A 57,671-nucleotide genomic window follows, 5' to 3' on the forward strand; every position below is an offset into this window, starting at 1 on the left:
AGCCCTTTTCAAGCAACTCACGCTTTCTGTGATTTGTCTCATGCACAATTCGATTGTAACCATTCCTCATATTTTAGGTCAAATCTTGACATGTATTCTCTCTCCTTTATTCACAGGTAAAAGCAAAAAGCCGCCTCGATACAAAGTATCGAAGCGGCGTGTGCTTCACGACCGAATTGCTTTTAGTGTAGCGTTAAATAAGAAGCTTGACAATAGGTGAAGCTGATAATTCTGGTAGTTTTGCTGATATAAGATCACCAAGTCGATTGGGCAGTGAAACCAGTCACTGCGGGAGAGCGCTCCGCTGGCAGCGATGAGGTAAGGGGTTCAGCCCGCACGCAGGGAGCGAAGCGAGTGAGCACGGTGCGCAATTAGGGCTGACCCTATCTCTCTTCGATATCCAGTCCGTCCCAGGTGGAGAAGATCGCGCGGCTCATGCCTTGCAGGAGGAGCTTTTGTCGAAAAAGATATGCATCAGGCAAGCATGAATCGACATACGGAATGAAAGATTTGGAATATGATAGATTTGTAGATAGTGGTGTGATTCATTAATCATTGAAGGGGTTGATCATTTTGGGCAAAAGCAAAATAGAAATATCCTCAAAAGGTATCGAAAAAACTCTTCGTAAGTTTGATTATTTGCAAGCAATCTCTGAATATATTTGGAATGGATTCGATGCGCAAGCTACCGTAGTGGATGTTAAGCTGCATAAGAATGTTCTAGGCGGCATCGATCAAATTGTCATTGCTGATAATGGTTATGGCATAGATAGAAGAGATTTGGATCGGAAGTTTACGCCATTTTTTGAATCAGAGAAGCAAGTTGATCCTGAAAAGCGAGTCAGAACGACATCAGCCATGCATGGAAAGAATGGAATCGGTCGATTAACCTTCCATCACTTTGCTTCCGATGCAACATGGAAAACGACATATTTGGATGGCCTTCTAAAAAATACGTATACCATTCGTATTCATTCGAAAAATTTGGATACCTATGAAGTTACGAATAACATCCTAACAGATGAAGATTCAGGGACGATGGTAACTTTTCATAATATCATGAAAGACTTTGTATATGAGGATTTGTTGGCTTTTTTATGTAAGGAATTTGGGTGGTTCCTGGAACTTCATGCTGAGAAGCATTTCGATGTTAGAATAGATGGCGTATCCTTAGACTACTCGTGTGTGATAGCCGAAAGAGAATGTTTTGTAATTGTTCATGAGCCTACACAAACGGAGTTTGGAATCAAATATGTTCGGTGGAATGATCGAATCAATCATGAATATTCCAAGCTTTACTTTATCGATTCAAATTTAGAGGAAAAACATAAGCAACCGACAACTTTTAATAATAAAGGTGATTCCTTCTATCATAGTGTTTATATTCGAAGCAAAGGCTTTGATCATTTTGATTTTGATAGTGAAGACAATGGTGGACAACTGGAATTATCTTTTGGAGCAAGCAGAAGAAGCGAGGCATTTCAATTTTTACTTGAAGAAATCAACACGTTTATTAAGCAAAAAAGAAAGCCCTACTTGGGATTATTAGCAGATCATGTTATTGAAGACTTTGCGGAATCGAAGGCATTTCCTACTTTTAAAGACGAACCTGAGGACAATACCAGAAAAGAAGAACTGGAATCTGTGATCAGGGAAATGTGTCTACTAGAACCAAGAGTGTTTGCAAGATTAAACCCTGAACAGAAAAAATTGGTGGCTCACCTTATTCATTTAGCGATGGGTTCAAATGATCGACAACGTTTGTTGGAGGCTTTATGAGGTACATGGGCTAGTGAACATTATTATGGAGCTTACCGTTCTACGGATCTGATGACCTGTCACAATATTACGGAACAAGTGCATGTGCCCAAGGGTGCAAGGCATGGCGCGGTTTTAAAGCTGAAAAAGGCAAAAAAATGAGATGGCAAGATTCTTGCCTTCTCATTTTTTGTTTGCTGTCCAAATAGCTCATCGACGCTCGTGTCGTTCTACGGCCTCAATCACTTTCAGACGAGTATCTAAATTCACTGGATGACCATACGCAAGTTCCAGCGCCCATAGGACCGCGCCTGTTGCAGGCGGGACTTGTAGAAGGATGTAATTGCAGCTGTGATTGGTCAAGCTTGCAATATGATTTTTGAAGTTTTGGAGCAGCAGAGGACTTTCTGCTTTGACCCAAACTGATCCTGCAAGAATGATATCGACCTCATGGTCAAAATCCAGATTGTGCATGCAGCCAACCGTGGAGTAGGCCAGTTGCCTGGCCGTATTATCTAGAATATTCAGAGCTACGGAATCCCCGTTATCTGCCGCGGAGAACAGGATTTGCACCAGCTTGGTGGTAGGACTTGTTCGCTTTTGTATGCCGTTCAAGGTGTATTCAATGAACAGTTCTTTATTGGGTATTTGCAGCAGCTTCATGACAGATTCAGTCATCATGGTTTCTGGCCCCATACGGTAGAAAAAGTCATAGACAGCCCGAAGTACTTTTCTGGCTAGAAAGAAACCCCCAGCTTCATCACCAGACAGCTCACTGCCAACACCGCCGACTTGAAGGCGCTTTCCACTTGGAGAAATACCGCCCGTAGAGGAGCCCGAGCCATTAATGGAGCAAATGCCGAAGCCCTTTTCACTGCCAGCTTTAATACCAAGGAATGAGTCGTTGTCCATGGCATAGTGAGTAAAGCCGATACGCTCAATGACTTTGCATAAATTTTCTTTCTGGGATGGAATATCCGCGCCAGCTAATCCGAAAGCACCGGCTGCTATATGATCCATCGTTATCTGATTGCGCGTCAGCAAATGCTGAATATTTTCATTCATGATTCGGTATGAGCTCAGGTATGCGTCGGGGAACTGCTCGTGACTGCATGTACCTGTGTGAATATAGTCTACAAAGTTCCCTAGGATATCAAATAGAAAGTAGTCCGTTTTACTATTTCCGCCGTCGACACCGATAATGTAGTTTTTCACTATCATGACTACTTCTCTTTAGAGAAAAACTGCGGGAGATAGGCCTTGTGGGCTTCTTTCAACTCATTGAAGCAGTTATGCGCGGCATCATAGTCACCAACCAATGGATTCATCAATAGCGCGCGCATGGCGGCATCTTCGCTGCCATTCACTGCAGCAGCTACGGTTTCACGTTCGTAGGCTTTGACCATACGCATATAATCAATGATATGTTGATTATTGAAATCCGTAACTTTGATCGGTGTGGCGCCATTTTTACCAATAACGGCACAAACTTCAACCGCATCGGAGTCTTCCATGAAATCTAATGCCCCGTTGTTAAGTAGGTTGACTACATGTACTTCTTGTTTATCGTTATAGATTGCATCGACTAAACTGATGGCCACTTCTGAGTAGTTGGCCCCTCCACGCGTGGAAAGCAGCTCCGGCTTTGAATGCAGTTCGGAATCCAAGTAGATGTTGAGCAGCTCCTCTTCGATCTGCATACATTTCTCGCCTCGAGTTAATTCACTTTCTTTCAATAATGTTAGCTTCTTCTCTTTGAAGTAATAATATTCCAAATAAGAAGAAGGTATGGCTCCCACCATCTGAACGACCTCTTTACGGAATCCGCTTGAAGGAATATTCTTCATCGCTTCACTGTTAAGCCCCATATCAAGTGCCGTTTTCACATAATCCTTACCATCTTGCTCAATCGTTGTAATCCAGCTTAAATGGTTAAGTCCCACATAGGTAAAGCTAGCATGGTCTAAATGCAACGTTTCACGAATGCTCTTGAACATGTTGAAAGGAACATTGCACAGACCTAGCATCTTCACGTTGGAATGGTTGAGCAGAGCTTCTGTAATAATTCCGGCTGGATTGGAGAAATTGATAAGCCAAGCATCCGGACACAGCTCTTTCATACGATTGGCAATATGAAGCATAACAGGAATGGTGCGCATGGCTTTAAAAAATCCACCGATTCCGCAGGTTTCTTGCCCGATTAAATCGTATTTGAGAGGAATGGTCTCATCGAGTACGCGGGCAGGCAGCTTACCCACACGAATTTGTGATAACACAAAATCCGCATCCTGCAGCGCTTCATCCAAGTTTTCGGTTAAGATGACTCGACAAGGAATGTTCGCTGCCTGTATCATGCGCTCACAGAGTTTGCCTACAATGTCTAGCTTTCTTGCATCAATATCCATGAGTACTAGTTCATCTATAGGTAATACGTCTTTTCGCTTAATCATTCCTTCAATCAATTCTGGGGTGTAGGTGCTTCCTGATCCAATAATCGCTATTTTCAATTTTTTATTCATCCATGTATTCACCCTTCCTATTAGCTCAATCTCGCTGCTATTATAGCATCGCTTTCCGAAACGCTGCAATATAAACTGGAATTTAATTTTACTCTGATTGAATTATTTTGAAAATAAATTTCTTAACTTAATATTCAAAATTGTGTACTATTTTAGATATTAATCTTGTTTTTTTGAGCAATTATTCGTATGATGAGATTAAAATTTTAGCTCAGAGAAAATAGGGTGAACAGAGAATATATATGTCAATTAATGATAATATTTTAATAAAGATTCGTGATATGAAAGACAGCCTAACTCCTGTAGAGAAGTTGGTAGCAGATTACATTTTGGAGAATTTAGAGGAAATCCCGCATCTTTCGATTAAGAGTCTGGCCGGGCTGACGAAGACCAGTGACGCATCCGTTCTTCGTTTCTGTAAAACGATGGGGTATAAAGGTTACCGGAACTTTATTGTAAGTATCTCAGCTTCAATTGGATCTATGGACGATGATGAGAAGAACCAGTACACCGATATACAACCAGGGGATGATCTATCCATCATTATCTCTAATATTTCTCGCAATAACAGTAAATCCATTGAAGACACTCTCAGTGTCATCGATAAAAATGAAATTGCCCGTGCTGTAAAAGTTCTGCGTGAAAGCAATCGTATTGCGTTTTTCGGAATTGGTGCTTCCGGTCTGGTAGGTATCGATGCGGAGCAGAAATTTTCACGGATCAACAAGATGTGCCATACCTACACGGACGGGCATAGCCAGCTCACGGCAGCTACACTGCTGGACAAAAGTGATGTAGCCATCTTTATTTCAAATTCCGGTAGTACGGTGGAGATTCTAGATTCACTTGAAATAGCCAAAAAGAATGGCGCATGCATTATTGCCATTACCAAATATAATAAAAGCGAGTTAGCAGATAAGGCCAATATCGTCTTGAGCATCTCTACACCAGAGGTAACCATCAGAAGCGGTGCCATGGGATCGCGAATTGCTATGCTGACGGTAATTGATATCCTTTTTGCTGGTGTAGCCAGTGCGGAATACAAGAAAGTGAAGAAATATTTAGCTAAAACGCATGATATTATAGCCAGCAGCAAACATCGTAAATAAAAGACAAAGACAACGCTTTAATAAGATAAAGTTGTTGTCTTTTTTTTGTTGTGAAATAAAATAAAAAATCAAAACTTTATTGTAATAAGAAATAAAATTTCAAAAACTATTGACCATCATGAAATTTTTCGCTAGTATGAAATTAGAAATTGAAACAAACAGGATAGGAGGATAGCTATGGATGAGTATCTGTCGGGGTTGACTACGGAAGAGATTAACGAGAAAACACTGGTTATGGATGAATGTACAACGGAACAAATGCTGCGTTTAATGAATGAGCAGGATGCTGAGGTTCCCGCTGCAGTGGGAGCAGAAATACCGCAAATTATGAAAGCGGTTGATATTTTACATCATGTTCTAAAAAACGGTGGCAGAATGTTCTACGTAGGGGCTGGATCTTCTGGCAGACTCGGTGTGCTCGACGCTTCTGAATGTCCTCCTACTTTTGGAATTGACCCCATGCTGGTGCAAGGTCATATCGCCGGTGGCGATGGGGCGCTAAGAATTGCAGTTGAAGGTTTTGAGGATAACGCGGAGGAGGGGATCGCACTCATTGAACGGTGCGGTGTGACAGACAAGGATGCTGTTATCGGAATTACGGCCAGTGGAAGCGCACAATTCGTCATTGCCAGTTTGAAAAAAGCAAAGGAAATTGGTGCAGCAACGATCGGCGTAGTAAATAACAAAAATTCGAAATTAGAGCCTGTCTGTGATGTGTGTATTGCGCCAGTAGTTGGGCCGGAAGCAATTATGGGATCTACCCGATTGAAAGCGGGGACAGCACAGAAGCTGGTTCTAAACATGCTGACGACCTGTACGATGGTGAAGCTTGGAAAGACATATAACAACCTCATGGTAGATATGAAGGCAAGCAATATCAAATTGTATGATCGTTCTGTTCGAATCATTAGGGCAGCAACAGGGGTAGATGAAGAGTGCGCTATTACCCATTTAGAAAGCGCTTCCATGAATTGCAAATTAGCGATTATGATGATAAAAACCGGTTTGGATGCAGCGGAGGCAGAACGAGCATTGAATCAATGTGACGGCCGTTTGAAAACAGCCATACGTACTTTTAGCAAAGTTGTATGAAAAATACAATATCAAACAAGGAGAGACTTTGAGCTACACTCAAAGATCCCTATATTAAACTAGGAGGTCAATTTCATGAAAAGAAAAATGCCTGTATTAGCATCCGTCGTAGCTTTAACCATGGCTTTAACAGCTTGTGGTGGTACTTCCGGTACGAAAGCAACAACTACACCAGCAGGTACTCCTGCTCCAGCGGCTACTGCCGGCGCCTCAACAGCTAAAGACACCATCACTGCTTTGCTGCCGCCAGTTTCACCAAACTACCAAAAGACTTTCGAACAAATGTCCAAAGACTTTACAGCATTGTATCCGAATCTGACTTTGAAAATCGAACCGGCAAGCTGGGAAGATATGAAGCAGAAATTGGATACGCAAGTGAATGCGGGCAGCCCGCCGGATATTGCGTTCGGAGGCTCTGACGGCATCCCTAAGTATCTGCAGCAAGGATTGCTCATGGACATTACGGATTCAGCAACTCCTGAAATGATTAACGATTATGATAAAGCTCCGCTTGAATACATGAAGAATGGCAAAGGACTTTACGGCTTCCCGGCGTACATGGAAGTTCACGCACTAGGCGGCAACAAAGCGTACCTGGAAAAGGCCGGCATCGATTGGAAGAAAGTACAAACGAGCGGTTGGACGTACGATGAATTCCGTCAAGCGGTCAAAAAAGGCGTCGTAACTGAAAACGGCAAAACACGCTATGGTTTCGTGTTCGCGGTGAAAGGCGTTGCAGCCGTTGACTACTTGGGTATCATGGCGAAAAATGCGGGCATGCCTCACGCGTTTAATAAAGATTTGAAATATGCTTACACTAGCAAAAACTACTTAGGTCTTCTGAAAGATCTTCGTGCGTTGATCGATGACGGCTCCATGCCAAAAGAACTTAGCTCCATAGATGCAGGTAAACGTTGGAACATGTTCCTGACAGGCCAAACGATGATCACAGGTAAAGGTCTTGCGGTGTTTGAGAATTCCGCTAAAACTAATAACGCAAAACTTAAAGCAGCTGATGCAAGTGCTGTAAAAGATTCCATCCCGGTTGATTATGTGGTATTGCCGGCTCCGACTTTCCAAGGTGCAAAACCATCATTCGCTACTGTCGTTGACGGTTACATGACGTTCCGCGGTAAAAAGGAACCAACTGCTGAGCACAAAGCGAATGTCGTAAAAGCGGCTTACTTCTTAGCTAGCGGTAAAAATGCTGCAGCAACAAACAGTGATCTGTTCTCTGCTCACATTACGCAAAGCGGTAAAAAAGCGGCTGAAAGCATGAAAATTGACAGAAGCCCTGAGAACATCGCTGCTGTGGACTACATGCTGAAAAATGCAACACCGGCTCGTTCGGATATTCCAACAGAACTGGGTGCTAAAGCGATTAAATTGGAAACAGAAGTTATCGTGCCTAAGTTCCAAGGTCTGATCGCTGGTGAAATTACTCCTGAAGCGATGTATGAAGCTGTGAAAACCGCTGCAATTGCTGCATTTGGCGCAGACGGCGTTGTGAAAGATTAATCATAAGTTGTAAACCTCGGATAGTCGTGATGCATGTTACGCGGCTATCCGAACTATTTTAATCCGAGTTTTCTGAAACGGGGTTTGGGGGTTAGACAGTATGGCAACGAATATCGCTAAACCGATGAAAAGAAGAGGAATCAAAGGAGAAGGTGCTTGGGGTTATGCATTTATTGCTGTCGCATTGGTCGTTTTTGCAATGTTCACCGCATATCCGGTCGTAAGCGCGTTTATCATCAGTCTCCAAGAATACAAACCTCTTGGTTCCACCTATGTTGGATTAGACAATTATGTGTCTACCGTGAAAGACGGTTTGTTTTGGCAAGCCATGCGCAATACCATCGTCTATACGGTTTTGACAGTACCTGTTAACTTAATCTTGTCCATGGTGATCGCGATTATGATTCTGCCGCTCAGGAAAAAAACGCAGGGCTTTTTCAAAGGTGTTTATTACTTGCCTGTTGTTGCTTCAGGTGTTGCTTTATCCGTCGTTTGGCTTTGGATCTTTGATCCAATGGAAGGCGGAATTTTGAATCAGTTCATTCATTTCTTTGGCCTTACCAATCAGAACTGGCTCGGCTCAAGCAAAACGGCAATGTTTTCTTTGGTTCTGATGTCCTGGTTGTCCAGTCATGGCACAAGCATTATCATCTACCTGGCCGGTCTACTCGGCATTGATGATACGTATTACGAGGCAGCGGAAATGGACGGAGCGAACTTTTTTCAAAAGCTGTGGCACATCGTTGTTCCTTCTCTGAAACCAGCTACATTATTCCTTTTGGTAACGGGGGTTATCGGTTCATTCCAAGTGTTCCAAAACGCGTACCTCATGACCGGTGGGGGTCCGAACAATGCGACTACCATGGTGGGTCTGCTGATTTTCAATAATGCATTTACTTACTTTGAATTCGGTAAAGCCGCGGCGCAATCGCTGATTCTAGCTGTTATTATCGCGGGAATTTCGGTTATTCAGTTCAAATACGCAGGGAAAGACGTCGAGTATTAATAGCGGAGAGACTTTGAGCTCCGCTCAAGGATCCCTAAGCGGAGAGACTTTGAGCTACGCTCAAAGATCCCTATATTAGGAGGATAAAAAATGGCTTTATACAGCAATCATGCAGGGAAACCTAGAGTAAAAACCGTTCGGAATTCAATGATTTTTATCGTCCTTCTACTATTTGCTTTGGCGACGATATTTCCGATCTATTTCATGGTCATTTCATCCTTTGCTGATCCGGTTGAGGCCGGAGCGGTGAGCTACTCCATTTTACCAAGCAAGTTTACATTCGCTTCCTTTAAATTTTTCTTTGATTACAGTGAGTATTCGTATCGTTGGATTTTGAACTCTCTGATCGTGGCGACTACCGTGATGGTGTCCAATGTTATTTTTGCCAGCATGGCTGGTTATGCATTTTCTAAACTTCGTTTTAAAGGGAGAGGCGTGCTGTTTGCGGTACTGCTTGTCTCCATGATGATTCCTTACCAAGTTACGCAAGTTCCTTTGTATATTCTGGTTGTTAACGTGTTCGAGCTGCAAAATACGTACAGCGCGTTAATTATGCCGGGTATCGTTACGGTATATAATATTTTTCTGGCTAAACAATTTATGAGCAGCATCCCGAACGAGATTATGGAAAGCGCGAAGATCGAAGGCTGCAGCCAATTTACGATTTATTGGAGAATCATTCTGCCCTTGTCCAAAACCGTGCTTGCCGTCATGGCGATTCTAACGTTTATGGATAGCTGGAACACATTCTTCTGGCCGCTTCTGGTCACCAATACGATGGATATGCAGACGATCCAAGTTGGACTCAAAAACTTCCGCTTCGCCAATACGACGTTTATTGCGCCGATGATGGCGGGTGCTACGATTTCTGCACTGCCAATGTTTATTCTTTTCTTCAGCTTGCAGAAGTATTTCTTAGAAGGTGTAACGGTTGGAGCGGTGAAGGGCTAATACAAACCGCACGTGGGGGAGGTAGTACTTCAGCATGATTGTGTCATGGGATCAACAATATCGTCAGGCGGTTATTGACTTATGGAATGAAGAAGCCGTGAAAGAAGGCTACAAGGAGCTTACCGAACAAACCTTTGAGAATATCTTCACGGCCAACCCTTATTTTGATAGTCAAAATGCTTTTATGTTACTGGAACAAAATGAAGTCAAAGGCTTTGCCTGCGGCTGCACAGGGGATGATCTGCCGCTTGGGGAAGTGGCGGGATACATCACCTGCATCGTTTTAGCTGAAGACAGCAAAACCGCTGAGAACTATCAAGGCATGCTAAACGCTTTGGAGCGTCGCTTTCAGCAGCTGGGAAAAAAGCAAGGCGATGTCTTATTTTTTAATCCGATGTTATTGCCGTGGTATATACCGGGGACACCGAAGCATGAGCATAACAATGCGCCGGGCGTGCCGATTGAAAGTAAATTGTATGCATTTTTGCTGCAGGCAGGGTATGTGGAACGCGCCAAAGAGTGCGCCATGTATTTGAAGCTGGACGGTTTCACCATACCAGAGGATATCAGAGCCAAGGAAAGCAATGCCGCAGAGGATGGCTACGCGGTGGAATTATTCGACCCGGAAAAGCATGATGGCGTGGATGAAATGCTGAATGGCTTTAATAATCTTTTATGGCAAAAGGAAATCGGGCAAAGCACGGCAGAAGGTGTGCCGGTCGTTATTGCTGCATATAGAGGCAAGGTTATCGGATTTGCCGGTCCGGTCATTCGTCAGGACAACGGCCGGGGTTATTTCGCTGGGATCGGCGTCATTCCCGAGCATGAGGGACACGGTTTGGGCAGCATCCTTTTCTTTAAGCTGTGCGAAGCTTTTCGTTCGATCGGGACCGATTACATGTCGCTCTATACGGGCAGTACGAATCCAGCTATCCGCATCTACGAGAAGGCAGGCTTTACAACCGTCAAACAATTTTCTGTCATGAGAAGGGAGTTTGTGTGAGTGAGCGAGCAAAAGTTAACGATTTTGGCCATCGGTGGACATGTTGGGGATGCCGAATTAACTGCAGGAGGGGTACTGGCAAGTCACTTTTTGAAAGGTGACCGCATTGCGACCCTAGCGCTGACAGCAGGCGAACGCGGCGTTCCGGCAGGACAAGATATGGCCGAATATCGCGTGCAGAAAGTGAATGAGGCGAAAACCTTTGCCGAGATGTTGGGCGGGGAAGCATTCGTATTCGACGATATTCCTGACGGCGAGCTGCAGGATAACCAAGAGATGCGTTTTCGTGTATGCGATGTCATTCGTCTAGTTCGTCCGAACGTCATTATTACGCATTGGAAGAACAGCATGCACAAGGATCATATGACTACGCATCGTATCGTCAATGATGCCCGCTATTTTGCCGCCTTGCCGACGTTTGAGCGGGAGCTTCCTGCACATTTCGCGCAGAGATTGTATTATGCCGAGAACTGGGAGGACGCCGTCGACTACCGTCCATATGTGTATGTCGACTACGACCAAGAAGCCTTCGATCTATGGGTGAAGGCCGTTTCCACTCACTGGTTCGTAACAGGCAGTAAGTCCTTTCAGTACCTGGAATATTATAAACATTTAATGCGTGTCCGCGGGATTGAAGCCAGAAAGCAATATGCACAAACCTTCATGATTCCAGAAGAAAATATGCGTGTTATCCAAACTGAATTATAAAAAATAAAACCAACCTCTACACGCGGCTGCTCATTCATGAATGGCCTCGTTAGAGGTTTTCTCAATTTGGGTATGGGTAAAGCGTGGAAGTCAGAAGTCAGTAGTCAGTAGTCAGTAAGTAGTAAGTAGTAAGTAGTAAGTAGTAAATAGGAGCTTGGGGTTAGTAGCTAGGAAATAGGTAGGCAAGTTGTACTTCATACAACAATTTCCTCAGTTTCTTCAGGATAAGCTGAAGATGTTGTACGGTGTACAACAATCTAGCCATATTTCATGCTAAAAGGTTACTGTTGGTTAAAATTGTTGTATTTTCTGCAGCATTCGCGTGGATTTCGTGGATTCGCTTGTCTATTGTTGTACAACGTACAACATTTCAGGGAGGAGTAAGATGTCTTGGGCGAAAAGTGGGGTTGACCACCGCCATGCGCGGTGCTACAACGCGTACCCAGGATTCGCGCGCGTCAAAATTTGCTCGGCATCAACTATGCATAACACACTCATCTAGGACGGCATAATCCGTTTTTCTTTTATCAAACAAAAAGTAGGAGGCAGTTATGATCAGAAACGGTATCGATTGCATTGGGCAGTATACTCATTTATTCAAGGGGAAACGATTGGGACTAATTACAACCCCTACCGGCTTAACCAATGACTTCGTTTCCACCATTCAAATTTTGCATGAGAATTTCAATCTCACAGCCCTGTTTTCACCAGAACATGGTGTGCGTGGAGATCAAGCTGCAGGCGCCCTGGTAGAAACGTATCTGGACCCGATCACACAGGTACCGGTGTATAGCTTGTACCGTAAGGATTCCAAGCGCATGAGTCAGGAAATGCTGAATGAGGTAGATATGGTCGTCTATGATATTCAGGATGTGGGCACACGATACTATACGTTTATTTATACGATGCTGTATGCTCTGGAAGATTGTGCGAAAGCAGGCAAGCCATTTGTCATTTTGGACCGGATCAACCCACTCGATGGGGTGACGGTAGAAGGTAACATTTTAAAGCAGGACTATCAATCTTTTGTTGGTAATTATCCGCTTTGTGTGCGTTACGGTCTAACTGCAGGTGAGGTGGCCACTATGGCTAATGATCAAATGAACTGGCATTGTGATCTGCATGTGATACGTGCTGAGGGCTGGGAGCGGAAAATGCAGTTCGCTGATACCGGTCGGCACTGGGTGATGCCCTCTTTGGGCATTCCCCGGTTTGACACGGCATTGTTGTATCCAGGAACCTGTATATTTGAAGGCACCAATATGTCGGAAGGAAGAGGAACCACAGTTCCTTTTGAAATCGTAGGTGCCCCGTTCATCGACGCTCAACAACTAGCGGATGACATGAACAGTAAGAAACTGCCTGGAGTCATTTTCCGTCCGGTCTATTTTAAGCCGACATTTTCCAAATTTCAGGGAGAGTCATGCAGCGGCGTGCAGCTTCATGCGTTGGATACCCGAGCGATTCGGCCATTGGAAACAGCCATCACACTGATGTATACCATTAAGCGTAACTATGAACAGTTTTCTTTCCTGCCGCCTCTTAAAGAGGGGTCCAGGCCTTTTATTGATTTATTGTGCGGGGATAAGTTGTACCGTGAAGATCCGTTAGAGGTTTCGGTGTTGTTGGAACAATTTCGGGACGAAAGTCGGGAATTCGCACAGATGAAACAGCAGTATCATCTGTATTAAACGATTTCGTAGACAAATAGCAAAAAGCGTATAGTGCCATGATGATGGCAGGATACGCTTTTTTTGCTGTTTATTATTTATGACTTGATGGAGTGCGTTTTTCTAAAGGTGTTTGGCGTAATTCCCTCGCTTTTTTTAAATAGTTTAATAAAATAACTCGGACTTTCAAAACCGACCTTCTCGGAAATAAATTTAACCGCCAAATCCGGAAATTGCTGAAGGAACTCTTTGGCTTTTTAGATACGGAAACGATTGATGTACTCGAATGGCCTTGTGCCTAACGTTTGTTGAAATAAAACACATGTATAATGCGGGGTTACCGCTAATTGGTTTGCTAAATCCTGAAGGGTGATGGGCTTGTCAAAATGATTGGCAATATAGTCAATAACCGGTTTTAAGTGTTCATATTGATCATGATTGGAGCGGTTGTCCGATGTGGATGTATATCGAAATAATTCCAATAGTAAGCCATAAAGCAGCTGGGAGCCATCATAGCTCGATAAATATTTCCGAAGGCTGTATAGATGATTAATTTCATTGATTCTTGCTTGTAAAATCTCAGGTTTAGAAATGTAAAGCACGATGGATTCATGGAAATGCAAAGAGCGAAGGAGAGATTCGGCAAAATTGCCGTTAAACTCAACCCATTGAACAGTCCATGGCTCAAGAACAGGATAATAACGGTGAGGGACCCCGGGGTAGAGCAGCATGCCTTGTCCTTCAAAACATTGAATCCATTGATCATTCCCAAGAAAAGCATCGACGCCTTGTATCCTTAAGTCAAAATATGTCCACCCTCAACGTGAAGAACCGTCCCGGTCACGAAACCGTTTTGGATCAAGTAAAGTACGCTTTGTGCGACATCTTCCGCTGTGCCCACTCGTTTCACAGGGAGCTTGCTCGCAACCGTTGCATAAAAATCATTGCGCGCTTCTTCAGTCATTTTACTGCGTGAAGGCGTATCAATAATACCGGGTGAAATGATATTCACTCGAATGGGAGCAAGCTCCAGCGCTAAGGTTTGGCCTAGGTTTGCCACTGCTGCATTGACTGCGCCAAGTGTAGCAGAACCAACCATCGATTTGTAGGCAACGACGCCAGAGAATAAGGTGATTGATCCGTTCGCTGAAATCTTCGGTGCACCGTATTTTGCGGCATAGTATTGGCCCCAGAATTTATTTTCGAACAACTTCCGGGCTTGGACTGTATCCGTTTGGAGGAATGACCCGCCAGATGTTTCCGCTGCACTCACTACAAGATGATCGAACTGGCCGACGGTTTCAAAGAAAGATTGAACTTGTTGTTCTTGTGTCGTATCCAGCGTGTAAGCCGCAGCTCGAGATCCCAGCTCCACTTTGGCCTTCTGCAATTTATCTTCGGAACGGCTGGCAATGATCACATCTGCTCCAAGCGCTATGACTTGTTTAGCTGCTTCTAAACCAATTCCAGAACTTCCACCGATAATCACTACTTTTTGATTTTGCAACATGGTTATTCCTCCTGATTTTGTATGTATTAAAAATTCAATACCTCTTTTAGATGTACATCAAGTTCGGATACAAATTTATCAACGTTCGGATTTTTGACGACATCATAACAAGCGAAGCTCTTTAGAGGCTGCATTCCGAGAAATTCCTGTACGCGATGCAAGTGACTTATTGCTTCTTCTAAGTTATTCCCTTTAAAAAACTGAGTTGGATCGTTAAATGCTTGTTTAGGAGCATTCCAAGTCGTTGAAAGCATATATTTTTTGCCGGTTAATAATCCGCCACTCCCGTATTGATCGGCACCCTTGAAAAATAATCCGTAAGCATAGACTTCGTCCATATATGTTTTAAATAACCCAGGAACACTGAACCAGTAGATGGGTGTTTGGTAAATGATCATATCAGCCCAGAGAAATTTTTGTTGTTCTGCTTCGATTGAATATCCGTTTTGAATAATGGTTGTTTGGATAGTGTTCTTTTCTTCTAGCAATCTCACCATGCTATCCATCAAAGTTTGATTTAGTTTCCCAGATGATGAACCATATCGCTGGTGACCATTAATAATCAGTATGTTTTTCATCTTCACTCTTCTCCTCCAAAGGTTCTCAATTGCTTAACCAAGATATTTCAATTTTTTATAGGAATTAAACAATTGGTTCTTCGCTATTATAGATGCAGTTAATTCATTTAGGGAAGTAGTGATATTAATTTCATATAATTTCCGAAAAGTTACTTTTGTGATATAATGGGGTAAATCAGAAGTATTTTTTTTATGGAGGATATTTATATGAATGCTATTGAACCGATCGTACTGAGCAAAGGAACACCAGGCGTGCCTTGTCCCATTGCCAAAACACTTGACGTGATTGGGACTAAATGGACCTTTTTAATCATTCGGGACCTTCTTATCGAAGGTACACTGCGATTCAGCGACTTGTTGAAATCAATGGATGGCATTAGTCCAAAAACGCTCTCGCTCCGTCTTAAGGTACTAGAGGAACACGGGGTATTGGAAAGGAAAGTGTTTCCCGAAGTTCCCCCTCGTGTTGAATATACGTTAACGGAAAAAGGAAAGAGATTGGAACGTATTTTTGTTGAATTAAAGAGATTTGGATTAAATTTATAAAAGATACTGTCTCAAATGTAAATGAATTCAGTTAGGAGCACAGAAAACAAAAAAATGAGAAGGCAAGGTTATGCCTTCTCATTTTTTTGTTTTCTTCGACTCCAAAGGAAAGTCACCCGAACTTTATTTAGCGGAACGTTAGTGCGTTATTTGATCAAAATGAATGATCCGGAGGCAAAAAACAGCGAAATAACGCATCGACGTTCCTCTTCCTCATGATTTCTGGGGGTTTTCGTCCAAATAGCACATCGACGTTCCCCCTCAGCAAATTCTGGTTTTCATATTGAAACAGCCCATTTTTTAGGATTGCACCAATCTTATTTTTCCCTATTTAATATCCCTATAAAGAGATCAGCTATATGTGAATCGAAATGTAAACCTCTATTTTTGCTTATTTCGTTAATAGCTAATTCTTTATTCAGAGGTTCCCTATAAACACGTGTAGATGTCATGGCATCATAAGAATCTGCAATAGCCATGATGCGAGCGTATAAAGGGATTTCTTCGCCTTTTAAACCTTGTGGGTACCCTGTTCCATCATATTTTTCATGATGATATAGAACAATATCCAATATTCCGTTTTTGTTGAATTCAGTTATATGTTTAATTGTTTCATAGCCGATGACCGGGTGTTTTTGAATAACTTTGAAATCCTCATCCGATAATCGTCCTGTATTTGAAAGTATATATTCGGGTACACCGATTTTACCTATATCATGAAGTAATCCGCCAACATAAATGGCATCACATTGCTCGCTTGAAAGTTTCATCTCTTTAGCGATTTTTAAAGCATAACTAGCTACTTTCTCAGAATGTCTCGCTGTGTATGTATCTCTGGAATCTAAGGATTTCGTTAGAGCTGAGATCAAGTCAAAAGTGACTTTTCTCTTGTTCTGATAATTATTTTCCATCCTTGCCGCAATAAGGGTCATGATCACATACACACACCAGAGAGAAATGAAAGAATCCATCGGAGGGAATTGTTTGAATTCTACATAGGACCTCAACAAAACTACCATAGTACAAAGAATGATTAGAAAGACCAGCGGTTTTTTCGAAAATCCGATGCCCAAGAATATAACAGATAGAAGATAGAAAGCATATATATCAAACTCTGGAAAAATAAATACATGTAAAACCGTCATCATTAGTAGAGTTAGAATGAATCCGTATCGAAATACATAATCACGGCTAAAATATGTGATTACTCTTTCTTTAGATCGTAAATGCATGGGAAATTCCGCCTAACTGTTTCAGTTTTGTGATTTGCTAAGGTTTTTTTCTAATGCGTGGGTCTGAAAAGTGGATTGGAGAGGCATTAGGTGGAGAGCTCTGTGGGCATTCACGTATTCAGTACCTTTTTTACAGCTTCTGCTACCCTCTCTTTATCAAAAGGCTTCACAATAAAATCTCTTGCGCCAAGGGTAATGGCTTCAATAACAAAGGATTGTTGCCCCATTGCCGATACCATTATTATCTTTGAATCGTTGTTGTAACTTTTTATTTCCTTTAATGCAGTAATTCCATCCATCTCGGGCATTGTTATATCCAACGTAATCATGTCAGGTGAATGCTGTAAAAAAAGAGAGATTGCCTCAAGTCCATTCGAGGCTTCGGCTACAATTTCATGCCCTAATTCTAAGAGGATGTTCTTAATCATCAATCGCATAAAGATAGAATCATCTACAACCATTAGTCTCGCCATTTTAATTATCACCTTTCAGGGGGACTTTCTACCTAGCTTTTTACTGTAATAGATGGCTGCCATAATTCGTTACATAAGGAAAACTCCCCTTATTAGAAGAATAAGGGGAGTTGTAGATATGTCCCTTCCTTCGGTAACTGGCAAGCATAGCGAAGTATTTCGCCTTAGCTCCTTTAGCTTTGCGTCACTAATTTTCATTAGCTTTGCTCTTATCGTATAGCAGAAGAATTACTATTCATTTGTTAAATTATAGCACTCTTTTTAGTAGGAATAAAGTACTAGTATTAAAGGTGATCTTTAAGCAGCCCTTGATTGTGTTAACCAAGTTAGATTTATGCTGCCCGAGATTTTTTAACGTGTATTCGTCACTAATATCAAGCAAAATTTGTAAGACATTCGGGAAATTGGATCATTTAGATGTGATGTAGGTAAATTATGCCCGATTTCAGTGAGAAAGACGAACGATTCTCTTGATTAATTCTGAAATCCTATGTATTATTAAGTTAGATTTACATGCATAAGGATTGATAATTGATCTTGAAGGTGATTCCATGCCACAACTAGATTCTAATGAATACAAGAAGAAGCTGTGTCACCTCTATAACGAAATCTCCAAAGAGTTGTTCGGGTTTGGCACAACACTGCTGAAGGTTTCCATTGATCAGAACATTATTACTTTTCATGCCAAGCATCGCCGTTCTCCGCGTTCAACCGCATTGGAAGGCGAGGCGCCAACGCTCAAACACGAAGTCGATTTTTATATGTCCTCTATATACAAGAAGAGAATCCGGGACAGGCTGGAGCAAGAACTTGGCTTATCCATGGATGCGGTATTAAGGGACTATGATCCGCCGACGCAATGGGCAATAACGAACATTATTCTTAAACAAACCGAATAGTTTTGTCGGGCGGTGTTCTCTTTTGATTTATCTTAAGAGGAAACCACATGTATACCAATGGATGTCACTTTACATTGTTTACAATGAAAAGTGCTCTTGATTAGAAGCTTCTTTCTATCAAGGGTACTTTTCTTTTTTTTTGTATAGCTGGATTTAAGGCAAAACGCGCATATTTCTGGGGTCACGAAGAATACTAGTGAAAATTTAACAGGGGATTCACGCATTAAAATCATACATGATAAAACTTGGGAGGACGATGAATGATGAGACAAAAAATGGTACGCAGTTTAATTTCTTTATCTGTAGTAGGACTAGCCTTAACAGGTTGCGGCACAGCGAAGGACCAGGGCAATACAAGTGGAGCTACAACAGCACCCACAGCAGCTGCCACAGCGGCATCTAAAGGGGAACCTACAACTTTAATCATTTCCACCTGGGGTTTTGCGGATGATTTCTTTAAGAAAGAAGTGTACGCGCCATTTGAGAAAGAGCATAATGCTAAGATCGTTCTGGAAATAGGCAATAACGCAGAACGTTTGAACAAAGTGAAACAAGGCAGCTCGAGTGTGGATCTCATTTATTTATCCGACTATTACGCACAACAAGGCATTGAAGCAGGACTTTTCGATAAGATCGACCGCAGTCGTATTCCGAATTTGAAAGACATCTATGATTTGGCCAAGGCGCCTCTGGGCGAAGATTACGGTCCAGCCTACACAGTAGGTCGACTGGGTATTGCCTACAATCCGAAAGCAACCACCAAAGAGATCAAGTCATGGAGCGACCTCTGGAGTCCTGAGCTTTCCAAGAAGCTGACACTTCCTAACATCACATCAACAACAGGCCCAATGGTCTTGGATGCAGCATCTGTTGTCGCTGGTAACACGACGTTTAATGAGGATCAAGCTTTCGCAAAGGTTAAGGAAGTGAATAAAGGAGTCGTTAAATACTACGGCCAAACCTCCGAATTCGTTAACATGTTCTCGCAAGGGGAAATTGCAGCGGGGCCTATCATGGAAATGTATGTGAAGGATTTGAAAGCGGCTGTGCCAGAAACGAAGTTCGTCTCCCCGCAAGAAGGGGCTTACGCCGTTATGAACACGGTCAACGTGATTAAAGGAAGTAAAAATAAGCAGCTGGCTGAGGATTTCATCAACTGGCATTTGAGCAAGGAAGTACAGGAGAAATCAGCGAAAGCGAAAGTGGATTCACCTGTAAACACGACACTTCAGCTTTCGCCAGAAGAAGCTACGGGGATTACCTATGGCGCTGACGTTGTAAGTAAACTTCGTAAATTGGATATGAAATTCGTCAATCAGAATCTTAAAGCATGGATTGCCCGCTTTAACAAGGAAGTTGCTCAATAATTAAAATCAATCAAGGGTATATGCGGATATACCCTTGATTTCTTCAATAGGACTTAAAGGGGGCTTAGTCATGAAAAAGAAGGTCATCCTAGATGTAGACACGGGTGTGGATGATGCGCTAGGTATTCTGTTGGCCGTCCGCAGCGGAGAGATGGATGTGCTCGGAATTACAACCGTGAATGGCAACGTTTCTCTGGACCAAGCGACCAAGAATACATGTAAGATCCTCCAACTGCTTGGGATGGAAGATAAGATTCCTGTCGTTAAAGGGGCAGACAAGCCTTTGATGCGAGCTTCTCACTTTGAGCATCATGTCCACGGCAATGACGGGCTTGGCGGCGCTTTAAGCGATATGCCGGTTCTTATGCAGATGACTGCTGGACATGCCTCCGATTTTATCGTGGATCAAGTGCGGAGTCACGTTGGAGAAATCACTTTAGTCATGACAGCTCCGCTAACGAATCTGGCTTTGGCGGTTATGAAGCATCCTGATTTGATTCATCAGGTCAAGGAAGTGATTGTGATGGGGGGCGTCGTTCAAGGCTTCGGCAATGTAACACCCACGGCGGAGTACAATATGTATGTCGATCCGGAAGCCGCGAAGATCGTTTTCCAGGCGGGTTTTCCATCCTTAACCCTTGTAGGGTTGGATGTGACGCGTAAAGCGCTGCTGACCGATGAACATATCCGTGAGCTCGGAGATTCCCCCATAGCTCGCTATGTTCAGGAAAGCACCGCGAATTATATGAAGCGTTATTATGAACGTAACGGAGTTCGGGCCTGTGCGCTTCATGATCCGCTTGCAGTCGGAGTGGCTCTGAATAAACAGTTGGTCAAGACACGTCATTATTACGTTGATGTCGAAACCCGCAGCGAGCTGTGTGACGGACAAACCGTATGCGATTTCCAGAACCGCTTAACTAAAGAGGCTAATGTTCATGTGTGTACGGAGGTATCGGCTGACGAATTCCTCCAGCTTTTTATAAACGCGCTGCGTGCCTAGCGAACCCAGGAACAGGAGTAAAGCTACATGAAAAAAAAGTTCTTATTCTTATTATTGCTACCGGGACTACTGTTCCTGATGATTTTCATGGTGGTACCGATCCTTCTCACGATAGGTTCAACCTTTTTCGATAAAGGGACATTTACGCTTGGAGGGTATTTAAATTTCTTTAAAGACCCTTATTTTCTCAAAATCGTATGGACGACGCTGCGTGTCAGCTTGGTAACCACTCTATTTTGCATATTGCTTGGATTTCCTGTGGCTTACTTTATCTCCAAACAGAGTCCGAGACAAAAAGCGGTCTTACTGGCATTAGCTATTTTCCCGCTGCTTACGAGCTCGGTTGTCAGGTCGTTCAGCTGGATGATTATTTTAGGTAAAAAAGGGCTGCTCAACAATGCCTTGATGGCGATTGGTATCATCCAAGAGCCACTCGATATTTTGTATACGCCAGCTGCGATGATGATTGGTTTGCTCCATTTATTTCTTCCGCTCATCATTATTACGTTGGTCGGTGTTCTTGAGAATATAGATCCGGATCTGATCAAAGCGGCGGAGAGCTTGGGAGCTAACCGATTTACGGCTTTCGTCAAGATCATCGTGCCGCTTAGTGTACCCGGATTAATTATAGGCAGTATCCTTGTTTTTGTCGGAAGCTTGACAGCTTATACGACACCGGCTTTGCTCGGAGGCAAGCAGCGGGTCATTTCCACATTCCTCTATCAGAATGCGATTACTCTGAACGATTGGTATCTCGCCTCCGTCATTGCCGTGATTATGATCGTGATCACTTTCGTGGTTATCGCGCTTATGAACAAACTGGCTACTAAATTAAATCCGAAGGGGTAGAAGTATGCGGGAGAAGAATCGAGGACTGGCCTTATTTACACTACTTGTCTATATATTCTTGCTCGGGCCGCTCGTCATTATTGCATTTGCTTCATTTGAGCCGGGGAGTGTATTGAAATTCCCACCGACAGGATTCTCGTTGAAATGGTACCGCAACATTTTGGAAGTCAAGATGTTCATGACGACCGCGGGTACCTCTGTTATCGTATCGATGATTGGTAATTTGTTTGCATTGCTGCTTGGTATCCCAGCGGCTTATGCGTTAAGCCGATTTGAGTTTAAGGGCAAAGGGGCGCTTAATGCGATTTTTATTTCCCCCGTGCTTATTCCAGGTATCGTACTTGGGTTTACGATGCTTAAGTACCTTATCGTCACCTATCACCTGCCAATCTATGCAGCTTTGCTGATTGGACATACCGTGATTATGCTTCCTTTTATTATCCGCGTCATTGCATCAAGTTTATCGAATTTTGATTTCGCTATTGAGGAAGCTGCGTTAAGTCTTGGCGCCGGTCAGCTTAAAACCTTTTTCAAAGTAGTCCTACCGAACATCAAATCCGGTATTATCGCAGCCATTCTTATTGCATTTTTAGAATCATTTAATAATGTCGACATTTCGGTCTTTATGACGGGTCCTGGAGTCAGTACACTGCCAATACAAATGCTGACGTATGTGGAGAATCATTTTGACCCTACAATTGCCGCTATTTCTGTCTTACTCATGCTCTTCACTGCCGTACTTATGTTCATCATTGAACGGTTGATGGGTTTATCCTATTTCACCAAACGATAACGGAGGCTTTCATCCATGGCATTGCTATCACTGGAAAATATTTCGGTTGCCTATGACCAGCAATATATTCTGCAGGACTTCAACCTAAGTGTTGAAAAAGGAAGTCTGATTTCGCTGCTCGGTCCAAGTGGATGCGGGAAAACGACGACTTTGCGGCTAATCGCGGGATTTATAGAGGCAAGGGCGGGCAAATTTTCACTAAACGGAAAAGATTATACGCACGTTCCCGTCAACAAACGGAACTTCGGATTCGTGTTTCAGAGCTATGCTTTGTTTCCACACTTATCCATTTATGATAATGTAGCATTCGGTCTGCGCCTTCGGAAAGTGAGCGGGGCAGAGATCGATCGGCGGGTCCGGAACATCCTTGATATCGTAAGCCTGTCCGGCTTCGAAAAGCGCTTTCCGAAGGAGCTCTCAGGCGGCCAAAGACAGCGGGTCGCTATTGCTCGGGCGCTTGTGATCGAGCCGGAACTGCTGCTCTTCGACGAACCGCTAAGCAACTTGGATGCTAATCTGCGCATTAACATGCGGGTCGAGATCCGCCGCATCCAGCAGGAGCTTGGTATTACTACGGTCTACGTATCGCATGATCAGGAAGAGTGCTTCTCCATCTCCGATCAAGTTGCGATTATGAATAAAGGCATCATAGAACAGCTTGGCGCACCAGCGGCGATATTTAAATATCCAAAAACGGAGTTTGTGGCTCGGTTTATTGGCTTTACGAATTTTATTACTTTCGATTCAAGGTTTGATGGCAACGAAGAGATTGCGTTAAGGGTGAAAGACTATATGTTCGCCGTTACGAAGCATGCCAGCAAAGGAGAGCAGCTGGGTATGCAAGGGGCTATTCGTCCGGATGATGTCGTGATTGGAATGCCTGATGAAATCGAGGCAGGAACGAATCGATTGACAGGTCTTGTCAAGGTCAGCACCTTCCTTGGAAGAAGCTATCAATACGTTGTCGAGACGGAGCTGGGGAATTTCACAGTGAATAAAGAAATGGAGCTTCCTTACTTGAATGGTCAGGAGGTCCGGCTTCTTTTTCCTAGCGAGAAATTAGTTCTAGTTGAGTAATGTACTTGGAGGCGAAGGCAGATGCGTGTAGATTTACTGATTGAGAATGTACGAATTTATAATAGTTATTTTAAAACATTCATTCAAGGCAATGCAGCGATCTTGGATGGAAGGTTTCTATATATCGGGGAACGGGCTGCCGATAGCTTCGAAGCGGCTGAGCACTTGGACGGTCAAGGACGCTATATGATTCCCGGCCTCATTGATATCCATCTGCATATCGAAAGCACGATGGTCACGCCGGAGACGTTCTCCTACGGACTCATTCGCAACGGCGTTACAACCATCGTTCCAGAACCTCATGAGATCGCCAATGTCTTTGGACTTGATGGGGTGAAGGAATTCATTAAAGCTAGCCAGCATTGTGTGGCGGACATGTTCTACGCCATCCCGAGTTCAGTTCCTGCCACTTCGATGGAAACGACCGGAGGCGCGATTGAAATCGAGGATTTGGATGAGCTGCTTCGTACAGAACGCATCATTTGTTTAGGCGAAATCATGAACTACGTAGACGTCATTACGGATCCTGATTGCAAAACGAACCACATCTTAAACCATATCCGCAGCCATTATCCTCATCTCATTATTGAAGGACATGTCCCGAAACTATTAGATCTAGATTTGCATCGAATGATCTATAGCGGGGTAGATTCTGATCATACACATCAATCGATCGAGGGCATGGAAGCTCGGATCGCTGCGGGAATGTTTATTGAAATTCAAGAAAAATCGATGACGCCTGAAGTGCTGGCTTATTTGATGGAGCATGAGGTATCCGAGCATTTTTGTTTTGTAACTGATGATGTGATGGCCGATTCCTTCGAGCGTCGGGGACACTTGAATCACCTCGTTCGTAAAGCGATCGGGATGGGCATGAAGCCTGAGCAGGCGATTTATGCCAGCACGCTTTCTCCGGCCAAAAGAATGCGGATGTATGATCGCGGCGTAATAGCGCCTGGTAAAATTAGCGATTTTCAACTGATATCCAATCTAGAGCAGATGACAATCGACCAAGTATACAAACATGGGCGCAAGGTCTATGATGTTCGCGAGCCTTACAAGCCTACCGTCCATGCACCCGCCTTTCCAGCACACTACTATCAAAGCGTTCATATGTCGCCGTTAACAGAAGCGGATTTCTCAGTGAACACTGAGGTAGCTGATGGCCGGTATGCTTGCCGAGCAATGATGGTAAAGGATGGCTCCACGTTTACAGAGGAGCATCAGGTTGATGTTGAAGTTCGTCAAGGGAAGCTTAACTGGCAGGAAAGCGGCTATGGGCTCATTGCTACGTTTGAACGCTACGGGATAAACGGGAATCGCGCTTATGGTTTAATCGGCGGTGATACGATCAAGCGAGGAGCGATAGCAACGACTTATTCCCACGATAACCATAACATGCTTGTTGTCGGGCACAATCCCGTCGATATGATGATCGCTGCTAATGAGGTCATTAAGAATCAAGGGGGCTTTAGCGTTGTTGAGAACGGAAAAGTGATCGCTAATCTTGAGCTTCCTGTCGGCGGTATTTTAACAGAAGTTCCTTTGGAACAAGTCGCCAAGGAAGTTGAGCAGCTGCGCAAGGCCATGGAATCTTTGGGCTACCGTCATTATAATCCGATCATGTCCATCAGCACTCATTCTTTACCGGTTAGTCCTGCACTGAAAATAACGGATTATGGGTTAATTGATGTAAATGAAGGGAAAGTTGTGCCTCTAATCATACACAGTTAATTGAAAAAGCTAAGTCATGGATGGTTATAACCACTTTGACTTAGCTTATTTTCGTTGATTTAGGAACCGCTGAATGATAGTTCAATTTAATAATACTTAAGAACTACTTATTGTGTTGTTATTTATAGTCCATTATAATCAAATTAGATAAATACAAAGCGCCACGCCAGCCAGTTACCGAAAAAGAAAACCACATCTCTCTGAAATTGATGTGGTTTTTTTGAATGGAGATAATAGGCAGCTATTCAATCTAAGGACTATTGCAGAAAGAAATTCATCATTGGAGGTTGATGTTGCCATGTCGCTTCGCCGGAAAATCATCATCTACGTAGGGATGACCACGCTTTGCATGCTTTCACTTCTATACTTTATTTCAGAGAGAGCACTTTTGCGCAATTATGAGCAGATGGAGCTTGAAAGTTTGCGTGAAAACGTGAAGCAAAACCTTCTCTCGTATTTTGATGAGTATATGAATCTCGGTGCCATTGCGATTAATTATGCGGGCTGGGACGATACATACAACTTTATCGTAAGACCGACGATTCCTGCTAATAACGATCCTTACCTCACGGTCAATTATACCGATTCTTTGTTTATGTCAAGTCGTCTTAATATAACTCTTCTGATGAACAACCGAAAGCAAGTTTACTTCGGAAAAGCTTACGATTATGGCCAAAACCAGCCTCTCGCCTATCCGAGTGCATTCATCCATAGCTTACAGACAGAGTATGCTTCTTTCTTAGAACAATCGGACGCTTCTTCCCGGAAGATGGGGTTGCTGATTGTTGACAATCAGCCGCTGATCGCTACCTCATACCCAATTTTAACGAGCAACAACGAAGGACCCGTTCACGGAACCTTGGTTTTCGCGCGTTTCTTAGACTCGAATTATGTTCAGTATATTTCCAAAAAAACGGACTTGCCTTTAAGTATATCTATTGTGGATCCATCTTTTGCAGCTCCTGTTCAAGCTACAACTGTAACCGTTTCCAGAAACAGAGCCATACCTTTTTGGACCGAGTCCGATAAAACTACAATCACAGGCTTCTCACTGCTAACAGACGTCAATAATAAACCGGCCGTTCTCCTGAAGTTCGTGAAGCCGAGAGCATTATATAAGGAAGCCCAGAAAAGTATCTTATTTTACTTGTTCTATTTCGGGCTTTCCGGGTTGGTATTCTTTTTCATCATTAGTTGTGTCCTTGAGCGAACGATATTTGCTAGATTGAACCGCACGATCAATGGGATGAATGTGATCAAAACAAATCAAGATTTTTCGATTCGTATTCAGGAATCCGGCAAAGACGAGATTACCCAGCTCGAGAAGTCGTTTAACCACATGATGACGTCGCTCGAGCAATCGCAAGACGAAATTCAATATCAAGCGGATCATGATAATTTGACCGGACTCACCAATCGAAAAGCTTTTTTCGAATATCTGGAGAAAATCATTAAACATGGTCAGCTTCCATGCCGCTTTGCCGTAATCTTCATCGACTTGGATCGATTTAAGTTGGTCAACGATACGATGGGTCATCATACGGGAGACTTGCTGCTGATTGAGGTTGCCGGGAGACTACGGCTTTGTATAAAGGAGGGTGAATTCCTTTCTCGATTGGGGGGAGACGAGTTTTGTATCATTTCCCATAACGTACACGACCACAACCAAATTGAACACATGGCAAAGTTTATCAAAGAGGCGATTAATGTGCCCTACGATATAGAAGGCTATCGTGCCACGATTTCAGCCAGTATCGGAATAAGCCTGTATCCTGATCATGGAAAGGATTCGGAAAGCTTGCTTCATCATTCCGATGTGGCTATGCTGGATGTCAAAGAATCCGGCAAAAATAATTACCGCTTGTATTCGGAATCGATTGAAGCGATTCGAACCAGAAGAATGCTGCTAGAGCAATACTTGAAATGTGCGATTGACAACGACGAGCTTACTCTTCATTACCAGCCAAAATTGGATTTGGCACGGAATCAAATTGTTGGGGTGGAAGCGCTGCTCAGGTGGACGAACAGACAACTGGGACATGTATCTCCTTATGAATTTATTCCCATTGCTGAGTATTCCGGAATCATTAATGAGATAGGTGAGTGGATCATGCGGTCGGCATGCCGGCAATTCATCACATGGCGAAAGCAAGCGGTGAACATGCCTCTTATCGTTGCCATTAATATTTCAGGCGTCCAATTGCTGCAGCCAAACTTTGTTGAGCGAATTCGCGGTGTGTTCGCAGAAGAAGAGGTCGATCCTTGCCATTTCGAGCTGGAAGTGACGGAAAGTTTTGCGATCGAAAACTTTGAAGAAGTGATCAACACATTGCTCGAATTGCGTAATCTGGGTTTTTTGATTTCCATTGACGACTTTGGAGCAGGCTACTCTTCAATGAAATATGTATGTCAACTCCCCATACAATGTATGAAGATTGATAAAACGTTGATCGATCAACTGGCAGATAACATTAGAAGCCAAGTAGTCGTATCGTCGTTAATCGAAATGGCTCACCGGCTTCAGCTAACCGTAGTGGCGGAGGGAGTTGAGCTGCCGGAGCAGCTTCGTATTCTCCAAACCTACCGGTGCGATCAGATTCAAGGGTTCCTCATCAGCAAACCGGTGCCGGCCAGCAGAATCATTGAGATGTTGAATTCATCTGATTTGATTCAGGTACCCGAAACAAAATGACAGATGTAAATACAATTTGGATGAATGGAATAAGCTGAGTCAGGGATGCTGCGCGGAACCTGGCTTGGTTTTTTTTGCGTTAATGGGTAACCATCGATTGCATAGGAGCTGAGGCCCAATCTACAAGTCTTTCTAGGAGTTTAGTAGAAGGTTTAAATGATCTAAATGACATGTAGAATATGTTAATAATATATTGTATAATTCAAATGACAGTCAATCCAGTCATACATTCATAATATGAGGAGGTTTGTAATGAGAAAAACCAGTTTATTCATCTTATTTGTATGCTTTTCTATTGTCATATCACTTTTAGGAACATCTGTGTCTCCTACCGCCGCAGCTAATGAATCAGAGTCTGATGATGAAACAACGCTTTCTCAAAGCGGTTCGCCGCAATTCGATGCAAACTACGTAAAAGCTGCTGTTAAAGCCAAAAAGCTTTACGTGATCCGTTTGAGCGATATGTCGGAAACGGAAAGTGTCATGATCGCTTCGCTGCAAGGGATACTCGCTAATAAGTCCTCCAATCAAATTTACATACTGCCCGACTCCGGGAATTACAAGATATGGTTGGACAATTTGATCCTAAAATACGGGGTGAAAACGGAATTTATCCGTGATCCTTGGAAGCTTGTGAAGGAATTCAAGAAGCAGTTCGACGGCTATTTACTATGGGAAAAGGGGAACAGCTCCATCAATGCAGCAACTTCACTAGCCCATTTGAAGCAATCCGTCTTAATTGAAAAAGGCGATGTCAAACAAGCCAAAAGCTATAAGCAAGTGATGGATCTCTCAACGAAGGATGAAGCTTGGGTCAAGCAAAACTACTGGAACCAGCTCAACCATCGCACCTTGATCGAGCAAAAAGGGGAGACAAGTGAAGAATTGGCGTCCGGTATGGGCGGCAAACTACGAGATTACGCTGTAATGGCTAACGCTTTCACCTTTTATGATGGGAACAGCGCGTTCCGACAATCCGTCGTTGCGGACGCGGAGCCAGATGCTGTCATTTTAGGCTGGGGAGATGCGTCAAAAGGTGAAGACGCTTTCATACGTCCGAGTTCGTCAGCCGGTGTATATACGCTGCCGGCAGATCATGCCTATAATTTGTCAGTGTTAAGCAGCTTTAACATCAAGGAGCTCAAACAGAAGGATCAGTCGCAGCCTGCAGTTCAGGATCAGGTGCATTATGTTTCATTCGTCATGTCTGATGGCGATAATATTCAATGGATGCTGAACGATTTGGCCGAGAAGGGCAAGCCTTGGTTCGGAAACCCAAACCGTGGGGATTTCGATATGGGTTGGGCTGTTTCTCCCAGCATGATGGATTTGGCCCCGACCGTTCTGGAACGTTTTTACACGGATGGTACAACGAAAGATAATTTTGTCGTTGGTCCGTCAGGCGGCGGATATATGTATCCGTCTATGTACCCGGAGCAGGAACTCGATAAACATCTCAATAGGTTAAACACTTATATGGGCAAAGCTGATTTATCACTTGTTGAAGTTATTGATTTTAATGCTTTTAACAAGAAGGCGATCTGGGATAAGTATACGGCTCAGCCGAATATCGATGGCGTCATTTATTTGGAATACAGTAACCATAAAGCATTAAACGGGGCCATAAAGTGGTCTAACAATAAGCCTATTGTCACCCCGCGTGAAATGCTATGGCATGGTATCGCTGGAAGCGACGTGAACTCAGTTGCCCAGCATATCAATGCGGCGCCTAGAAATCCGAAGAGTGCCGCAGGCTACTCGCTTGTTCTCGTTCATGCATGGTCTTCCTCCATGGATGAAGTAAAGGCTGTTATCGATCAACTTCAAGGCGATGTTCAAGTCGTAACACCTGAGAAAATGGTGAAGCTAATTCAAAATAACGTCGCTAAAGAGGATACAGAAGTAGCCAACAAGGTGTATGAAGCGGAAACCGACTTTGGTCATAACACAGGGAAGTTGGATGGTGATGGCTGGTCAGCTAATCCGCAGGAGCATGCGGCTGGACATATGCTCTTCGGACCAGGTGCCTCAGACATTCCTGCAGGCCGCAACCAAATCAAATTCAAAACCATGATTGACCGTGTAACTGGCGATAATGATCGTGTGCTGAATCTGGATATCTATGATGATACAGCTGGAGCGGTGGTAGCTGAGAAAGCCGTGCATCGCTCCGAGTTCCAAAGCGCCGACACGTACCATAATGCGACACTTGAGGCTGACTTTATTGCTGGTCATTCTTATCAGTTTAGAGCTTGGTATGATGGCAACGCCAAGGTTAAAATCGATCGAGTCACCGTCGTGATGAACCGTAATTTAGCACAGCGACTCTATGAAGCCGAGAACGATTTCGGGCATAACACAGGGGCGCTTGACGGGGACGGCTGGTTGGCTAACACCGAACAGCACGGAACTGGCCATATGTTATATGGACCTTATGTGGCCGATTTACCATCAGGCGTGCATGATGTCACTTTCCGCATGAAGGCTTCGGGTGCGACTGGGTCTGAGGATACCGTTGCTATCATTGATATTAATAATGCGAGTGCTGATCAAATTATTGCTTCAAAAGAGTTGAAGTTACGGGATTTTGCCGTACAAGATCAGTACATGGATATAAGTTTGGAGGACGTCGACTTTTCACTTGGCAGCACCTATGAATTCCGTGTGCACTTCGAAGATAAGGCGAACGTCAAAGTTGACCACGTGAGACTGGATATGCCAGAAATAACGAAGCCGAATACGCAATCGCTTTATTTTAAATTCGGCGGTTCAAGCGTGTCTTCGTTGGTCTTCGGAACCGATGCAGGGCAAAAGCAGCTACAGCTGTGGGGGAAAGCGAGCGAGCAAGGCAAGCCGGACGTTAATCTGACGGTAGATGGGACATGGACCGTTGCGCAAGGTGAGGCTGCGGTCACTATCGGTGCCGGAGGCGCTCTGCAGGTGCTTCAAGGCGGAGATGCCATCGTGAAGGCGGCATATAACGGCCTTGAAGCGCAGATTCCGATTCATGTATCGGCGAACTATACGAGCCGTATATTCGAAGCGGAGCGTGACTTTGGCCATAATACGGGAGCTGAAGCCGCAGATGGTTGGTATGCGAATCCGCAGGAACATGCGGCAGGTCATATGCTGCATGGCCCCGGGGTAGCGGATCTCCCTTCCGGAAGCCTTAAGGTCGACTTCCGCATAAAGATCGACAATCCGGCAGGCGGTTCCGAGCGGGTGCTGAATCTCGACATCTATGACGGAACAGGCAACAAAGTAACTGGCGAAAAAGCCGTGCTGCGCAGTGATTTCAATGCCGCTGATACGTATCAGTCCATTCTTATGGAGGCTGATTTCGTACTGGGGCATGCCTATCAGTTCCGTGTTTGGTACGACGATAACGCGACTGTACAGATCGATAATGTGACAGTGCGTATTCCACAATAATCCATTATTAATTATTACCATAAAGGAAAAGTCTGTCCCCTTAGGGAAATGAAGAGACAGTTATGCTTACTTACTTAAACTAAGGGGGACAGACATGCATGAAGCTGCACAAAAAATTAATGATCGTATATTTGGTGACCATTCTACTTCCGATTGTAGGGTTAACGAATTACTTCCTTAATCAAATGTCAGACCTCATTATCCGGTACGTATCTGATTCTTATCAAAAGATATTAGTTCAATCCAACAACGGCATTTATTACAATATCCGATTCTACGAAAGCATTCTTGACAATTTAACGGTGTCGGAGTCCGTTCAAAACGTACTTTCGGAACCCGATGTATACCGGGAAAAAGGCGTTATTATCATGAACCGGGAAATCTCCCGTGCGGTCCGGTTTATCCAAGCCTATCAGGCGACCGATGTCGAAAGCATCGAATTTTTCTCCACATCTCCTGACGTCATGTCCGATGGCGTATATCTTTTTCCAGAGAATAGGCTTCGAAGGGTTCTCGGCTTGAATGAGATACCGGACTCGAAGTTTTGGATACTAGAACAATATGACGGTAAATATTATTATGCGCTGGTGCGGCCGATTTACAGCATCGGAGAGTTTAAGAAAATTGGCTACATAAAGCTAACGATCCAGATCCCTTCCGTGACGTATGTGCAGGAAACGATGGGCAACAAAGCTGACGCAAGCGGAAGCCTAATCATCGCAGATAGTAAAGGAACCATCATGTTTAACCCTGACACCGATCAACTTGGCAAACCGCTTCCACAGGAAATCGTCGAACAGACGAGTGAGGATCGAAGCTCCGAATCCGAGTTGAACCTTCAAATTCAGGGAACCGACTATGTCATGTGGTACCGCAAGCTCCAGAATGTTGACTGGACGATGTACCTGCTTGTGCCCAAAGCGTCCATTCAATCCAAAGTGAATGAAATTCGGCAAACCATTTTGACAGTCAGTATCATTTGTATGATTATTTTTTCTTTTTTGACCTTGCTTATAACCCGTCAACTGACCCGCGGGATCAGGCGTCTTCACGCCAAAGTATCTCGGGTTGGCAGGGGGGTGCTCTCTACGAGCCGCAGAGTCCATGTTAAAGGCGATGAGATCGATGAACTAGATCGTAATTTTGATAACATGCTCGATAATTTACGAGACCTCATTCACCAAAACTATGTCGAAAAACTGGAAAGAAGGGAAATGGAGCTCAATTTTTTGCAAGCTCAAATTAATCCTCATTTCCTTTACAATACACTGGATGCAATCAAGAACGAGATTGACATGGACGAGAAGCAGACGGCCATTGGCATGGTTGTCGCCCTAGCGGACCTCTTTCGAATATCGGTATCCAAGGGAAGTAACACCATCCGTTTCGAACAAGAAATTGATCACGCCAAATGTTATTTGAAAATACTAGAAATCCGTTTCGGTGCTCGACATACGATCGAATGGCAAATAGATCCGCAGATTCCAAGTCTCTATACCTTGAAAATCATTCTTCAGCCTCTCCTAGAAAATGCGATCCAGCATGGGTTGAAGGGAATGGCGGGAGGCTATGTGACCGTGATAGGCGAGCTTACGGAGCAGGCTGTCATCGTGACCGTTCGTGACAATGGCGTGGGGATGATGAAGGCTCAAGCAGAAACTTTGCTAAGCGAACATTCGCCCAGCAAGGGCATCGGTTTGTACAACGTGAACAGTCGAATTCGGATGTATTTCGGCAGTGAGTATGGCTTGTCAATTAAGTCCGAACCGGGGAATGGAACGGAAGTTGTATTAACGCTGCCAGTGCTTGAGGGGGTTGAACATGTATAAGCTGCTGATTGTTGAGGACGAATTATCAACTCGCAAGTGGTTCACTAAGGTTATTAATTGGGAGCAAAATGGTTTTGAAGTCATTGCGATTGTGGAGGATGGGCAGCAAGCTTGGGAAATCCTGAAGGAACGTCCTGAAGTGGACGTGGTGATGACCGATATCCGAATGCCCTACATGGATGGTCTAGAACTAACGGAGCGCATCCGATCACTGCCGGGTGAGCCTGTGGAAATTGTCATTCTGAGCGGTTTCGGGGAATTTGATTATGCACAGCAGGCCATTAAGCTAGGCGTGCGCGATTACTTGCTGAAGCCTGTGACCAAAGAGCAATTAACAGAAGTATTCGAAACAATCGCGCGTAGACTGGATGAGCGTCATTTGCAGTCGACGAAAATCCAATATGCTAATCAACTGCAGAAGGAGAAGGCATTGCTGGAAAAAGCGCAAATCTATGAGCGCTGGCTGACGCGTAAAGACAACCTGATCTCTCCAGAGCGGTTATTCAATCGATTTGACGCTCAATTAGACATCTTGAATGGCACCTTTCTTATGCTTGTCGCGGAATTCGATGATTACTTCAAGTTCACCGATAATTATAACGATGAAGACCAGAAACTATGCCGCTTCATCGTTCATAATATTTTGGATGAAATCTCTCACAATTACGGAGCGGTAGATTCTGTGCTGATGCCTCCGAACCGTTACGTTTTCCTCCTTGAAGCCGGATCAGAAAGAGAGATCGATAACAAAGGACTTCTTGCGGGTCATGCGTTCCAAGAGAGCTTAAACAAATATTTGCGGTTATTTAACGTTCAACTTTCAGTAGGATGCAGTCAACAGTTCCAGGGTATTTCCAATGTTCCCGAGGCATATGATCAAGCGTTCAAGGCGCTCAGGCATAAATTTTTCTCGGGTAAAGGGTCTGTCAATCAATTTCAGCCATCACCGCAAGGACAAAACGAGGGCTTCTACCCGACTGAGCTTGAAAAGAGACTCATCATCGCCTTTAAGCAAGGTGACGAGCAGGGCGGTTATGGACTCTTTAATGATTTTCTGCGGAATTTGTGCAGCAGCGGCGAATCGGAGGATGCCATACGTTTCATCGTAGGCGAGATGCTCGTTAATCTGTTTCGCCAGCTTAGGGAAGTTAAGTCTCTTCCAGTGACGAGCGAAGTCATGGAAATGTTTATAGAGGAAATCCGTTGTCAGGAAACGTATGTTGAGCTTACCGAGAAGGCGAAAGAGTTGATTCAATTTATGCTGCAATCGATTGCCATCGAAGCCCTTTCCCTATCGCCGGTCTCCAAAGGCATAGAATACATGAAGATCAAGCTGTCTAGGGATATTTCTCTTCAGGAGGTTGCTGAATATGTGGGCATCAGCGCTTCTTATTTCAGCACCTTATTTAAGCAAGAGAAGGGTTATAACTTCGTAGATTTTCTCGTTCGCCTTCGAATGGAGAAGAGCTTGGAACTGCTTGAACGAACGGCCTTAACCGTAGCTCAAGTTGGTGATGAGGTCGGATACCAGAGTTACCGCTATTTTACAAAGGTATTCAAAGATTACTATGCGATGACACCCACCCAATTCAGGGAACGGCTCAAGATGACGTGATAATCAAACAAATATGACAATTCCAAAGAAAGTGATACCTGATCATAAATTTTTGGACTTTCGAGTGGGTTTCCAGCACTGATATAATAAATATATCAAATGGAACCTATGAGCAAGTCCAATAAGGAGGTAAAACGCTTACAATGGAATCATTGACAAATTCTATGACGCAAGTTCAGCCTCGAAAACCGATGTCATTCAAGCGTTTGCTATGGAAACGCATTTGGCAGCATAAAGTATTTTACTTATTCATGCTGCCAGGCATCATTTGGTTCTTTATTTTTTCTTACGTTCCTCTATACGGCATTCAAGTGGCGTTTCGTAATTTTACGTTCACCGGCGGCTTCTCAGGAAGTCCTTGGGCAGGCTTGAAATACTTTCGCCAATTCTTCGATTATTATCAAGCAACAGAGCTCATACGTAACACCATTGTGATCAGTCTGTCAAAGCTTCTCATCGGTTTCCCGATGCCGATTATTCTCGCGATTCTTTTGAATGAAGTTCGCAGAGTGAAATTCAAAAAAGTAGTCCAGACCCTTTCCTATTTACCATACTTCGTATCATGGGTTGTAGTCGTGACGCTGATGCAGCGCCTTCTAACTCCGTACGGAGGACCGCTGAATGACCTGCTTGCCTCACTTGGCTTGGAGCGCATTCAATTCCTTTACAACACGACATGGTTTTATCCCATGATATTGGGGTCCGATGTTTGGAAAAATATTGGATGGAACTCGATCATCTATATGGCGGCAATAGCCGGGATTGATCAGCAATTGTACGAAGCGGCGAAGATTGACGGCGCAAATCGTTTTCGGCAAATGTGGCACGTCACGCTCCCCGGCATTCGCAACATTGCCGTGATCCTCTTTATTCTCTCCGTCGGTGGCTTAATGAGCGCCGGGTACGAACAGCTGCTTCTCTTGAATGGGCCGGCAACAGCCCGAATTGGCAGCGTCCTCGACGTGCATGTCATCACTTCCGGTATTAGCGGAGGTCGACTAAGCTATGCGGCTGCTGTTGGGTTGTTCCAAAGCATTATAGGTCTGGTGATGATTCTTGTTGTCAACCGAATTGCTAAGAAATACAGCGACGTGTCCCTTTTTTAAAAGCAAATGCTTACGAAGAACGTTTACTTACGAAGACGCTAAGGAAGTGATGAGATGAAGCGCGATTTTTCCTTGTTCAGCACACTAAATTATATCATCCTGGCGCTGATCGGTTTCTCGATGATCTACCCGTTCATTTACATTCTCGTGTACTCACTAAACGATGGAAATGACTCCATGCAGGGTGCGCTATATTTCTGGCCTCGGCAGTTTACATTAGATAACTACGCGCAAGTGTTCCACAATCCTCGTATCTGGCAAGCTTACAAAATTACACTGTTGCGCACGATTCTCGGTACTTTTTTACACGTCTTATTGTGTACCCTTATGGCTTACGCATTGGCAAAGAAAACACTGCCTGGAAGAACATTTTTCACTTTCTATATCTTTTTACCTACGATTTTCAGCGCGGGTTTCATTCCTTACTTCATCACGCTGCAAAAGCTGCATCTGATCAACACTTTCTGGGTGTATATCATTCCGATGTTATTCAACTTCATGCATATCGTCATCATCCGGACGTTCCTGCAGGGGATACCGGAAGAGCTGGACGAGTCGGCACGCATTGACGGATATGGCGATTTCACGATTTTCTTGAAAATTATCCTGCCCTTATCTGGTCCAGTTCTAGCAACAATAAGCTTGTTCATTGGTGTCGCACATTGGAACGATTGGTTTGCTGGGGCTTACTACGTATCCAACAAAAACCTAGTTCCAGTTCAAACGCTGCTGCAGCAAATGCTGACTGAAGCAGAAGCGCTCTCGAATTCGATGCAGCGCGCAGCTCAGCAAGGAGGCCAAACGATTAGCGTGAATCCAGCCGGTTCAACGCCCGAATCGTTACGGATGGCGCTTCTGGTTATCACCGTCTTCCCAATTTTGTGCATCTACCCATTCCTGCAAAAGTATTTTGTCAAAGGTGTCTTGCTAGGCTCCGTTAAGGGTTAGCTGTCCCCGATTTTGGGGGGCTTATCATATAAAAATGAAGGAGGGTTCTCATGAAAAAGAAATGGTCTAGAGGTGCTTCCGTTGTATTAGCATTAACGCTTGCTGGTGGTTTAGTAGGTTGTACTCAGAAGGATGAAACGTCTCCAAGCCCAAGTGCAAATTCAAACACAAGTCCAAGTGCAACTACACCTGCCAAAACGGACACCAAGAAAGAGGTCACGCTTAAAGTTTTGCATAACTGGAATGGTTCCAGCGGTTCTGAGAGCGACATGAATGCCGTAGCCAAAGTGATCAAGGAGAAAACCGGGGTAACGGTTCAAATGGAGTACACCAAAGGAAGCGAAGTGGAGAAAGTCAACACGATCTTCGCAACGCAGGACTTGCCAGATATATATACGGGACCAGCGTGGGGCGGGGAGCTGGATGGCATCATCAAAGCCGCAAAAGAGGGCCAATTGGTTGATCTCTCCGGCAAGCTGGCCAATTATCCCAACCTAGCCAAAGAAATCGCCAAAGAAAACGTACCGCCTGCACTCTACGAAAAAGGAATCGACGCCTATGGTGGCAAAAAGTATTTGCTGTATCAAAATCATCCTGCAACAGACAAGGATGCCATGGACTGGCTGTACGGCTTCTATGTACGCAAGGACATCGCTGAAAAAGTAGGGGTAGATCCGCAGTCCGTCAAAACAAAGGACGACTTTTACAATTTCTTGAAGAAGATCAAAGACGCAGGCCTCAAAGAAAGCGGTCAACCCGTCATTCCGCTCGGCGGCTTTCACAATGGTTGGGCTGTTAATATCGGTGATCAGATGTTTATGGGATCCGGCTTCCTCGATAAAGGAGACGGCTCTCTAGAAAATAATTTCTTTACTAAAGCATACGAAGACTACACGTTATACTATCGGAAGCTGATTTCCCAAGGGTTGCTCGATTCCGAAGCGTTCACGCAGACGGATCCCATCGCGAATGAGAAAGTAAAGCAAGGGCGGGTAGCCGTCCTCGCAGCTCACTATCCAGCTATTCTTGATGCCTCCAAGGACTACGTCCAGTCTCACCCAGGCAGCGATTATGTGCCTGTAGGTCCGCTGGAAAGAGCAGGAGCTGAAGCCAACCGTCCAGCCGATCTAGGCGTGCAGGGCAACAATGTGACTGTTATTACGAAGCAAGCTAAGGATGTGGATGCGGCCCTGCGCTTGCTGGATTTCCTAGCTTCTGATGAAGGCTTTATGCTTACTCGCTACGGTGTTCAAGGCGTCCATTGGGATATGCAGAACGGTAAACCGACAGCGAAAAAGGAATGGTTTGATAAGTTTGTGAATGACAAAACCGGAAAGTTGAAAAAGAACGAAGGGATCGGCGTCGGCTACGAAAGTTTAACGGGACTTGACCGTACGAATTCCAAAGGTAACGGGGACATCTGGGCGGATCAGAATCGCGTGGCCGCTTTAGAGAAAGCGCGTAAAATTTTGCGCCCGAATGGCATTAAAGTCATCACAGCCTACAATCCTTGGGACGTTATTACGAAAGCCCCTCAATGGGAATCGCTTAAGCCATCCATGGATAAAACCGGTGACGTATGGAAGGAAGCGATATTTGCCAAATCCGATGAGGCGGCACTCAAAATCATCAATGATTTACGTGGACAGATGGTAAAAACAGGATATCGCGAAGCGATTAAATTCACGAATGATAATCTAAAAGGCAAAGAAGTGGTAAAACTTCAAATGCCAAACTAAAACTTAACAAGAGGCCGCTCTGGTGGCGAACGACGGGAGAGGCTATAAGACTCTCCCGTTCTTGTTCTGCCGAGCGGGAACTCCTAGAGGAGGGATTACCTTTGTCGAGACCGGTATCGAATAGGAAGGAATGGACGGGTTTCCAAGAATCGCGTCCGTATGGGGCTAAGTACGATTTGCGCAGCGATTTTGTTATGGTGTATGGCATCTCAGATGACTTGGAGGAACGAATCGCCGGGTGGAAAGAAAGGGGCTATATCATCCACCTCATGACAGGAGTGTCATGGGGAGAATACCAAGACTATTTGTACGGAAAGTATGATGGCCGTGATCATTGGGACGAAGCTCAGACCAATCGCGCCGGCGACCACCTGCTGCACGGCAAAGACGTGCCTTATATGGTTCCGACGATTTCCTTTAGCGAGTACCTTGCAGCCGGTATTAAGCGGGCAATCGACTGTGGGGCCGAAGCCATTCATTTGGAGGAGCCGGAGTTTTGGGTAGCTGGCGGATATTCGGAAGCTTTCCAGCGGGAATGGCGCATCTTTTATCAAGAGCCGTGGATAGCGCCTCATGAATCGCCAGACGCACAGTACCGAGCGTCCAAGTTGAAGGCGTATCTGTACTATCGAACGCTAGATCGCTTATGTGCGCAGATGAAGGAATATGCGGAAGTCCAATATGGGCGTGCGATTCGTTTTTATGTGCCGACACATAGTCTGATCAATTACACGCAGTGGCGAATTGTGAGTCCGGAAGCGCTGCTCGTCAACATGCCAGCTTGCGACGGGTTTATCGCTCAAGTATGGACGGGAACAGCGCGTACGCGCAATGTGTACAAAGGCATCCGTGAGGAACGAACGTTCGAAACGGCATTCCTTGAATACGGCGTCATGCAAGAGCTCGTTCGCGGCACAGGCCGTGATATGTGGTTTCTGCATGATCCAATTGAGGACAATCCGAATTACACGTGGTCGGACTATAAGGTTAATTATGAAGATACAGTTGTGGCTTCTCTGCTTCATCCTTACGTAAACAATTACGAGATATGCCCTTGGCCGCGAAGAGTGTTCGAGATTACCTATCCGAAGGAAGACGGCAAAGGGAAAGAAATGATCCCGCCCGATTACGCGACCGAGCTGTTGACCGTCATGCACGTACTTCGTGATATGCACCGCCATGAGGAAATCATGTCCGATGAACAAACGGATGGAATCGGTCTCCTCCTTGCCAACTCGGCGATGTTCCAGCGGGGTGACATTGAGTTGCAGTCAGATGAGGTTGACTTTCGTTACGATGGCACCATCAGTTCGCTAATTCTTCCTTCCGAGCATCACGAAGAGATGCTGAATTGGTCGGCATTCTATGGGCTGGCGCTGCCGCTTGTTAAACATGGCATACCGCTTCGCCCGGTTCAGCTGGACAATTTGCTTCATTTTCCGGGGTATTTGGACGATTATCGAGTAGTGCTGCTTAGTTATGAATTTATGAAACCGGAGCATGCTGGTCTTCATCAAGTGCTGTCGCAGTGGATACGAGAAGGAGGTTTCTTGATCTATGTTGGCGATGGCAGTGACCCGTACCACAGTGTCAAGGAATGGTGGAACCAAGGCGTCAAAGCCTACGAACGGCCAGATGATCACCTCTTCGAGGCGATTGGGATAGGACGCCGCCCTGAGGATGGCGAGTACCGGGTAGGTCAAGGCGCTGTTATCGTCCATCGCGTCCATCCAGCCCGGCTGGCTGAAACCGAAGACGGCGCGAATTGGGTCCGCGAAAGTGTAAAGCGTGCACTAGCCATGCGCGGAGATGAGGAGCCATTGCGTGAAAAGCAATACCTTCAAATCCGTCGAGGTCCGTATGTCGCGACACGCGTCATGACGGAGTCGCTTACGGATGAAGCTGTCACCGTTCATGGCCGCTTTATTGATCTTTTCGATGCCAGACTTACTATTGTGAGCAATCCGGTTGTCGAACCAGGCAAGGGCAGTCTTCTATATGACCTTGAAACAGCTCCTGATCTGACCTCAGCAGTCATCGTCAGTTCATCGCGAATCCGTGACGAGGAACCCATCGTAAATGGGAAGTTTCAGTTCTTCTCCGAGGCGCCTGCAGGAGTAATCGTGAGTACTAGGCTCCAACTGACAGAGGAACCTCGTCATGTCATTGCGGATGGTCTTGAAGTTGTAGATCGAAGCTGGGAACCCGGATCTCGAACGCTTCTAATCCGCTATCCTGGCGTACCGGAGGGGACACTCGTCTCAGTCATTTTCGAAAAGGAATAAATTGTATGAGGATGGAAAACCTACTCTCAGGAAGGTGAGAGAAGGATGGACAAAGAGAACATGAATCTCTTGAATACGCAGGATTTAGATGAAGCCAACATGCAGGAGGAAATCTGTAATCCGGATTTTGATTTGATGCGCGAATATGCCAATCAGCTTAACGGAGAGATGGAAGTTGATAAGCAAGACGATTGAAACTTAGCAGCAGCATGGTGTTTCGGCAGTATTGCATGTAACAGAAGGCATTTCGCTCTATTAGCGAAGTGCCTTTTTGCTACCGCCTATGTCACCCGACTTCTAACTAGCGGAACGACGACGATGCGTTATTTCTGGAAATCTCGTGTAAAATTGAATCAGAAGAACGTGAGGGCGCTATTTGATCAAAATGAACGATTCGGAGCATAATCACCGAAATAACGGCTCACAGAATACTATTTACCTCTCTCTATGCACTCAACTTTTTACAACTTCAATTAAGGAGCGCATCTCCATCTCATTGCCCAATCTGGCAAGCAGCACCCATAGTTGTTCTTTCCGTTTCCCAATTCAACCCGCAGCTGGCATCACTAGACAATGGAGCCTGTCGATGAAATCGATAAGCTCCTTTTCTATCATCAAAAATAAAGTACCTCTCTAAAGCCTCTAAAGTACATTCTTAGGACAGAAATAAGTGTTCCAAAGGGCAGTGCTTGAGCTTGAGTGGTTAATAGGATTAAATCCATTGGATCAAATGCAATGAAATTCAACATGCTACTCGCGAATGCATCATTCCATTGGACAATATGCAATGAAATTCACTCCGAAGCCTACTTTTGAGCAATATTCGGAAAAAAATTGCATTTTATCCAATGGAAATGCTTATGAACACTTCCCGTATGAGATTCCATTGGATATTGTGCAACAGAATCTATTCGGACATCTATTCTTCTTATTCAAAACAACATCACAAACCCAAAATAACCTCAATAACACCTAAATAAACACACAAACCTAATACAAACTTCTTCAGCAGCTGACGGAATTCCTGGCTCTGCTGTAGCACGACCTTAAACGAATTAATTAGCGGAACGCGTAACGGTCCAGCATCGGCATAAACACCGAAATAAAGGCTGTTCGCTCCCTATGATCCGCAGCTTAGCAGCTTATATGTCCGAAGTCACTCCACAGAGTTGAATTCGACCAGCATGGGTTATCGATTAAATCCATTTTTTTGTGAAGTATTTCCGATTCATAGCAATTGTTCAAAGCAAGGTGCATGACTACTTCTAATATTTATTCTTTTGAAAACATAACGATGGACATGGCTCCTTTAAGAAACCGGTCTTATGATGAAGTTATGAACACAATAACAACTTACGGGAGGTTTCGTCATGGGTATCCGAATTCTGAATGAACAAGATTACTATCGAATCGTATATGGGGGATGGCTTGGGAAAAATATTGGGGGAACACTTGGAGCACCCGTAGAGGGTATTAAGGAGTTGCTAGAATTGACCTTTTATCCGGAGCTGCCGGACGGTCCATTGGAGAACGATGATTTGGACTTACAATTGGTGTGGCTGCATGCTTTGGAGCAATACGGTCCAGGATTGACTGCGATCGAGCTTGGGCAGGAATGGTTGGAGCATATCTTTTTCCCATTCGATGAGTACGGTTACGCGCTTACGAATCTGAGAAGAGGACTACTTGCACCCGTTGCGGGATCATTCAACAATCCGTTCAATGAGTGTATGGGTTCACCCATTCGTTCCGAAATCTGGGCCATGGCTGCACCTGGATCGCCGAGTACTGCGGCTCATTATGCTTATCAGGACGCCATCGTGGATCACGCCGGCGGAGAAGGGGTGTACGGAGAAATGTTTTTTGCCGCCCTCGAAAGCGCTATTTTCTATGAGAAGGATCGGGATCGCTTAATTGAGATCGGCATGACCTATATCCCTGCGGATTGCCGTACCGCCAAAGCATTGAAAGATCTGCTTCACTGGCATAAGGAAGGGAAGGATTGGCTCGAAGCGCGTTCGCTCATTCTGGTGCATCATGGCAACGATAACTTTACGGATGCCCCGCAAAATATTGCCTTTACGATCCTTGGATGGTTATATGGTGAGGATTTCGAGGATGCGATTTTGAAAGCGGTCAACTGCGGTTATGATACCGATTGTACAGCTGCTACACTGGGCGCTATTTTAGGCATGCTGCTCGGTCCAGATGGTTTGCCGGATAAATGGGTAAATCCAGTTGGTGATCGGATCGTCGTTAGCCCGCCGATTAAAGGATTTCCCGCACCTAAGAACTTGGACGAGTTAACCAGGCGCACCATCCGCATGGGCAAACAAATTCTTGCAGCTTGGGATACGGGCATACTTGTGCATCCTGACCTTCCGACATCCTTGAACCAACCAGTAGAAACGAACGAAATGGAAGAGAAAATAAGGGAGCTTTGGACGAGGAAGGTAACAGCTAATCACTACTTGCTGCCACAAGGAACTCGTAACACTCCGGATGCTGAGCTTGAGATCGATTTCGGTCAGGAAGGTCCAGCCATCGGAGTGAATCAGAAGAAGACGCTGCATATCACGTTCACCAACCGTTCCTTAACATCAATAGCAGGCAATATCGTGTTAGAACTGCCCGAGAACTGGGAGGGACCGAATTCACTCGAAGTGAACCTACTACCTAATGAATCGATCGAGTGGCATACAGAAATCCGAGCTTCCGCGATTGCTGAGTCTAGTTATGAGCTTGCATTTGTTTGGACGAGATTTCATGACCAATCCGTATGGGCTGCTCAAAAGGTTCCTTTTTCTTTGGTAAATGCTTCAAAGTGGATAATTTGGGGTCCGAATAGCAGCGAAGGGAAAGAAGTATATTTCCCAGGCAATCGTTTGGAATGGGAGAAGGAACTCGGTAGTGAGGACGATGGTGTGTATCGCGCTCAAACGAAGCTCTTCAACCCGATAGAGCGAAAGATTCGTCTTATTGCGGCCGCAAGAGGACCTATTGTATTGAAACTAAACGGTCAAATCGTCATTGAATGTAAAGAATCGTTGGAATTCATGCCAGCTTATCATCGGGCTCCGGAAGAACAAAGGATTGAAATAACACTAGCTGCAGGAAGCTATGACATTGAAGTTGAGGCATTAAGGAATGGTTCTTCATTAGAGGTATATGTCTTGCCGGTGGCACTTCTTACCACAACACTACCTGGCCCCCATTATTACTTTACAGATATTTTGTTTGGGTGACCTATGAGAATTGATGCGCATCAGCACTATTGGAAAATGGAACGTGGAGACTATGGCTGGCTGACCGCTGAGCAGGGTATATTATTTGCGGACTATATGCCGGAGCAGCTGCAGGATTCGCTCCAGCGCTATCACTTCGAACGCACGATTGTCGTGCAAGCCGCGCCGACGCTGGAGGAAACGCAATTCTTGCTATCTTTATATGATGAGTATGAAAGTATAGCTGGGGTGGTCGGCTGGCTAGATCTGGATTCACCGCTATTTAGCGAGCAATATGCTAAGTTTCGAGAGTATAAAGGATTTGTTGGCTTCCGACCGATGCTTCAGGATCTGCCGGATTCATGGATTCTTCGACCGCAAGTTATGCAAAATATAAAGCAGTTAGTCAAGGATGACTTTCCGCTTGATTTACAGCTTAGACCACGGCATCATCCTTATATATTGGAGGCGTTTCGAAGCTTTCCGACACTTCGGGCAGTGGTCGATCATGCGGCAAAGCCTTTTATCGCGGGACGCATCTTCGAACCTTGGAAAACAGAGATGGCTGAATTGGCTGCATTCCCTAATGTCATGTGCAAGCTGTCAGGGTTAGTAACAGAAGCTGATCAGCAAGCTTGGAACTGGATGGATCTGGCTCCTTATGTGCATCATGTCATCGAAGTGTTTGGCACAGATCGAGTGATGTTTGGCAGCGATTGGCCAGTATGTCTTACGACTTGCAGCTATGATGAGGTTTTTTTGGCTTTGCTGAACGCGCTGCCCTCCAACCTGTCTAGAGAGGATCATTCAGCTATCTTTGGAGGGAATGCAGCACGATTTTATCAATTATTGTAGGCTTACCTAAAAACATATAGGGGGTAGCTGTAAGCGGCAGCCCTTTTGAATATCCATGGAAAAGCCCCTTTCTGCCATTAGGCAGCAGGGGCTTTTCGCATCTGAGCTATTTCTTTCTTGATACAAGAGTTAGCGAAGCATTCGGGCTTAAGCCATGCTTATATCAGCTTACTGGAACGATCGGTAAAACCGGTAGGACCTGCGACAGCCAAGAAGTTGAATGATTTACTCGGTAAGAATTTGGACGATATATTTCGGATTGAGTTGATGTGAGGATGATCCATGATGAGAAAAAAGCTTGATCCAATGAATTCCCTCTGGATCAAGCTTTTTTTTCATTTTAATTACTGATAAGGGAAGATCGGTTTGAACCGTCACCCGCAGCATGAGCTTTTGATGATAAGCCAGCTGTTCTGGACTCAAATTAAACAGGAGATTGAACAAACACGAATGAAAAATGTATGAGGCTTGCACCGAATGGCTTAGATTGATTGGTGTTTACAACAAACGCTTGTTGTTAAAATATTTAACTTGCGAACGAAAATAAATTATGATATATTTTTTGTGTAACCGGTACCACACGGTAAAACGTCAGTTTTATAGCCGTTATTATGTATTTGCGGTATCGTTACCATAAATATAAAGTTGGAAGTGAAACTAGGATGGCAACCATACGTGATGTAGCCAAGTTAGCCGGAGTCTCTGTTGCCACTATATCTCGTTACTTAAACAAAAGTGGATATGTAAACGCAGATACGGAACTGAATATAAAACATGCGATAGAAAAACTGAATTATTTACCTAGTGTGGTAGCGAGGGGACTTGCTGGAAAAAGCACAAAAACATTTGCGCTAATTTTACCCGACATTTCAAATCCTTTTTTTCCAGAGCTAGCCCGGGCGGTTGAAGATGTTGCTTCTACGTATGGATTTACCGTCATATTATGCAATTCTGATGGCCAAATTAGTAAAGAAAAAAATTATATTGATATATTAAAGAGCAAAAACATCGATGGCATTATTTTTGCATCCAATACACTGGGACAAGAAGATGTAGACAAATTGGCGTCTTTTAACATCCCGTTTGTTTGTTTAGACCGAGCGCCTACCGATAAATCCTGCAGCGTTGTTCGTTCAAACAATCGTGAGGGAGGCAGATTAGCAGTAAAGCATCTTCTTGAGTCGGGAAGCAAGAAAATTGGACATATTTATGGTCCTCAGGATCTGATCCCTGCCAAAGAGAGATTAATTGGATACGAGGAATCCGTAAGAACTTTTGATTGGTTCAGCCCAAGCTTAATGGTTCAAGGGGATTTTGGGATTAGCGGTGGTATAAAAGCTACAGAGGAACTTATGCGGCGGCATCCTGATATTGATGCTATTTTCGCAGGAAATGATTTAATGGCTGTCGGAGCCTTGAAAGCGCTGCATAGAATGGGCATTCAAGTACCTGGACAAGTTGTAGTTTGTGGATTTGATGGAATAAATATGACGGAAATAACAGAACCTGAACTAACAACGATTGCGCAACCCATTTATGATATGGGTGCTTTAGTATCGAGGATTTTGATTAAGAAGATCGAAGGCACCATCGAAGCGGATCAAATTTATGAACTGGATGTCACGTTAATCCCAAGAGAATCTACGAAGAGGAGTGGGTAAATTGAAGGTACCACATATCGTTGTGATCGGAAGTTTAAATATGGATATCGTTATTGAAGCAGATAGACACCCACAACTGGGAGAAACGATTCTTGGATCTAACGCCCGGTTCATACCAGGCGGCAAAGGTGCAAATCAAGCGGTAGCGGCTGCAAGGCTCGGAGCCAAAACAACCATGATTGGAGCGGTCGGCACAGACAGTTTTGGTCAAGAGCTCCTGAAAGCTTTAGATGATAATAAGATCAGTAGAAACTCGGTTAAACTCGTGGATGGCACTGCAACGGGGATAGCTTCCATCTTTATTTCAAATGGAGATAACAGCATCGTGGTTGTTCCGGGTGCTAATTATCAATTGCTGCCAGACGATATCGATAGATATGAGGCAATCATCCAAAATGCGGACATCCTTCTTCTTCAGCTGGAAATTCCTTTAGATACGGTTATTCATGCAGCGAAGAAGGCAAAGTCATTCGGGAAGACTGTCGTTTTGAATCCGGCTCCCGCTCAGTTTTTGCCCGATGAGTTATTGAGGAATGTAGATTACATCACTCCCAACCGGTCAGAATTGAGTTTGCTTACTGGGATTCAGGCAGAGGGTGATGAATTGGAAACTGCGATGACAAGCATAATACAACGGGGAGCTAACAACGTTATTACGACGTTGGGTGCTGATGGATCCGCTTTTTTAGAAAAAGGGAAGCTGCAAAAAGTACCCGGTTATAAGGTTTCTGTTGTTGATACGACAGGCGCTGGAGATTCATTCAATGCCGGATTAGCTTTTTCTCTTGCCAAGCAAAACAGCTTGGAACAATCTGTATCATTTGCAGCAAAGGTTTCCGCACTAGCTGTTACTAAGTTTGGTGCTCAAGCTGGAATGCCAAGCATAGAGGATGTGGAACTGTTTGCGAAAAATTCCAAGGGAGAACCTACATGAAAAAGATTGGAATTTTAAATAGTGAAATTTCCAAGGTGATCAGTGAACTTGGGCATACTGACACGATTGTCATTTGTGATAGCGGGTTGCCTATTCCTGCTCACGTAAAGCGAATTGATCTGGCTTTGAAACAAGGTGTTCCTTCTTTTATGGATTGTTTGGAAACCGTACTTCTAGAAATGCAAGTTGAGCAGGCTTTCATTGCAAGTGAAATGGATCAGGTAACTCCGAAGCTAAAGAAGCAAATGGAAACTTCCTTAAACGGGGTAACTGTGCACGAGGTGAGCCATGAAGAACTGAAGACAATGACTCATCAGGCTAAGGCAATCATACGAACAGGTGAGTTTACTCCATATGCCAATGTCATTCTTCAGGCTGGAGTTATCTTCTGAAAGGAGGAATTGGAATGACGTTCAAATTGTTAGAAATGAAGGGAATCAGTAAAAGTTTCCCTGGCGTTAAGGTGCTAGAGCAGGTTGATTTTACCCTGCATCGCGGAGAAGTTCATGCGTTGATGGGGGAAAATGGGGCTGGTAAATCTACGCTAATGAAAATATTAGGTGGAATTTATACAAAGGATAGTGGGTCCATTACTGTTAATGGAAACGTTTACGATATTGCATCACCTTCCATGGCACAAAACTTAGGCATCGTTATTATTCATCAGGAGCTAAATATGGTTCCCCATTTAACGGTTATGGAAAATATTTTTCTTGGCCGAGAATTCACATATGGGAAGTCGAAGCTAATTAACTGGAGACGCATGAGACAAGAGTCTCATCGTTATTTATCGCAATTGGGTTTGAATATTGATCCGGGTACGTTAGTTAATGAGCTTTCTGTAGGTCAACAGCAAATGGTCGAAATTGCGAAAGCGTTATCTATGAAAGCAGAAATTCTTGTTTTGGATGAACCGACGGCGGCCCTCACGGACCGTGAAATTGAGGCATTGTTCCTGGTCATCGCTTCCCTTAAGGAAAAGGGTGTCGGCATGATTTATATATCCCATCGGATGGAAGAAATTTTTAGGATTTGCGATCAAGTTACGGTGATGCGCGATGGACATTATATTGGAACCGAATACATTGCCAATACGACGATGGATCATCTCGTCAAAATGATGGTTGGCAGGGAAATTAAAGACCGTTTTCCTAAAGTAAAAGTCACCCTAGGAGAAGAAAAACTGACGGTCAGCGGGTTAACTCAAAAAGGTAAACTCCATGACATTTCCTTATCTGTAAGGGCTGGAGAGATCGTAGGCATCGCCGGACTAATGGGTGCTGGAAGAACAGAACTGGCGAAAGCACTGTTCGGAGTGAATCCTATTGATCGCGGAACGATTTCCATTAACGGAAAACCAGTCTCCATTCATAAACCAATTGATGCGATTCATGCGGGTATTGGCTTAATCACGGAAGATCGGAAAGATGAGGGACTGCTCCTTCCTCTTTCGGTTAACGACAACCTAGCCCTTCCGAATTTGAAGATATTATCATCATTTGGTTTCATGAATCGTTCAAAGGAACGGGAACTATCGGATTCCATGATAAAAAAACTGCTGATTAAAACACCAAACAGTGAGCAGAAGGTCGGCTCTCTTAGCGGAGGTAATCAGCAAAAAGTGGTCATCGGAAAATGGTTAGCCACGAACCCGCAAGTATTGATATTGGATGAGCCTACACGCGGAGTTGATATCGGTGCTAAGAAAGAAATCTATGATCTAATGAATGAACTAGTTTCACAAGGTGTAGCCATTCTTATGATCTCTTCCGAGCTTCCGGAAGTTTTAGGAATGAGCGACCGCATACTTGTCATGCACGAGGGGAAAATAAGCGGTGAATTTACACAAGAAGATGCAAGTCAGGAAAAAATTATGTTAAGTGCAACAGGGGGAGGGAACCGACATGCAGGTTGACGGTAAAGCTTTAAGCAGACCCAAAATCGGTAAGATGCAGAGTCTGGGGTCTTTATTGGGATTGGTTCTAATTGTAGTTATTTTGTCGGTAGTGAACGGTGACTTTTTAACCGTTGGTAATATTTTTAACGTTCTTCGTCAAATTTCGATTAATGCTCTTATTGCCTTCGGTATGACATTCGTCATTCTGACTGGGGGAATCGATCTTTCTGTAGGATCCATACTGGCTTTATCAAGTGCTTTTACGGCTGGTTTAATGGCAAGCGGGATGAATACGTGGCTAGCTGTAGGGATCGGTTTAGTTGGCGGTTTGATCATGGGGGCGATCAACGGCTTATTAATCACGAAAGGTAAGGTAGCTCCATTTATTGCGACACTGGCAACAATGACAGTATTCCGCGGACTTACCTTAGTTTATACGCAGGGAAGGCCAATCACGGGCTTCAAAGAGGATTTCGCTTTGTTAGGGAAGGGGTATTTTCTGCAAATTCCAATGCCGATTATATGGATGGTCATTGCATTTGCAGTTTTATATATCATTTTAAAGCATACAACTTTTGGTCGACGTGTCTACGCGCTCGGCAGCAACGAGGAGGCGACTTGGCTTTCAGGTATTAACACATCAAAAGTAAAAATCTTGGTTTACTCGATTAGTGGTTTATTAGCCTCAATTAGCGGTATCATTCTAACTTCCAGACTTAACTCCGCTCAGCCGACAGCTGGAGGAGCGTTTGAACTGGATGCGATTGCAGCCGTAGTTCTTGGTGGAACCAGTTTATCAGGGGGAAGAGGCTGGATTGTCGGTACATTGATTGGTGCCATGATCATTGGTGTATTGGATAACGGTCTTAACCTATTAAATGTTTCGTCTTTTTATCAACAGGTGGTCAAAGGCGTAGTTATCTTAATTGCTGTATTGTTAGACCGATCGAAGTCTCGAAAATAAAACACAGATCAAAGGGGAGTTTACTATGAAAAAAATGAATCTTATATTGTCTGCCGTAGTAGCGGTGTTTCTGATTTTGGCTGGATGTTCGACTCAATCTAAGATTGAGGGAGGAGCAACTTCGAAACCATCTGCGACCACGGATACCAAAGCTGCTGCAGGCAAGATGACTATCGGGCTTTCCGTTTCCACACTGAATAATCCATTCTTCGTCACCTTGAAGGACGGTGCAGATAAAGCGGCAAAAGAAGCTGGTGCTACTTTGGTCGTTGTAGATGCTCAAAATGATACAGCGAAGCAAATTAGCGGTATTGAAGATTTAATTCAGAAAAAGGTAAGCGTAATTCTTATCAATCCGACAGATAGCGATGCTATTGTTACTGCAGTTCAATCTGCCAATAAAGCCAACATTCCTGTAATTACAGTAGACCGTGCAGCCAATGGCGGAACAGTCGTTACTCACATTGCTTCAGATAATGTAAAAGGCGGTAAAATGGCAGGTGACTTTATTTTGAAAACCCTTGGTGACAAAGGTAATCTTGTAGAACTTCAAGGAATCGCAGGAACTTCTGCAGCACGTGATCGTGGAAAAGGTTTCCATGATGCTGTTGATGGAAAAGCTGGCGTAAAAGTGATTGCTTCTCAACCTGCTGATTTCGACCGAGCAAAAGGGCTTTCCGTTATGGAAAATATTTTGCAAGGAAATAAAGATATTCAGGCGGTATTTGCTCATAATGATGAAATGGCATTAGGTGCCCTTCAAGCGATTCAATCCTCTGGTAAAAATATTGCTGTAGTTGGTTTCGATGCTACAGATGACGCGGTTAAAGCCGTAAATGACGGGAAACTTGCCGCAACAGTAGCTCAAAAACCGGCATCCATCGGAGACACAGCTGTGAAAACAGCATTGAAAGTGCTAAAAGGCGAACAAGTTGAAAAATTTATTCCGGTAGATTTGGAATTGATTACGAAAAAATAAGAATACGTATATGTTTATCATATTAGCAAAATGAGCGATGAACCCTTCCACTGAAGGAAATAAAGGTGGTGGGGTTCATCTTCTGTTTAAAAGGTGAATTCAATATTGGAGGTTGGCATTGTGAATCAACGATTTAAAAAAATAAAACTAACTGTCGGTAAGAAGTTATATGCTGGCTTTATCGTGATTTTGTTATTGATGTGTATGCTTGGTTTGACAACAATGAATCAATTGAAATCTGTGAACGTTAAAACTAAAAACATTACTACTGACCGGTTGCCTGGCATTGAATTGATTAATGAGATTAACTATTTAACGGAGCAAGTGCGTTCCTTGGAACTTCGAACTTTAATTGAACCCAATCAATCTTTAATTGGAGAACTTAACGCCCAGACTCAAACAGCTATGGAAAAGATCGAAAATGACTTTCAGACATATGCAAAGACGATTGCTACTGATGAAGAGCAAGTAAATTTCAATTCGTTAAAAGAAGAGTGGGACAAATATAAATCTTTACATAACCAATTTATTGAGTTATCCAAAAAAATTAATCTCATTTATAAGGGTTCAGGAGACAAAGGAGATCAGCTTTTACAATTCTTAAGGGATTCACAAAAAGTATTTGATAATATGCAAATCAATGTGAACTTTTTAGTTAAAATCAATCATGATGGTTCAATAAAGGCGGGAGAAGAGTCTCAAGAGGTCTATCATTCAGGTATTATAACTTCTCTAGTTTTCATTATCATCTCGCTCATTATTTCCATGATTCTTGCCTATTTTATTACCCGAAATATATCTAATCCAGTACGTTTGGTATCTCGTGTGCTAGAGCAGGTGGCATCAGGTGACCTTAGAATCAAAGCAATGAAAGTGAAAAACCGCGATGAAATTGGTAATTTGGTAAATTCACTAAATCAAATGGTTGGAAATTTACAAAGTATTGTAATTCGGATTCAACAAGCTTCCATAACAGTAGCTTCTTCGTCAGAGGATTTGTCGGGGAGTTCGGAAGAAACATCCCTTTCTACGGAGCAGATTACAACAGTCATGCAAGAAGTGGCCGCAGGGGCGGAGAATCAAATGTTGGGATTCGCTGAAACAAGTAAGGCAATGGAAGAAATGTCAAAAGGCATTCAGAATATAGCTGAAGCTTCAAGCAATGCTTCAGATCTTGCAATTGAAACGACAAAAGGAGCTATTCAAGGTAATGAAATGATCCATTTAGCTATCCATCGGATGAATGCTGTAAACGATATTGTACAAAAGAGTGCTGCTGAACTTATACAATTAAATGATCGTTCTATAGAAATAGGCGGCATAGTAAATATGATTACCGAGATCGCATCTCAAACACATTTGCTTGCTTTGAATGCTTCGATAGAGGCAGCTCGTGCGGGGGAACTAGGGAGAGGCTTTTCAGTCGTTGCTGCAGAAGTTAAAAAGTTAGCAGAGGAGTCTGAACGGTCAGCTCAGCAAATTCAGGAATTAATTAGGAGTATTCAAACGGATACAAGTCGCGCAGTCTTGTCCATGAATGAAGGAGTAAGTGAAATTCATGACGGGATGAAATCTGTCAGCTTAGCCGGAGCCGCTTTTGAAGAAATCGTGGGTGCATCCGACAGCTTATCTATCCAGATTCAAGAGATTGCATCATCATCCGAACAAATGTCCGCGAGTAGTGAACAAGTGACTGCGTCCGTATTGGAAATGACTCATATCTCCAAAAAGTCTTATAGCCATACCCAAAATGTTGCAGAAACTTCCATTGGACAATTAGCTTCTATGCAAGAAATCACAGCTTCTTCGAATTCTTTAACTGTAGTCGCACAAGAATTACAACAAGTAATAAGTATGTTCAAAATCGATAAAGAATAAAAGACTGAATTCAACAAATTTTGGGCTCTTTCAAGTTTTTTGTTCAACCATTGGGGATCAGTAGTTCAGGAGGGGCAGCATCTTTTAGAGCAGCTCCTCTTTGATTTACTTAGATATATTGAATAACTCTAATATGGAGCTGTTCGAAGTGTAAGCACGATAAGTCTTATGAACTCAAGATTCGCAAGTTACCTTTGTACGAGTATAGCCTCTGTCTTCTCCTAATGTTACTTGAGAAGCTCGAACTATTTTCCCACCGCACCTGGCTTTCACTCACTTCTTCTGCCGGAATTCGTTCGGGGTCATGCCGAATTGCTTCTGAAATACCTTGGCAAAATACTTCGGGTCGACATAGCCGACCTGCTCGCAGATTTCGTATATTTTAAGTCCCGAATTTTTCAGCAGATCGCATGCTTTCTCCATACGGACAAGAGTCAAATACGAGTTGAAGAGCAGGCCGCTCTCATTTTTAAAAATTTGTCCGAAATAGTGCGCCGTCAAATGTATAGTCTCCGCCACATCGGAGAGCGAAAGCGGAGTATGCAGGTGGTCTTGGATATACTGCATCGCTTTGCGAACGATTTCCTTGTGATATGTCAAGGGGAGCTCGGGTTGAACCGCTTCGGTATCGGCTCCGGTTTCCGGATTGCGCGATCCTAAGAGACGATCGACAGTCTCGAGAAGCTCATCCGTGTCGATGGGCTTCAAGATGTACCCTTTGGCCCCGTATTTCAGCGCCGTTCTCGCATAGGTGAAATCTTCATAACCGCTGATCAGGATGACTTGAGTATTCGACATTTCTTCGTAAATGTATTGAAGCAGCTGCAGTCCGTCCATATCCGGCATACGGATATCGGAGATGACAAGCCCGATCGGCTCCGCCTCCAGATAACGGATTGCGTCGTATCCGTTGTGAGCGATGCCGACGACCTCGATGTGCCGCTCATCCCATTCCTCCATCGAGCTTAAACTGTCTGCAATGATCCATTCATCGTCGATGATCAATAGCTTCGTTTTCTTCATGTCGACTCCTTCCTAGGCAGCTTGAACGTCACGGTCATGCCGTTTCCTTGGACGCTCTCCACGTGTATGCCGTAATTCGTCCCAAAATAGAGCTTAATGCGCGATTGCACATTGAATAAACCCACCTTGCCATGATGCTTGGTCAGCTCGATCGCCCTGTGCTCCAGGTCGTCACTTAGCTGCAGCAGCGCTTCCGTCCCCATGCCCACGCCTTGGTCGCTGACGCTGATGTAGACGTCATTGCCATCGAGCCAACCCTTCACTTCGATGTTCCCGTCGCGCTGCTTCGGATCGAGTCCGTGAATGACGGCGTTCTCGATGACGGGCTGCAAAATCCATTTGATCGTATATAGGTGAAGCAGCTGCGGATCGAGCTGGATGTCATACCGGAAGCCTTCCTTCATCCGCAGCTTGTGAATTTCGAGATAATTTCGAACGTAAGCGACCTCTTTCTCAATCCGAATCATATCGTCGAAGGTGCCGATGCTCATCCGCAGCAGCTTGCCAAGTAGCACGATCATGCGACTGATTTCCTGCTGCTTCGTTTTGCGAGCTAGGGAATTAATCGATTCGAGCGTGTTGTACAGAAAATGCGGATTGATCTGCGACTGCATCGCGGTCACCTCGGCGCGGCGCTTCTGATCCTGCTCATCGTACACTTGCCGGACCAAATCTTGGATGCGGCGCACCATCGTATTGAAGCCTTGGCCGAGGACGCCGATCTCGTCCAACGCCCCGCCTTGATAGTGCACGTCAAAGTCGCCACGGCCGACCTTCATCATCAGATTGCGAAGATGTAGAATAGGCTTGGAAATCCGGTCCGATAAAATGAGCGAAACGATCACGCAAACAACGATGCTGCCGATCATAATCCAGAGAGCGACCTGGCGGATGCCGTAAATCGGCTTATAGAGTTCGCTTTTTAAAAAATAGGAGGTGAAATTCCAGTCTGTCGTTTTGTCGTAGCGTTGAATAAGAAAGTAGTTTTGCTCCAGACGTTTATAATCATCGTCAACAAAAAGCCCGGCTTGATACGGGTATAAGATTTCTCCGGCCCGGTCGGTAATAATAACACCTGAAGCATAATCGTTGTAAATGTCGCCCATCAAGAAAATGTTTTTCAGTAAATCCTGCAACACGTCGATTTTAAAATCGATGATCAGAACGCCGCGAGCTCCGGACCCGATGTCTCCAATGTAACGGATGAATGAGAAAACGGGTTGAGTCGCCTCTTGAGCGCTATAGGAACGATAGTGCATCTGCGAAATCGTATACAAGTTCGCATTGTCTTCGTTCCCAGAAAGCCAATGAAAGTCGCTTTGCCGGGTGGCACCGGGACGCAAATCGTAGCCGTAAGCATGGATGAGGCCGCGGTCGCTAATAAGCGTCATTCCGATATTTTCAGGGCGAATAGCTTGGGTGGCCGACAATAAACGATTCAGGTCGGGGATAAGGGCTTGTCCTGCCGCGGTGCTCGGCTTGTTTAGGAAAGCCGAGACGTTCGGGTCCGGGGCGATCGCGTCCCCCATGCGCCGCATGTCGGCAATATAAAGAGAGAGCGTTTTCAGCTTTTGATCGAGTATATTGATCGTTTCCCTTTGGAGCTTTTCATTCAGCTTACGTTCGGAGCTTGATAGCGTAAACCAGCCCGATAGCATAATCGGTATGGTCGAGAGCAGCAGGAACGACAGAAGCAGCTTGGAGAAAATCGAGTTCCGGAACAACAAGCGCGATACCCCCTACCTCAAGGCTTGTGTAGTAATGTAAGTATACCTTAGCAGAACGTGCTCAATTCAGGCAAATCGAAAAATAAGTGCACGATTTTTACACCCTAGTTCAACGGTCTGTCTCCTTTTTTGGTAGTGAAAACATGATATATTTGTATTGAAATCGCTTACAGAGTACAAACTGATAAACAAAAGCGGACAGGCAAACAGTTCAGGGGGGAGTGGGAATGAGACGAAACAAGGACTATGGGTCATGATGACCGCACTTTTCTTTTGGGGACTAATCGGCTGCGGTGGCGCAGATTTGACCAAGACGAAGCGGCAGGAGCCGGCAAAATCGGAGACGACGGACAAGGGGTCCGTTCAAGAAGGAAAGATTAAAGTCGTGCATTATGTTGGCGGCAAGCTGGGCGACAAGGGCTTCTTCGATTCGGCCGAACGGGGACTCAAAAAAGCCGAGTATGTATTCGGCTTCGAAACGTCGACCGTTGAAGGAGGCGAGGATTCCACGGTTTGGAAGGCTGGCCTCGAGAAGCTGGCGGCCTCCGGCGCATATGACGTCATCGTAGTCGGCACGACGCCAATGAGGGAGCTAGTTAAGGAGTTGGCAGGCCGTTATCCGAAGCAGCGGTTTGTGTTCTATGACGATACGATTCAAGGAATACCGAATGTTTACGCGATGCTCTATTCGCAGAGCGAGGGTTCGTTCCTCGCGGGCGCTTTCGCCGCGATGGTCTCGACGAGCCCGGAGCTGAGCGGGGCAAATCCCGAGAAAAAAATTGGTTTCATTGGGGGCGTGGATAACGAAATCATTAATGATTTCAAGTCGGGTTACGAGCAGGGCGCTTTGTTTATCGATCCGGATATGCAAGTGGTAGCGGTTTACGTCGGCGATTTTGTCAACCAAGGCAAGGCGAAGAAATTGGCGAAAACGCAATACTTGTTGCAGAAGGTCGACATTATATATAACGTGGCCGGCGCCGCCGGGTTGGGTCTGCTGAAAGCAGGGAATGAAGTCGGCAAATACACGATCGGGGTCGACAGCAACCAGAATCCATTGTATCCGGGCAGCGTGCTCACCTCCATGCTCAAAAATGTGGACGAGTCCGTTTTCCGTGCTTTAAGCAAAATCCGCGGTGGCTCGCTGCCATTCGGTACGACGGAGGTGCTGGGTGTGAAGGTGAGCGGGATCGGGATTGCCAGGGACGAGCTGTATGAGAAGTACGTTCCGAATATAATTAAGGAAAAGATAAAAGATATTGAAGGCAAGATCGCCAGCGGGGAAATCAGGGTCAAGTCCTCCTTGACAAAAGTGAGTCCATAAGCGTTTGGTTGGTCAAGAATCGCCGTTCGGTATTTAATTGACGTCAAGTGCAGCAAAATCGCGCTCGACGGCATCTTCGCCGGCAACGACACGATGACGATTGGTACGCATAAGAAGCTCCTACGAATGGGGCTGTGCGTGCCGGATCAAGTGGCGCTTTGCGG

The 57,671-nt window shown here is 44.4% G+C and carries 46 protein-coding genes, 2 pseudogenes and 1 riboswitch (1 of these 49 only partly in view); of the genes and pseudogenes, 37 read left to right on the forward strand and 11 right to left on the reverse strand.

What is annotated here, in order from left to right; translation table 11 throughout:
- Positions 1 to 92 (reverse strand): annotated as a pseudogene (locus AC58U0_RS11135) (transcriptional regulator); it reaches 557 nt to the left of the window's first position.
- Between the two features lie 481 nt (positions 93 to 573).
- Between AC58U0_RS11135 and AC58U0_RS11140 the strand changes: the two are divergent.
- On the forward strand, positions 574 to 1,779 hold the full coding sequence (locus AC58U0_RS11140; RefSeq protein ID WP_497379065.1) for an ATP-binding protein: 1,206 nt from the start codon (positions 574 to 576) through the stop codon (positions 1,777 to 1,779).
- 189 nt (positions 1,780 to 1,968) lie between these two features.
- Here the strand turns inward: AC58U0_RS11140 and AC58U0_RS11145 are convergent, their stop codons facing one another.
- Together AC58U0_RS11145 and AC58U0_RS11150 are read right to left on the reverse strand one after the other, a co-directional pair.
- A complete protein-coding gene (locus AC58U0_RS11145; RefSeq protein WP_497379066.1) occupies positions 1,969 to 2,979 on the reverse strand; it encodes a BadF/BadG/BcrA/BcrD ATPase family protein in 1,011 nt (336 codons plus the stop codon).
- Positions 2,980 to 2,981: 2 nt separating this feature from the next.
- Positions 2,982 to 4,277, reverse strand: coding sequence for a 6-phospho-beta-glucosidase (locus AC58U0_RS11150; RefSeq protein WP_497379067.1), 1,296 nt, complete (start codon positions 4,275 to 4,277; stop codon positions 2,982 to 2,984).
- Positions 4,278 to 4,519: 242 nt separating this feature from the next.
- On the opposite strand from AC58U0_RS11150, the gene AC58U0_RS11155 reads away from it, so the two are divergent.
- The 8 genes from AC58U0_RS11155 to AC58U0_RS11190 all read left to right on the forward strand — a co-directional run bounded on the left by AC58U0_RS11155 (position 4,520) and on the right by AC58U0_RS11190 (position 13,355).
- Entirely contained in the window at positions 4,520 to 5,386 is an 867-nt protein-coding gene (locus AC58U0_RS11155; RefSeq protein ID WP_497379068.1) for a MurR/RpiR family transcriptional regulator, read from the forward strand.
- 177 nt (positions 5,387 to 5,563) lie between these two features.
- Positions 5,564 to 6,478, forward strand: coding sequence for an N-acetylmuramic acid 6-phosphate etherase (gene murQ / locus AC58U0_RS11160; protein WP_497379069.1), 915 nt, complete (start codon positions 5,564 to 5,566; stop codon positions 6,476 to 6,478).
- Between the two features lie 75 nt (positions 6,479 to 6,553).
- Complete coding sequence (locus tag AC58U0_RS11165; protein ID WP_497379070.1) at positions 6,554 to 7,996, forward strand: ABC transporter substrate-binding protein; 1,443 nt, start codon at positions 6,554 to 6,556, stop codon at positions 7,994 to 7,996.
- 100 nt (positions 7,997 to 8,096) lie between these two features.
- A complete protein-coding gene (locus AC58U0_RS11170; protein WP_497379071.1) occupies positions 8,097 to 9,002 on the forward strand; it encodes a carbohydrate ABC transporter permease in 906 nt (301 codons plus the stop codon).
- A 90-nt stretch (positions 9,003 to 9,092) separates the two neighbouring features.
- Positions 9,093 to 9,953, forward strand: a complete 861-nt coding sequence (locus AC58U0_RS11175) for a carbohydrate ABC transporter permease (protein WP_497379072.1) — start codon at positions 9,093 to 9,095, stop codon at positions 9,951 to 9,953.
- Between the two features lie 34 nt (positions 9,954 to 9,987).
- Positions 9,988 to 10,956: a GNAT family N-acetyltransferase gene (locus AC58U0_RS11180; protein WP_497379073.1), complete on the forward strand. Its 969-nt coding sequence runs from the start codon at positions 9,988 to 9,990 to the stop codon at positions 10,954 to 10,956.
- A complete protein-coding gene (locus AC58U0_RS11185) occupies positions 10,957 to 11,664 on the forward strand; it encodes a PIG-L deacetylase family protein (RefSeq protein ID WP_497379074.1) in 708 nt (235 codons plus the stop codon).
- A gap of 551 nt (positions 11,665 to 12,215) precedes the next feature.
- Positions 12,216 to 13,355, forward strand: a complete 1,140-nt coding sequence (locus tag AC58U0_RS11190; RefSeq protein WP_497379075.1) for an exo-beta-N-acetylmuramidase NamZ family protein — start codon at positions 12,216 to 12,218, stop codon at positions 13,353 to 13,355.
- Between the two features lie 77 nt (positions 13,356 to 13,432).
- On the opposite strand, the pseudogene AC58U0_RS11195 reads toward AC58U0_RS11190, so the two are convergent.
- From AC58U0_RS11195 to AC58U0_RS11210, 4 genes and pseudogenes are all read right to left on the reverse strand, one after another.
- Positions 13,433 to 13,579, reverse strand: a pseudogene (locus AC58U0_RS11195) (helix-turn-helix domain-containing protein); the annotation flags it as partial.
- A 12-nt stretch (positions 13,580 to 13,591) separates the two neighbouring features.
- Entirely contained in the window at positions 13,592 to 14,128 is a 537-nt protein-coding gene (locus tag AC58U0_RS11200; protein ID WP_497379175.1) for an AraC family ligand binding domain-containing protein, read from the reverse strand.
- A 2-nt stretch (positions 14,129 to 14,130) separates the two neighbouring features.
- Complete coding sequence (locus tag AC58U0_RS11205) at positions 14,131 to 14,871, reverse strand: SDR family oxidoreductase (protein WP_497379176.1); 741 nt, start codon at positions 14,869 to 14,871, stop codon at positions 14,131 to 14,133.
- Positions 14,871 to 15,422 carry an NAD(P)H-dependent oxidoreductase gene (locus AC58U0_RS11210; protein WP_497379076.1) on the reverse strand — a complete coding sequence of 184 codons (552 nt, stop codon included), beginning with the start codon at positions 15,420 to 15,422 and terminating at the stop codon, positions 14,871 to 14,873. Before AC58U0_RS11210 ends, AC58U0_RS11205 begins: the two co-directional genes overlap by 1 nt.
- 207 nt (positions 15,423 to 15,629) lie before the next feature.
- Here AC58U0_RS11210 and AC58U0_RS11215 point away from each other — a divergent pair, with 207 nt between their 5' ends.
- Complete coding sequence (locus tag AC58U0_RS11215; RefSeq protein WP_057305472.1) at positions 15,630 to 15,968, forward strand: winged helix-turn-helix transcriptional regulator; 339 nt, start codon at positions 15,630 to 15,632, stop codon at positions 15,966 to 15,968.
- Positions 15,969 to 16,285: 317 nt separating this feature from the next.
- Here AC58U0_RS11215 and AC58U0_RS11220 read toward each other — a convergent pair whose 3' ends face one another.
- Positions 16,286 to 17,200 (reverse strand): HD-GYP domain-containing protein, encoded by a 915-nt coding sequence (locus tag AC58U0_RS11220; protein ID WP_497379077.1) that lies wholly within the window; start codon positions 17,198 to 17,200, stop codon positions 16,286 to 16,288.
- 110 nt (positions 17,201 to 17,310) lie between these two features.
- Entirely contained in the window at positions 17,311 to 17,673 is a 363-nt protein-coding gene (locus tag AC58U0_RS11225; protein WP_497379078.1) for a response regulator, read from the reverse strand.
- Positions 17,674 to 17,802: 129 nt separating this feature from the next.
- Positions 17,803 to 17,891, reverse strand: a riboswitch (cyclic di-GMP riboswitch).
- 333 nt (positions 17,892 to 18,224) lie between these two features.
- Between AC58U0_RS11225 and AC58U0_RS11230 the strand changes: the two genes are divergently transcribed.
- The 26 genes from AC58U0_RS11230 (at position 18,225) to AC58U0_RS11355 (ending at position 53,433) form a co-directional block, all read left to right on the forward strand.
- Entirely contained in the window at positions 18,225 to 18,572 is a 348-nt protein-coding gene (locus tag AC58U0_RS11230; protein WP_057306268.1) for a hypothetical protein, read from the forward strand.
- A 260-nt stretch (positions 18,573 to 18,832) separates the two neighbouring features.
- Positions 18,833 to 19,939, forward strand: a complete 1,107-nt coding sequence (locus AC58U0_RS11235) for an ABC transporter substrate-binding protein (RefSeq protein WP_497379079.1) — start codon at positions 18,833 to 18,835, stop codon at positions 19,937 to 19,939.
- 70 nt (positions 19,940 to 20,009) lie between these two features.
- Entirely contained in the window at positions 20,010 to 20,942 is a 933-nt protein-coding gene (locus tag AC58U0_RS11240) for a nucleoside hydrolase (RefSeq protein ID WP_497379080.1), read from the forward strand.
- A gap of 27 nt (positions 20,943 to 20,969) precedes the next feature.
- Positions 20,970 to 21,791, forward strand: a complete 822-nt coding sequence (locus AC58U0_RS11245) for an ABC transporter permease (protein WP_497379081.1) — start codon at positions 20,970 to 20,972, stop codon at positions 21,789 to 21,791.
- 4 nt (positions 21,792 to 21,795) lie between these two features.
- The gene (locus tag AC58U0_RS11250; protein WP_057305465.1) at positions 21,796 to 22,584 is read left to right on the forward strand and encodes an ABC transporter permease; all 789 of its coding nucleotides are present in this window, start codon (positions 21,796 to 21,798) and stop codon (positions 22,582 to 22,584) included.
- Positions 22,585 to 22,599: 15 nt separating this feature from the next.
- The gene (locus AC58U0_RS11255; protein ID WP_497379082.1) at positions 22,600 to 23,661 is read left to right on the forward strand and encodes an ABC transporter ATP-binding protein; all 1,062 of its coding nucleotides are present in this window, start codon (positions 22,600 to 22,602) and stop codon (positions 23,659 to 23,661) included.
- A gap of 21 nt (positions 23,662 to 23,682) precedes the next feature.
- Positions 23,683 to 25,395: an adenine deaminase C-terminal domain-containing protein gene (locus AC58U0_RS11260; RefSeq protein ID WP_497379083.1), complete on the forward strand. Its 1,713-nt coding sequence runs from the start codon at positions 23,683 to 23,685 to the stop codon at positions 25,393 to 25,395.
- Between the two features lie 298 nt (positions 25,396 to 25,693).
- The gene (locus AC58U0_RS11265; RefSeq protein ID WP_497379084.1) at positions 25,694 to 28,087 is read left to right on the forward strand and encodes an EAL domain-containing protein; all 2,394 of its coding nucleotides are present in this window, start codon (positions 25,694 to 25,696) and stop codon (positions 28,085 to 28,087) included.
- A gap of 252 nt (positions 28,088 to 28,339) precedes the next feature.
- On the forward strand, positions 28,340 to 31,519 hold the full coding sequence (locus AC58U0_RS11270; RefSeq protein WP_497379085.1) for a GxGYxYP domain-containing protein: 3,180 nt from the start codon (positions 28,340 to 28,342) through the stop codon (positions 31,517 to 31,519).
- 98 nt (positions 31,520 to 31,617) lie between these two features.
- On the forward strand, positions 31,618 to 33,348 hold the full coding sequence (locus AC58U0_RS11275; RefSeq protein ID WP_497379086.1) for a sensor histidine kinase: 1,731 nt from the start codon (positions 31,618 to 31,620) through the stop codon (positions 33,346 to 33,348).
- Entirely contained in the window at positions 33,341 to 34,963 is a 1,623-nt protein-coding gene (locus tag AC58U0_RS11280) for a response regulator (RefSeq protein ID WP_497379087.1), read from the forward strand. Before AC58U0_RS11275 ends, AC58U0_RS11280 begins: the two co-directional genes overlap by 8 nt.
- 143 nt (positions 34,964 to 35,106) lie before the next feature.
- Complete coding sequence (locus AC58U0_RS11285) at positions 35,107 to 36,069, forward strand: ABC transporter permease (RefSeq protein WP_235549353.1); 963 nt, start codon at positions 35,107 to 35,109, stop codon at positions 36,067 to 36,069.
- Between the two features lie 54 nt (positions 36,070 to 36,123).
- The gene (locus AC58U0_RS11290; RefSeq protein WP_047671958.1) at positions 36,124 to 37,017 is read left to right on the forward strand and encodes a carbohydrate ABC transporter permease; all 894 of its coding nucleotides are present in this window, start codon (positions 36,124 to 36,126) and stop codon (positions 37,015 to 37,017) included.
- Between the two features lie 50 nt (positions 37,018 to 37,067).
- The gene (locus AC58U0_RS11295) at positions 37,068 to 38,756 is read left to right on the forward strand and encodes a type 2 periplasmic-binding domain-containing protein (protein WP_497379088.1); all 1,689 of its coding nucleotides are present in this window, start codon (positions 37,068 to 37,070) and stop codon (positions 38,754 to 38,756) included.
- 101 nt (positions 38,757 to 38,857) lie between these two features.
- Positions 38,858 to 41,041, forward strand: coding sequence for a hypothetical protein (locus AC58U0_RS11300; protein ID WP_497379089.1), 2,184 nt, complete (start codon positions 38,858 to 38,860; stop codon positions 41,039 to 41,041).
- 45 nt (positions 41,042 to 41,086) lie between these two features.
- Positions 41,087 to 41,236 (forward strand): hypothetical protein, encoded by a 150-nt coding sequence (locus AC58U0_RS11305; protein WP_497379090.1) that lies wholly within the window; start codon positions 41,087 to 41,089, stop codon positions 41,234 to 41,236.
- A gap of 1,175 nt (positions 41,237 to 42,411) precedes the next feature.
- Complete coding sequence (locus tag AC58U0_RS11310) at positions 42,412 to 44,286, forward strand: ADP-ribosylglycohydrolase family protein (RefSeq protein ID WP_497379091.1); 1,875 nt, start codon at positions 42,412 to 42,414, stop codon at positions 44,284 to 44,286.
- Between the two features lie 3 nt (positions 44,287 to 44,289).
- The gene (locus AC58U0_RS11315; RefSeq protein ID WP_497379092.1) at positions 44,290 to 45,120 is read left to right on the forward strand and encodes an amidohydrolase family protein; all 831 of its coding nucleotides are present in this window, start codon (positions 44,290 to 44,292) and stop codon (positions 45,118 to 45,120) included.
- Between the two features lie 117 nt (positions 45,121 to 45,237).
- The gene (locus AC58U0_RS11320) at positions 45,238 to 45,393 is read left to right on the forward strand and encodes a helix-turn-helix domain-containing protein (protein WP_497379093.1); all 156 of its coding nucleotides are present in this window, start codon (positions 45,238 to 45,240) and stop codon (positions 45,391 to 45,393) included.
- A gap of 389 nt (positions 45,394 to 45,782) precedes the next feature.
- Positions 45,783 to 46,781, forward strand: coding sequence for a LacI family DNA-binding transcriptional regulator (locus tag AC58U0_RS11325; RefSeq protein WP_497379177.1), 999 nt, complete (start codon positions 45,783 to 45,785; stop codon positions 46,779 to 46,781).
- Positions 46,774 to 47,715, forward strand: a complete 942-nt coding sequence (rbsK, locus tag AC58U0_RS11330; RefSeq protein WP_497379094.1) for a ribokinase — start codon at positions 46,774 to 46,776, stop codon at positions 47,713 to 47,715. The genes AC58U0_RS11325 and rbsK overlap by 8 nt, the downstream gene beginning before the upstream one ends.
- Positions 47,712 to 48,107: a D-ribose pyranase gene (gene rbsD / locus AC58U0_RS11335; RefSeq protein WP_056839153.1), complete on the forward strand. Its 396-nt coding sequence runs from the start codon at positions 47,712 to 47,714 to the stop codon at positions 48,105 to 48,107. Before rbsK ends, rbsD begins: the two co-directional genes overlap by 4 nt.
- A 14-nt stretch (positions 48,108 to 48,121) precedes the next feature.
- Positions 48,122 to 49,630 (forward strand): sugar ABC transporter ATP-binding protein, encoded by a 1,509-nt coding sequence (locus tag AC58U0_RS11340; protein WP_497379096.1) that lies wholly within the window; start codon positions 48,122 to 48,124, stop codon positions 49,628 to 49,630.
- A 34-nt stretch (positions 49,631 to 49,664) separates the two neighbouring features.
- Positions 49,665 to 50,576, forward strand: a complete 912-nt coding sequence (locus AC58U0_RS11345) for an ABC transporter permease subunit (RefSeq protein ID WP_497379178.1) — start codon at positions 49,665 to 49,667, stop codon at positions 50,574 to 50,576.
- 25 nt (positions 50,577 to 50,601) lie between these two features.
- Complete coding sequence (gene rbsB / locus AC58U0_RS11350) at positions 50,602 to 51,555, forward strand: ribose ABC transporter substrate-binding protein RbsB (protein WP_497379097.1); 954 nt, start codon at positions 50,602 to 50,604, stop codon at positions 51,553 to 51,555.
- Between the two features lie 120 nt (positions 51,556 to 51,675).
- On the forward strand, positions 51,676 to 53,433 hold the full coding sequence (locus tag AC58U0_RS11355; RefSeq protein WP_497379098.1) for a methyl-accepting chemotaxis protein: 1,758 nt from the start codon (positions 51,676 to 51,678) through the stop codon (positions 53,431 to 53,433).
- A 273-nt stretch (positions 53,434 to 53,706) separates the two neighbouring features.
- Here the strand turns inward: AC58U0_RS11355 and AC58U0_RS11360 are convergent, their stop codons facing one another.
- Positions 53,707 to 54,456 (reverse strand): response regulator transcription factor, encoded by a 750-nt coding sequence (locus AC58U0_RS11360; RefSeq protein ID WP_497379099.1) that lies wholly within the window; start codon positions 54,454 to 54,456, stop codon positions 53,707 to 53,709.
- Positions 54,453 to 56,183 carry a cache domain-containing sensor histidine kinase gene (locus tag AC58U0_RS11365; RefSeq protein ID WP_497379100.1) on the reverse strand — a complete coding sequence of 577 codons (1,731 nt, stop codon included), beginning with the start codon at positions 56,181 to 56,183 and terminating at the stop codon, positions 54,453 to 54,455. The genes AC58U0_RS11360 and AC58U0_RS11365 overlap by 4 nt, the downstream gene beginning before the upstream one ends.
- A gap of 253 nt (positions 56,184 to 56,436) precedes the next feature.
- Here AC58U0_RS11365 and AC58U0_RS11370 point away from each other — a divergent pair, with 253 nt between their 5' ends.
- A complete protein-coding gene (locus AC58U0_RS11370; protein WP_497379101.1) occupies positions 56,437 to 57,507 on the forward strand; it encodes a BMP family lipoprotein in 1,071 nt (356 codons plus the stop codon).
- The last annotated feature ends 164 nt before the right edge of the window (positions 57,508 to 57,671 follow it).

Source organism: Paenibacillus sp. J31P190, from assembly GCF_059692075.1.

What these genes read in the sequence shown, in the direction of transcription:
- AC58U0_RS11145 (WP_497379066.1), bottom strand. Translation starts at nt 2,979, where the DNA reads ATGATAGTGAAAAACTACATTATCGGTGTCGACGGCGGAAATAGTAAA.
- AC58U0_RS11150 (WP_497379067.1), bottom strand. Translation starts at nt 4,277, where the DNA reads ATGAATAAAAAATTGAAAATAGCGATTATTGGATCAGGAAGCACCTAC.
- AC58U0_RS11155 (WP_497379068.1), top strand. Translation starts at nt 4,520, where the DNA reads ATGTCAATTAATGATAATATTTTAATAAAGATTCGTGATATGAAAGAC.
- murQ (WP_497379069.1), top strand. Translation starts at nt 5,564, where the DNA reads ATGGATGAGTATCTGTCGGGGTTGACTACGGAAGAGATTAACGAGAAA.
- AC58U0_RS11165 (WP_497379070.1), top strand. Translation starts at nt 6,554, where the DNA reads ATGAAAAGAAAAATGCCTGTATTAGCATCCGTCGTAGCTTTAACCATG.
- AC58U0_RS11170 (WP_497379071.1), top strand. Translation starts at nt 8,097, where the DNA reads ATGGCAACGAATATCGCTAAACCGATGAAAAGAAGAGGAATCAAAGGA.
- AC58U0_RS11175 (WP_497379072.1), top strand. Translation starts at nt 9,093, where the DNA reads ATGGCTTTATACAGCAATCATGCAGGGAAACCTAGAGTAAAAACCGTT.
- AC58U0_RS11180 (WP_497379073.1), top strand. Translation starts at nt 9,988, where the DNA reads ATGATTGTGTCATGGGATCAACAATATCGTCAGGCGGTTATTGACTTA.
- AC58U0_RS11190 (WP_497379075.1), top strand. Translation starts at nt 12,216, where the DNA reads ATGATCAGAAACGGTATCGATTGCATTGGGCAGTATACTCATTTATTC.
- AC58U0_RS11210 (WP_497379076.1), bottom strand. Translation starts at nt 15,422, where the DNA reads ATGAAAAACATACTGATTATTAATGGTCACCAGCGATATGGTTCATCA.
- AC58U0_RS11215 (WP_057305472.1), top strand. Translation starts at nt 15,630, where the DNA reads ATGAATGCTATTGAACCGATCGTACTGAGCAAAGGAACACCAGGCGTG.
- AC58U0_RS11220 (WP_497379077.1), bottom strand. Translation starts at nt 17,200, where the DNA reads ATGCATTTACGATCTAAAGAAAGAGTAATCACATATTTTAGCCGTGAT.
- AC58U0_RS11225 (WP_497379078.1), bottom strand. Translation starts at nt 17,673, where the DNA reads ATGGCGAGACTAATGGTTGTAGATGATTCTATCTTTATGCGATTGATG.
- AC58U0_RS11230 (WP_057306268.1), top strand. Translation starts at nt 18,225, where the DNA reads ATGCCACAACTAGATTCTAATGAATACAAGAAGAAGCTGTGTCACCTC.
- AC58U0_RS11235 (WP_497379079.1), top strand. Translation starts at nt 18,833, where the DNA reads ATGATGAGACAAAAAATGGTACGCAGTTTAATTTCTTTATCTGTAGTA.
- AC58U0_RS11240 (WP_497379080.1), top strand. Translation starts at nt 20,010, where the DNA reads ATGAAAAAGAAGGTCATCCTAGATGTAGACACGGGTGTGGATGATGCG.
- AC58U0_RS11245 (WP_497379081.1), top strand. Translation starts at nt 20,970, where the DNA reads ATGAAAAAAAAGTTCTTATTCTTATTATTGCTACCGGGACTACTGTTC.
- AC58U0_RS11250 (WP_057305465.1), top strand. Translation starts at nt 21,796, where the DNA reads ATGCGGGAGAAGAATCGAGGACTGGCCTTATTTACACTACTTGTCTAT.
- AC58U0_RS11255 (WP_497379082.1), top strand. Translation starts at nt 22,600, where the DNA reads ATGGCATTGCTATCACTGGAAAATATTTCGGTTGCCTATGACCAGCAA.
- AC58U0_RS11260 (WP_497379083.1), top strand. Translation starts at nt 23,683, where the DNA reads ATGCGTGTAGATTTACTGATTGAGAATGTACGAATTTATAATAGTTAT.
- AC58U0_RS11265 (WP_497379084.1), top strand. Translation starts at nt 25,694, where the DNA reads ATGTCGCTTCGCCGGAAAATCATCATCTACGTAGGGATGACCACGCTT.
- AC58U0_RS11270 (WP_497379085.1), top strand. Translation starts at nt 28,340, where the DNA reads ATGAGAAAAACCAGTTTATTCATCTTATTTGTATGCTTTTCTATTGTC.
- AC58U0_RS11275 (WP_497379086.1), top strand. Translation starts at nt 31,618, where the DNA reads ATGAAGCTGCACAAAAAATTAATGATCGTATATTTGGTGACCATTCTA.
- AC58U0_RS11280 (WP_497379087.1), top strand. Translation starts at nt 33,341, where the DNA reads ATGTATAAGCTGCTGATTGTTGAGGACGAATTATCAACTCGCAAGTGG.
- AC58U0_RS11285 (WP_235549353.1), top strand. Translation starts at nt 35,107, where the DNA reads ATGGAATCATTGACAAATTCTATGACGCAAGTTCAGCCTCGAAAACCG.
- AC58U0_RS11290 (WP_047671958.1), top strand. Translation starts at nt 36,124, where the DNA reads ATGAAGCGCGATTTTTCCTTGTTCAGCACACTAAATTATATCATCCTG.
- AC58U0_RS11295 (WP_497379088.1), top strand. Translation starts at nt 37,068, where the DNA reads ATGAAAAAGAAATGGTCTAGAGGTGCTTCCGTTGTATTAGCATTAACG.
- AC58U0_RS11305 (WP_497379090.1), top strand. Translation starts at nt 41,087, where the DNA reads ATGGACAAAGAGAACATGAATCTCTTGAATACGCAGGATTTAGATGAA.
- AC58U0_RS11310 (WP_497379091.1), top strand. Translation starts at nt 42,412, where the DNA reads ATGGGTATCCGAATTCTGAATGAACAAGATTACTATCGAATCGTATAT.
- AC58U0_RS11315 (WP_497379092.1), top strand. Translation starts at nt 44,290, where the DNA reads ATGAGAATTGATGCGCATCAGCACTATTGGAAAATGGAACGTGGAGAC.
- AC58U0_RS11325 (WP_497379177.1), top strand. Translation starts at nt 45,783, where the DNA reads ATGGCAACCATACGTGATGTAGCCAAGTTAGCCGGAGTCTCTGTTGCC.
- rbsD (WP_056839153.1), top strand. Translation starts at nt 47,712, where the DNA reads ATGAAAAAGATTGGAATTTTAAATAGTGAAATTTCCAAGGTGATCAGT.
- AC58U0_RS11340 (WP_497379096.1), top strand. Translation starts at nt 48,122, where the DNA reads ATGACGTTCAAATTGTTAGAAATGAAGGGAATCAGTAAAAGTTTCCCT.
- AC58U0_RS11345 (WP_497379178.1), top strand. Translation starts at nt 49,665, where the DNA reads ATGCAGAGTCTGGGGTCTTTATTGGGATTGGTTCTAATTGTAGTTATT.
- rbsB (WP_497379097.1), top strand. Translation starts at nt 50,602, where the DNA reads ATGAAAAAAATGAATCTTATATTGTCTGCCGTAGTAGCGGTGTTTCTG.
- AC58U0_RS11360 (WP_497379099.1), bottom strand. Translation starts at nt 54,456, where the DNA reads ATGAAGAAAACGAAGCTATTGATCATCGACGATGAATGGATCATTGCA.
- AC58U0_RS11370 (WP_497379101.1), top strand. Translation starts at nt 56,437, where the DNA reads ATGATGACCGCACTTTTCTTTTGGGGACTAATCGGCTGCGGTGGCGCA.